The 54,461-nt window shown below is 60.5% G+C and carries 61 protein-coding genes (2 of these 61 only partly in view); 22 read left to right on the plus strand and 39 right to left on the minus strand.

Going from position 1 to position 54,461, the window contains the following annotated elements:
* From B0E33_RS19235 to B0E33_RS19265, 7 genes are all read left to right on the plus strand, one after another.
* A protein-coding gene (locus B0E33_RS19235) for a cytochrome b (RefSeq protein WP_022998121.1) crosses the window boundary here: on the plus strand, positions 1–624 show its final stretch. It extends 642 nt beyond the left edge of the window; 624 of the gene's 1,266 nt are visible here — the last part of the coding sequence; the start codon falls outside the window, past its left edge; the stop codon is at positions 622–624.
* Positions 625–654: 30 nt separating this feature from the next.
* On the plus strand, positions 655–1,539 hold the full coding sequence (locus B0E33_RS19240; RefSeq protein ID WP_022998120.1) for a cytochrome c1: 885 nt from the start codon (positions 655–657) through the stop codon (positions 1,537–1,539).
* A 71-nt stretch (positions 1,540–1,610) separates the two neighbouring features.
* Positions 1,611–2,102: a GlcG/HbpS family heme-binding protein gene (locus tag B0E33_RS19245; protein WP_022998119.1), complete on the plus strand. Its 492-nt coding sequence runs from the start codon at positions 1,611–1,613 to the stop codon at positions 2,100–2,102.
* 61 nt (positions 2,103–2,163) lie between these two features.
* Positions 2,164–3,042 (plus strand): S-methyl-5'-thioadenosine phosphorylase, encoded by an 879-nt coding sequence (locus B0E33_RS19250; protein ID WP_031268268.1) that lies wholly within the window; start codon positions 2,164–2,166, stop codon positions 3,040–3,042.
* Between the two features lie 135 nt (positions 3,043–3,177).
* Entirely contained in the window at positions 3,178–3,726 is a 549-nt protein-coding gene (locus B0E33_RS19255) for an adenine phosphoribosyltransferase (protein ID WP_022998117.1), read from the plus strand.
* A 7-nt stretch (positions 3,727–3,733) separates the two neighbouring features.
* Complete coding sequence (bluB, locus tag B0E33_RS19260) at positions 3,734–4,396, plus strand: 5,6-dimethylbenzimidazole synthase (RefSeq protein ID WP_077292111.1); 663 nt, start codon at positions 3,734–3,736, stop codon at positions 4,394–4,396.
* A 117-nt stretch (positions 4,397–4,513) separates the two neighbouring features.
* A complete protein-coding gene (locus B0E33_RS19265) occupies positions 4,514–4,993 on the plus strand; it encodes a GNAT family N-acetyltransferase (RefSeq protein ID WP_077292112.1) in 480 nt (159 codons plus the stop codon).
* A 78-nt stretch (positions 4,994–5,071) separates the two neighbouring features.
* Here the strand turns inward: B0E33_RS19265 and B0E33_RS19270 are convergent, their stop codons facing one another.
* Positions 5,072–5,968 carry an agmatinase gene (locus tag B0E33_RS19270; protein WP_077292113.1) on the minus strand — a complete coding sequence of 299 codons (897 nt, stop codon included), beginning with the start codon at positions 5,966–5,968 and terminating at the stop codon, positions 5,072–5,074.
* Between the two features lie 348 nt (positions 5,969–6,316).
* On the opposite strand from B0E33_RS19270, the gene B0E33_RS19275 reads away from it, so the two are divergent.
* Together B0E33_RS19275 and B0E33_RS19280 are read left to right on the plus strand one after the other, a co-directional pair.
* Positions 6,317–7,279 carry a methyltransferase gene (locus B0E33_RS19275; RefSeq protein ID WP_228872725.1) on the plus strand — a complete coding sequence of 321 codons (963 nt, stop codon included), beginning with the start codon at positions 6,317–6,319 and terminating at the stop codon, positions 7,277–7,279.
* A gap of 114 nt (positions 7,280–7,393) precedes the next feature.
* Positions 7,394–7,636 (plus strand): hypothetical protein, encoded by a 243-nt coding sequence (locus tag B0E33_RS19280; RefSeq protein WP_055655914.1) that lies wholly within the window; start codon positions 7,394–7,396, stop codon positions 7,634–7,636.
* Positions 7,637–7,749: 113 nt separating this feature from the next.
* Here B0E33_RS19280 and B0E33_RS19285 read toward each other — a convergent pair whose 3' ends face one another.
* The 4 genes from B0E33_RS19285 to B0E33_RS19300 all read right to left on the minus strand — a co-directional run bounded on the left by B0E33_RS19285 (position 7,750) and on the right by B0E33_RS19300 (position 10,137).
* The gene (locus tag B0E33_RS19285; RefSeq protein ID WP_077292114.1) at positions 7,750–8,229 is read right to left on the minus strand and encodes a MaoC family dehydratase; all 480 of its coding nucleotides are present in this window, start codon (positions 8,227–8,229) and stop codon (positions 7,750–7,752) included.
* On the minus strand, positions 8,226–8,684 hold the full coding sequence (locus B0E33_RS19290; RefSeq protein ID WP_077292115.1) for a MaoC family dehydratase: 459 nt from the start codon (positions 8,682–8,684) through the stop codon (positions 8,226–8,228). Before B0E33_RS19290 ends, B0E33_RS19285 begins: the two co-directional genes overlap by 4 nt.
* Positions 8,685–8,756: 72 nt before the next feature.
* Entirely contained in the window at positions 8,757–9,119 is a 363-nt protein-coding gene (locus B0E33_RS19295) for a hypothetical protein (RefSeq protein ID WP_077292116.1), read from the minus strand.
* A 118-nt stretch (positions 9,120–9,237) separates the two neighbouring features.
* The gene (locus B0E33_RS19300; RefSeq protein WP_077292117.1) at positions 9,238–10,137 is read right to left on the minus strand and encodes an NAD-dependent epimerase/dehydratase family protein; all 900 of its coding nucleotides are present in this window, start codon (positions 10,135–10,137) and stop codon (positions 9,238–9,240) included.
* A gap of 189 nt (positions 10,138–10,326) precedes the next feature.
* Between B0E33_RS19300 and B0E33_RS19305 the strand changes: the two genes are divergently transcribed.
* Positions 10,327–11,226 carry an AraC family transcriptional regulator gene (locus B0E33_RS19305; RefSeq protein WP_077293464.1) on the plus strand — a complete coding sequence of 300 codons (900 nt, stop codon included), beginning with the start codon at positions 10,327–10,329 and terminating at the stop codon, positions 11,224–11,226.
* 8 nt (positions 11,227–11,234) lie between these two features.
* Here B0E33_RS19305 and B0E33_RS19310 read toward each other — a convergent pair whose 3' ends face one another.
* The 4 genes from B0E33_RS19310 to ychF all read right to left on the minus strand — a co-directional run bounded on the left by B0E33_RS19310 (position 11,235) and on the right by ychF (position 16,730).
* Positions 11,235–13,010: an SLC13 family permease gene (locus B0E33_RS19310; protein ID WP_022998106.1), complete on the minus strand. Its 1,776-nt coding sequence runs from the start codon at positions 13,008–13,010 to the stop codon at positions 11,235–11,237.
* Positions 13,011–13,321: 311 nt separating this feature from the next.
* Positions 13,322–14,005, minus strand: a complete 684-nt coding sequence (locus B0E33_RS19315) for a fumarylacetoacetate hydrolase family protein (RefSeq protein ID WP_077292118.1) — start codon at positions 14,003–14,005, stop codon at positions 13,322–13,324.
* 165 nt (positions 14,006–14,170) lie between these two features.
* Positions 14,171–15,469, minus strand: a complete 1,299-nt coding sequence (locus tag B0E33_RS19320; protein WP_022998104.1) for an MFS transporter — start codon at positions 15,467–15,469, stop codon at positions 14,171–14,173.
* 160 nt (positions 15,470–15,629) lie between these two features.
* On the minus strand, positions 15,630–16,730 hold the full coding sequence (ychF, locus tag B0E33_RS19325; RefSeq protein ID WP_022998103.1) for a redox-regulated ATPase YchF: 1,101 nt from the start codon (positions 16,728–16,730) through the stop codon (positions 15,630–15,632).
* A gap of 232 nt (positions 16,731–16,962) precedes the next feature.
* Between ychF and B0E33_RS19330 the strand changes: the two genes are divergently transcribed.
* Together B0E33_RS19330 and B0E33_RS19335 are read left to right on the plus strand one after the other, a co-directional pair.
* Positions 16,963–18,657 (plus strand): C1 family peptidase, encoded by a 1,695-nt coding sequence (locus B0E33_RS19330; RefSeq protein ID WP_167579567.1) that lies wholly within the window; start codon positions 16,963–16,965, stop codon positions 18,655–18,657.
* Positions 18,654–19,259 (plus strand): OmpA family protein, encoded by a 606-nt coding sequence (locus B0E33_RS19335; RefSeq protein ID WP_156912441.1) that lies wholly within the window; start codon positions 18,654–18,656, stop codon positions 19,257–19,259. The genes B0E33_RS19330 and B0E33_RS19335 overlap by 4 nt, the downstream gene beginning before the upstream one ends.
* 51 nt (positions 19,260–19,310) lie before the next feature.
* On the opposite strand, the gene pth is transcribed toward B0E33_RS19335, so the two are convergent.
* Both pth and B0E33_RS19345 read right to left on the minus strand, forming a co-directional pair.
* A complete protein-coding gene (pth, locus tag B0E33_RS19340) occupies positions 19,311–20,099 on the minus strand; it encodes an aminoacyl-tRNA hydrolase (protein ID WP_077292120.1) in 789 nt (262 codons plus the stop codon).
* Positions 20,100–20,259: 160 nt separating this feature from the next.
* A complete protein-coding gene (locus B0E33_RS19345; protein WP_022998099.1) occupies positions 20,260–20,883 on the minus strand; it encodes a 50S ribosomal protein L25/general stress protein Ctc in 624 nt (207 codons plus the stop codon).
* A 344-nt stretch (positions 20,884–21,227) separates the two neighbouring features.
* Between B0E33_RS19345 and B0E33_RS19350 the strand changes: the two genes are divergently transcribed.
* A complete protein-coding gene (locus B0E33_RS19350) occupies positions 21,228–21,575 on the plus strand; it encodes a TfoX/Sxy family protein (protein ID WP_077292121.1) in 348 nt (115 codons plus the stop codon).
* A 1-nt stretch (position 21,576) separates the two neighbouring features.
* Here B0E33_RS19350 and B0E33_RS19355 read toward each other — a convergent pair whose 3' ends face one another.
* Positions 21,577–22,263: an MOSC domain-containing protein gene (locus B0E33_RS19355; RefSeq protein WP_077292122.1), complete on the minus strand. Its 687-nt coding sequence runs from the start codon at positions 22,261–22,263 to the stop codon at positions 21,577–21,579.
* Positions 22,260–22,826, minus strand: coding sequence for a MarR family transcriptional regulator (locus B0E33_RS19360; protein WP_077292123.1), 567 nt, complete (start codon positions 22,824–22,826; stop codon positions 22,260–22,262). The genes B0E33_RS19355 and B0E33_RS19360 overlap by 4 nt, the downstream gene beginning before the upstream one ends.
* Positions 22,827–22,913: 87 nt before the next feature.
* Here B0E33_RS19360 and B0E33_RS19365 point away from each other — a divergent pair, with 87 nt between their 5' ends.
* Positions 22,914–23,684 (plus strand): hypothetical protein, encoded by a 771-nt coding sequence (locus B0E33_RS19365; RefSeq protein WP_077292124.1) that lies wholly within the window; start codon positions 22,914–22,916, stop codon positions 23,682–23,684.
* A 395-nt stretch (positions 23,685–24,079) separates the two neighbouring features.
* On the opposite strand, the gene B0E33_RS19370 is transcribed toward B0E33_RS19365, so the two are convergent.
* The 11 genes from B0E33_RS19370 to lgt all read right to left on the minus strand — a co-directional run bounded on the left by B0E33_RS19370 (position 24,080) and on the right by lgt (position 36,116).
* The gene (locus tag B0E33_RS19370; protein WP_077292125.1) at positions 24,080–25,372 is read right to left on the minus strand and encodes an amidohydrolase family protein; all 1,293 of its coding nucleotides are present in this window, start codon (positions 25,370–25,372) and stop codon (positions 24,080–24,082) included.
* Between the two features lie 9 nt (positions 25,373–25,381).
* On the minus strand, positions 25,382–26,326 hold the full coding sequence (locus tag B0E33_RS19375; protein WP_022998093.1) for an ABC transporter permease: 945 nt from the start codon (positions 26,324–26,326) through the stop codon (positions 25,382–25,384).
* Positions 26,323–27,405, minus strand: coding sequence for an ABC transporter permease (locus tag B0E33_RS19380; protein ID WP_077292126.1), 1,083 nt, complete (start codon positions 27,403–27,405; stop codon positions 26,323–26,325). The genes B0E33_RS19375 and B0E33_RS19380 overlap by 4 nt, the downstream gene beginning before the upstream one ends.
* Positions 27,402–28,949 (minus strand): ABC transporter ATP-binding protein, encoded by a 1,548-nt coding sequence (locus B0E33_RS19385; protein WP_077292127.1) that lies wholly within the window; start codon positions 28,947–28,949, stop codon positions 27,402–27,404. Before B0E33_RS19385 ends, B0E33_RS19380 begins: the two co-directional genes overlap by 4 nt.
* Positions 28,950–29,045: 96 nt before the next feature.
* On the minus strand, positions 29,046–30,053 hold the full coding sequence (locus B0E33_RS19390) for a BMP family protein (protein ID WP_031268255.1): 1,008 nt from the start codon (positions 30,051–30,053) through the stop codon (positions 29,046–29,048).
* A gap of 390 nt (positions 30,054–30,443) precedes the next feature.
* Positions 30,444–31,376 carry a ribose-phosphate pyrophosphokinase gene (locus B0E33_RS19395; RefSeq protein ID WP_031268253.1) on the minus strand — a complete coding sequence of 311 codons (933 nt, stop codon included), beginning with the start codon at positions 31,374–31,376 and terminating at the stop codon, positions 30,444–30,446.
* Between the two features lie 239 nt (positions 31,377–31,615).
* The gene (locus B0E33_RS19400; protein WP_022998088.1) at positions 31,616–32,137 is read right to left on the minus strand and encodes a hypothetical protein; all 522 of its coding nucleotides are present in this window, start codon (positions 32,135–32,137) and stop codon (positions 31,616–31,618) included.
* Positions 32,138–32,228: 91 nt separating this feature from the next.
* Positions 32,229–33,386 (minus strand): M24 family metallopeptidase, encoded by a 1,158-nt coding sequence (locus B0E33_RS19405; protein ID WP_022998087.1) that lies wholly within the window; start codon positions 33,384–33,386, stop codon positions 32,229–32,231.
* Positions 33,387–33,395: 9 nt separating this feature from the next.
* Complete coding sequence (gene pgeF, locus B0E33_RS19410) at positions 33,396–34,160, minus strand: peptidoglycan editing factor PgeF (RefSeq protein WP_077292128.1); 765 nt, start codon at positions 34,158–34,160, stop codon at positions 33,396–33,398.
* 55 nt (positions 34,161–34,215) lie between these two features.
* Positions 34,216–35,304 carry a class I SAM-dependent methyltransferase gene (locus B0E33_RS19415; protein ID WP_077292129.1) on the minus strand — a complete coding sequence of 363 codons (1,089 nt, stop codon included), beginning with the start codon at positions 35,302–35,304 and terminating at the stop codon, positions 34,216–34,218.
* Positions 35,301–36,116 (minus strand): prolipoprotein diacylglyceryl transferase, encoded by an 816-nt coding sequence (gene lgt / locus B0E33_RS19420; protein WP_077292130.1) that lies wholly within the window; start codon positions 36,114–36,116, stop codon positions 35,301–35,303. Before lgt ends, B0E33_RS19415 begins: the two co-directional genes overlap by 4 nt.
* A 253-nt stretch (positions 36,117–36,369) precedes the next feature.
* Between lgt and B0E33_RS19425 the strand changes: the two genes are divergently transcribed.
* The 3 genes from B0E33_RS19425 (at position 36,370) to proC (ending at position 38,300) form a co-directional block, all read left to right on the plus strand.
* The gene (locus B0E33_RS19425) at positions 36,370–36,636 is read left to right on the plus strand and encodes an accessory factor UbiK family protein (RefSeq protein ID WP_022998083.1); all 267 of its coding nucleotides are present in this window, start codon (positions 36,370–36,372) and stop codon (positions 36,634–36,636) included.
* A 348-nt stretch (positions 36,637–36,984) separates the two neighbouring features.
* Positions 36,985–37,485: a type III secretion system chaperone family protein gene (locus B0E33_RS19430; RefSeq protein WP_022998082.1), complete on the plus strand. Its 501-nt coding sequence runs from the start codon at positions 36,985–36,987 to the stop codon at positions 37,483–37,485.
* A complete protein-coding gene (gene proC / locus B0E33_RS19435) occupies positions 37,482–38,300 on the plus strand; it encodes a pyrroline-5-carboxylate reductase (protein WP_022998081.1) in 819 nt (272 codons plus the stop codon). Before B0E33_RS19430 ends, proC begins: the two co-directional genes overlap by 4 nt.
* Before the next feature lie 108 nt (positions 38,301–38,408).
* Here proC and B0E33_RS19440 read toward each other — a convergent pair whose 3' ends face one another.
* Complete coding sequence (locus B0E33_RS19440; RefSeq protein WP_055655871.1) at positions 38,409–38,882, minus strand: YciE/YciF ferroxidase family protein; 474 nt, start codon at positions 38,880–38,882, stop codon at positions 38,409–38,411.
* A gap of 367 nt (positions 38,883–39,249) precedes the next feature.
* Here B0E33_RS19440 and B0E33_RS19445 point away from each other — a divergent pair, with 367 nt between their 5' ends.
* The gene (locus tag B0E33_RS19445; RefSeq protein ID WP_077292131.1) at positions 39,250–39,948 is read left to right on the plus strand and encodes a TetR family transcriptional regulator; all 699 of its coding nucleotides are present in this window, start codon (positions 39,250–39,252) and stop codon (positions 39,946–39,948) included.
* A gap of 70 nt (positions 39,949–40,018) precedes the next feature.
* On the plus strand, positions 40,019–40,360 hold the full coding sequence (locus B0E33_RS19450; RefSeq protein WP_022998077.1) for a tRNA-binding protein: 342 nt from the start codon (positions 40,019–40,021) through the stop codon (positions 40,358–40,360).
* A gap of 39 nt (positions 40,361–40,399) precedes the next feature.
* Here B0E33_RS19450 and B0E33_RS19455 read toward each other — a convergent pair whose 3' ends face one another.
* From B0E33_RS19455 to B0E33_RS19470, 4 genes are all read right to left on the minus strand, one after another.
* Positions 40,400–41,734 carry an 8-oxoguanine deaminase gene (locus B0E33_RS19455; RefSeq protein WP_077292132.1) on the minus strand — a complete coding sequence of 445 codons (1,335 nt, stop codon included), beginning with the start codon at positions 41,732–41,734 and terminating at the stop codon, positions 40,400–40,402.
* 233 nt (positions 41,735–41,967) lie between these two features.
* Positions 41,968–43,362 (minus strand): ATP-binding protein, encoded by a 1,395-nt coding sequence (locus tag B0E33_RS19460; protein WP_077292133.1) that lies wholly within the window; start codon positions 43,360–43,362, stop codon positions 41,968–41,970.
* An 11-nt stretch (positions 43,363–43,373) separates the two neighbouring features.
* Positions 43,374–44,072 carry a response regulator gene (locus B0E33_RS19465; RefSeq protein WP_077292134.1) on the minus strand — a complete coding sequence of 233 codons (699 nt, stop codon included), beginning with the start codon at positions 44,070–44,072 and terminating at the stop codon, positions 43,374–43,376.
* Between the two features lie 34 nt (positions 44,073–44,106).
* Positions 44,107–44,673, minus strand: a complete 567-nt coding sequence (locus B0E33_RS19470; protein ID WP_206051383.1) for a MarR family winged helix-turn-helix transcriptional regulator — start codon at positions 44,671–44,673, stop codon at positions 44,107–44,109.
* Between the two features lie 246 nt (positions 44,674–44,919).
* On the opposite strand from B0E33_RS19470, the gene B0E33_RS19475 reads away from it, so the two are divergent.
* Positions 44,920–45,822 (plus strand): branched-chain amino acid aminotransferase, encoded by a 903-nt coding sequence (locus tag B0E33_RS19475; RefSeq protein ID WP_022998071.1) that lies wholly within the window; start codon positions 44,920–44,922, stop codon positions 45,820–45,822.
* Between the two features lie 49 nt (positions 45,823–45,871).
* Here B0E33_RS19475 and B0E33_RS19480 read toward each other — a convergent pair whose 3' ends face one another.
* Entirely contained in the window at positions 45,872–46,399 is a 528-nt protein-coding gene (locus B0E33_RS19480; protein ID WP_228148029.1) for a TetR/AcrR family transcriptional regulator, read from the minus strand.
* An 80-nt stretch (positions 46,400–46,479) separates the two neighbouring features.
* Here B0E33_RS19480 and B0E33_RS19485 point away from each other — a divergent pair, with 80 nt between their 5' ends.
* Entirely contained in the window at positions 46,480–47,556 is a 1,077-nt protein-coding gene (locus tag B0E33_RS19485) for an alcohol dehydrogenase family protein (protein ID WP_077292136.1), read from the plus strand.
* A 24-nt stretch (positions 47,557–47,580) separates the two neighbouring features.
* On the opposite strand, the gene B0E33_RS19490 is transcribed toward B0E33_RS19485, so the two are convergent.
* From B0E33_RS19490 to B0E33_RS19525, 8 genes are all read right to left on the minus strand, one after another.
* The gene (locus B0E33_RS19490; protein ID WP_167579660.1) at positions 47,581–48,804 is read right to left on the minus strand and encodes a multidrug effflux MFS transporter; all 1,224 of its coding nucleotides are present in this window, start codon (positions 48,802–48,804) and stop codon (positions 47,581–47,583) included.
* 196 nt (positions 48,805–49,000) lie between these two features.
* Positions 49,001–49,462, minus strand: coding sequence for a molybdenum cofactor biosynthesis protein MoaE (locus tag B0E33_RS19495; protein WP_022998067.1), 462 nt, complete (start codon positions 49,460–49,462; stop codon positions 49,001–49,003).
* A 3-nt stretch (positions 49,463–49,465) separates the two neighbouring features.
* The gene (gene moaD, locus B0E33_RS19500; RefSeq protein WP_022998066.1) at positions 49,466–49,717 is read right to left on the minus strand and encodes a molybdopterin converting factor subunit 1; all 252 of its coding nucleotides are present in this window, start codon (positions 49,715–49,717) and stop codon (positions 49,466–49,468) included.
* Between the two features lie 43 nt (positions 49,718–49,760).
* Positions 49,761–50,333 (minus strand): CDP-diacylglycerol--glycerol-3-phosphate 3-phosphatidyltransferase, encoded by a 573-nt coding sequence (gene pgsA, locus B0E33_RS19505; protein WP_022998065.1) that lies wholly within the window; start codon positions 50,331–50,333, stop codon positions 49,761–49,763.
* A 102-nt stretch (positions 50,334–50,435) separates the two neighbouring features.
* On the minus strand, positions 50,436–50,726 hold the full coding sequence (locus B0E33_RS19510; RefSeq protein ID WP_022998064.1) for an HlyU family transcriptional regulator: 291 nt from the start codon (positions 50,724–50,726) through the stop codon (positions 50,436–50,438).
* Positions 50,727–50,911: 185 nt separating this feature from the next.
* Complete coding sequence (gene modA / locus B0E33_RS19515) at positions 50,912–51,703, minus strand: molybdate ABC transporter substrate-binding protein (protein ID WP_077292137.1); 792 nt, start codon at positions 51,701–51,703, stop codon at positions 50,912–50,914.
* Positions 51,704–51,774: 71 nt separating this feature from the next.
* Positions 51,775–52,146 carry a winged helix-turn-helix domain-containing protein gene (locus tag B0E33_RS19520; RefSeq protein ID WP_022998062.1) on the minus strand — a complete coding sequence of 124 codons (372 nt, stop codon included), beginning with the start codon at positions 52,144–52,146 and terminating at the stop codon, positions 51,775–51,777.
* A gap of 167 nt (positions 52,147–52,313) precedes the next feature.
* Positions 52,314–53,339, minus strand: coding sequence for a carbon-nitrogen hydrolase family protein (locus B0E33_RS19525; protein WP_055655853.1), 1,026 nt, complete (start codon positions 53,337–53,339; stop codon positions 52,314–52,316).
* Positions 53,340–53,463: 124 nt separating this feature from the next.
* Between B0E33_RS19525 and B0E33_RS19530 the strand changes: the two genes are divergently transcribed.
* Positions 53,464–54,417 (plus strand): AraC-like ligand-binding domain-containing protein, encoded by a 954-nt coding sequence (locus B0E33_RS19530; protein WP_156912442.1) that lies wholly within the window; start codon positions 53,464–53,466, stop codon positions 54,415–54,417.
* A 29-nt stretch (positions 54,418–54,446) separates the two neighbouring features.
* Here B0E33_RS19530 and mscL read toward each other — a convergent pair whose 3' ends face one another.
* Positions 54,447–54,461: the final stretch of a large conductance mechanosensitive channel protein MscL gene (mscL, locus tag B0E33_RS19535; RefSeq protein WP_031268245.1), read on the minus strand. 429 nt of this gene lie beyond the right edge of the window; 15 of the gene's 444 nt are visible here — the last part of the coding sequence; its start codon lies beyond the right edge, outside the window — the gene reads right to left on this strand; it ends in the stop codon at positions 54,447–54,449.

Below are 54,461 nucleotides of genomic sequence, written 5' to 3' on the forward strand. Positions count from 1 at the left end.
TTCCACACCACGGGCAACAACAACCCGACAGGCGTTCAGCCGAAGACCAAGCAGGACACGGTTCCGTTCCACCCGTACTACACGATCAAGGATCTGTTCGCGATCATCGTGTTCATGATCCTGTTCGCATGGTTCGTCTTCTACGTGCCCAACTACATGGGTCACCCGGACAACTACATCGAAGCAAACCCGCTCGTGACCCCGGCGCACATCGTTCCGGAATGGTACTTTCTGCCGTTCTACGCGATCCTGCGCGCCATTCCGGACAAGCTCGGCGGTGTTGTCGCCATGTTCGGTGCCATTGCAGTTCTGTTCGTTCTGCCCTGGCTGGACACGTCCAAGGTTCGCTCCGGCACCTACCGCCCGCTGTTCAAGCAGTTCTTCTGGATCTTCGCTGCCAACGCCGTTGCGCTTGGCTATCTCGGCGCCATGCCGGCCGAAGGCACCTACGTTCTGCTCGCCCGGGTCTGCACCGCCTATTACTTCGCCCACTTCCTGATCATCCTGCCGATGCTCGGGTTCCTGGAAAAACCGCGGCCCTTGCCGGCCTCGATTTCCGAAGCGGTTCTGAAGGGCGGAGCCGGCAAACCGGCTGGTGCGACTTCAGCACCGGAAACGAAGTAACGCGGCCCGGATCAGGAGTTAATTGAGACAATGAGCACCATGATCAAAATGGTTCGTTCCTTCGCTGCGGTGGCGGCTGTCGCCATCGCGACCCCGGTCTTCGCAGCAGGCAACGCCCCGCACATCGAGCGGGAGCAGTGGTCCTTCTCGGGTCCGTTCGGTTTCTACGACCGTGGCCAGCTGCAGCGTGGCTTCAAGGTCTACCGGGAAGTCTGTGCTTCGTGCCACGGCCTGAAGCAGGTTTCTTTCCGTAACCTTGCTGAAGACGGTGGCCCGAGCTTCACCGAAGATCAGGCCAAGCAGATCGCGTCCGAGTACACCGTCATCGACGGTCCGAACGACGACGGCGACATGTATGAGCGTCCGGGTATTCTGGCGGACAAGTTCCCGTCTCCGTTCCCGAACGAGCAGGCTGCCCGCGCTTCCAACGGCGGCGCTTACCCGCCGGACTTCTCGCTGCTGGCAAAGGCCCGTGCGGCGCACCGCGGTTTCCCGTGGTTCGTCTTCGACGCCTTCACCCAGTATCAGGAGCAGGGCCCGGATTACATCTACGCGCTTCTCACCAGCTATCCGGAAGAAAACCCGGCATGTCTGGGTGAGGACTTCACCGGCAACTACAACCCGGCATTCCTGGGTGGTTCCGTTACCGCTGAAGCTTGTGCGCACGAGCATCTGACAGGTGGTCCGATCGGCATGGCCGCACCGTTGTCCGACGAGCTGGTCGAATACACCGACGGCACACCGATGACGGTCGACCAGTATGCGCATGACGTCGCTGCATTCATGATGTGGGCCGCCGAGCCGCATCTGGAAGAGCGCAAGAAGATCGGCTTCCGGGTCATGATCTTCCTGATCGTCTTCGCCGGCATGCTCTACTTCACGAAGAAGAAACTGTGGCGCAACGTTGAGCATTGATTGATTGCCGCCTAAGTGCATGATGAAAGCCGCCGGACCTTCCGGCGGCTTTTTCTTTGAGGGGTAATGCAATGCGCCGCGCATTGATGTTTCTGGCAATTCTCCTGCTTCCTGTCCCCGCAAATTCGCAATCGGCCGCAACCCACATGGTCGAGGTCCTGGACATGCATCTTGCCATGCGCGCTGCGCTGCGAGCCGTCGAGGTCTGCAACGAGGCAGGTTTTCAGGCCGGAGCTTCCGTGGTGGACCGTTTCGGCGTCGAGCAAGTGACACTGCGCAGCAACATGGGCGGTGCGCATGTTGCCGAAACCGCCCGTCGCAAGGCCTGGACCGCCGCTTCATTCAACCTTCCCAGTTCGGATCTTGGTTCGCTCGCCGGACCGGGCGGAGAGGCCAGTCTTGCAGCTATTCCAGGGGCGTTGCCTCTGGCTGGGGGGCTGCCCATCGTCTCGGCGACCGGAATGCTTCTCGGAGCGATTGGCGTTGCCGGAGGCGGTGGCGGCGAGAACGAGGCGAAATGCGCCAAGGCCGGGCTTGACGCCATCGCGGATCAATTGAAATAAACCATCGCTGATGCGGGCCTGTGTCCCGCAGGAATTGATTTTGAATCTGTTTGGAGTGGTTATGGCAGACGCAGTATTGGGCATTATCGGCGGGTCTGGAATCTACGACCTTCCGGGTCTGGAAAACTCCGAATGGATCGCCGTCAACAGCCCCTGGGGCACGCCGTCCGATGAAGTGCGTATCGGCACCATTGATGGTCTCAAGGTGGTTTTCCTGCCCCGCCATGGGCGCGGACACGTTTATTCGCCGACAACCATCAACTACCGCGCCAACATCGACGTGATGAAGCGCTGCGGTGTCACCGATCTTCTGTCTGTCTCTGCCTGCGGATCGCTCAAGGAAGAACATGCTCCAGGCACCTTCGTGCTGGTGGACCAGTTCATCGACAGGACGTTTGCGCGGGAGAAGAGTTTCTTCGGTACCGGCTGTGTCGCGCATGTGTCCATGGCGACACCGGTCAGCCCGAAGCTGGTCGATGCCGTGGCGGCAGCCGCGAAAGCGGAAGGCCTCGCCTATGCCAAGGGCGGCACCTATCTGGCCATGGAAGGCCCGCAGTTCTCTTCTCTAGCGGAAAGCCAGCTCTACCGATCCTGGGGCTGCGACGTCATCGGCATGACCAACATGCCGGAAGCAAAGCTTGCCCGTGAGGCTGAGATTTCCTACGCCACCATCGCGATGGTCACCGACTATGACAGCTGGCACCCGGACCACGGCGAAGTCGATATTCAGGCCATCATCAAGGTTCTTCACGAGAACGCCGAAAACGCCCAGAGGCTTGTTGCGCGTGTCGCAAGGGATCTGCCGCGCGAACATCAGTCCTGCCCGGCCGGGTCCGATACGGCGCTGGAGTTTGCCATGATGACCGCACCGGACAAGCGCGACCCGGCGCTGGTGGCGAAGCTCGACGCTGTCGCAGGACGGATCCTGAACCGGACCTAACCGGATCGCCGGCCGAAAGTGTGGCCGGCATAACCCCTTGAGACAAAGCGAAATTGCTTCGACCGGCAGGTCAAACTTGCTATAACCACCGGCCGGGGCAGATGCCTGGAACTATTTTAACAGAGAGATATCCCGATGACCGCACAGACCATTCAGGATGAGCTTGTCAGTGCAATCCGCACGATCAAGGACTATCCGAAAGAGGGCATCCTGTTCCGGGATATCACGACGCTGCTCGGCGATGCCCGTGCCTTCCGCCGGGCGGTCGATGCCCTGGTGCAGCCCTGGGCTGGCTCCAAGGTCGATCAGATTGCGGGCATCGAGGCGCGCGGTTTCATTCTCGGGGGCGCGGTTGCGCACCAGCTGTCCGCCGGCTTCGTGCCGATCAGGAAGAAGGGCAAGCTCCCGCACGAAACCGTCCGGATCGCCTATTCCCTGGAATATGGCCTGGATGAGATGGAAATGCACAAGGATGCGATCAAGCCGGGCGACCGTGTCATCCTGGTTGACGACCTTATTGCTACCGGTGGAACGGCAGAGGCTGCCTGCAAATTGTTGCGGTCCATGGGCGCCAACATCGAGTCGGCGTGCTTCATCGTCGATCTGCCAGATCTCGGCGGGCGCAAGAAACTGGAAGCGATGAACGTTCCAGTGCGCACCCTCGTGGAATTTCCGGGTCACTAGGTCTGTCATGGCGGGAGGAGCCGAGGGCAGAGACGTGATACCGGACTTTTCAGCGAAATTTCAGAAGGATTTCGAGACCCTTCTGAAATGGCGACGGGACGTGCGCCGTTTCAAGCAGGAGCCGTTGCCGGCAGGCGCTCTCGACCATCTTCTGCAACTGGCGGACCTCGCGCCCTCTGTTGGCAACAGTCAACCCTGGCGAATTGTTGTCGTCGACAGCGCCGAGGCGCGTGGGCGGATCATCGCGAGCTTCGAAGCGGAAAACGAAGAAGCCGCCAGGACCTACAGTGACGACAAGGCACTCGCCTATCGTCAGCTCAAGCTGGCGGGGCTGAAGGAAGCCCCCGTGCATCTGGCGATTTTCTGCGACGACGACCCGGAACAGGGCCACGGACTGGGCCGGCTGACCATGCCGGAAACGCTGGCCTATTCCACGGTCAGCATGATCCACACATTCTGGCTGGCGGCTCGTGCCGAAGGTGTCGGGGTTGGCTGGGTGTCGATCCTTGATCCGGACGCGGTGACAGAGGTGCTGCAGGTTGACGCCGGTTGGCGCCTCGTGGCTTATCTATGCGTCGGTTATCCGGAAGAAGAGCATATCGACCCGGAGCTGGAGCGAGCGCGTTGGCAGGCGCGCACGCCTCTGGCATCCCGCGTCATTCACCGATAGGGCATCCTGCGGCCAGACGACCGCAAAAAGGATGCTCGCAAATTATGGAAGCGATCGGCAAATGCTTGTTCAATTGGCGACGATTGAAGGGCCGCTGATCTGGAGGCAGGGCAGACCATGAGCGTGATCATCCGACGGATCAACGAGGAAGACAAGGAAGCTGTGTTCCAGCTTCTGGCAGACCGATGGGCAGGCCCCGAAATGCTATTGGACGGTGAGCTCGTCGATGCGTCGAGCCTGCCGGGTTATGTTGCCTACGCAGGCGACGATCTTGTGGGGCTCGTGACGCTGATCAAACGGGAAAGCGAATGGGAAATCCTCACGCTGGACTCGCTCAGCCGCTGGGGTGGCACCGGAACACTGCTGCTGAACGCCGTGGTCGATGAAGCAAAGGCGTCCGGCATCAACAGGCTGACCGTCCGTACGTCCAACGATAACCTCGACGCCTTCCGCTTCTATCAACGGCGCTGTTTCCGTCTGGAGCGGATCGCGCAAGGTGTCATCGACGCCGAGCGCGAGAAGAAGCCGGAAATCCCGCTGCGTGGCGACTACGGTATCGAAATCCGCGACGAAGTCCTGTTTGCCCGCAGCCTTTGAGGTGCTGGTGACATCCCATTTCTTTCCCACCTTTTCTGCTTCGGTCTTGCCAGCCCGAACACGTGTCCGAGCATCCTGTTATTGCCGGACGATCGCGCCGACGGCGTTGACCAAAAGTCTTGAGGCGGTCAGCGCGCTGAGGCCGTCGATATCGTTTGGCGGGTAGAATTCGACAAGGTCAAACCCAACGATCCTTGCGCGTCTGCCCAGACCCGCAATCAGATCGATCGCCTGCGTGTAGGTGAGCCCGCCGGGCGTGCGCGCGGCAACGCCGGGCATGATTGCCGGGTCGAGGCCGTCACAGTCCAGCGTGACGACGCAGCGCGCGCCGTGTGGAATATGCTTCAACGGGGCCGAGATGCCTTCTGCGTGGACCTCGCGCGCTGTGACAAAGCGGCTGCCATAGGTTTGTGCAGCCTCGATTTCGTTTTTGCCGGCGCTGCCGACGGCACGCAGGCCAACCTGAACGAGGCCCGCAACATGCGGCATCTCGCTGATGCGGCGCATCGGGCTGGAGTAGCCGTAGCGCTCGCCGTCGACCTCATCGCGCCAGTCGATATGGGCATCTATCTGCAGCACCCATAGGGGCCCCTGATCAGCGAAGGCGGCGAGGAAGGGGATCGGCAGGGAATCATCACCGCCAAGCAGGATCGGAACGGCTGGCAGTGCCAGGATCGAGCGTGTTTGTGCCTCGATCCGTGCCCGGTTGCCTGCGTTGTCGTGCAGCCGGGTGTCGATATTGCCAATGTCGGTGCAGCAAACCGGCTGACCCTCGAATAGCGGTCCACCGAGATCGAAGTCCCAGTGGCCGACGAGGCCGGCATCTTCCTGACTGGCTGCGCGAATGGCATCGGCTGCTCCGGTGTATCCGCTGCTGTCCTTGCCAGGGTAAGTGCTGCCGTGTCCGGCACCGAAGATCACAGCACGTGGTGTCCGGTTTTCCGGAAGCTGTGCGGGAAAGTCGAGAAAAGGCACTCGGTCGGTCCTGTTCGGTTTCTTGCGGGCGGTATACTGCAGAAAGGCAAATTACCAGGCGTTTGAGAACGCTTTCGATGCCTGACAGCATCGACCTCAGCTTAATCGAAGACCGGGATCTGCCAAAGTTCAAGGACAAAAACCGGTTCCCGCGTCAGCTCTTGCCGGATGGGGAACGGAATTTGCATTGCGGCGCACAATAGTTATACTTGCTCATTCCCAAGTTCATTTTTCCTGAACGGAAAAATTCCGCACATTTGTGCTCAGAATTCCTGAGGAGGATAATTTATGCCCGTCGCCAGGTCCTTGGAAACGGCTGAGGAAATTTCAGATATTGCTTTCGGATTTATGGGCTCCAAGGCTCTTTTTTCTGCACTTCATGTAGATTTGTTTTCACTGCTTTCCGAAAAGACCTTGACGCCACAGCAAGTTGCTGAAGAAAGCGAGCTTGATCTTGATCGCGCCACAACACTGTTGACCGCGCTTACGAGCCTCGGGCTGGTGCGCCGGGAAGGAGCAGGCTTCACCAATTCGCCCGCAGCGGAGGCGTTTCTGGTGAAAGGACGGAAGTATGATTTCGGCGACTATCTGCGGTTTCAGATCGACAAGCAGATGTACCCCTTCATGACGCAGCTCAACGACGCCCTGACGGACAGTCTGGAGGACGACCAGGTTGCTTCCTACGAGACCTGGTTCAGCGACCCGGAAGAAGCACGGCTTTATTCCCGGTCCCAGCATGCAGGCTCGCTTGGGCCCGGGCGGGGACTTGCCAAGCTCGTGGATCTGTCCGCTGCCAAGCAGTTGCTGGACGTTGGCGGTGGCACCGGGGCCTTCTCGATTTCGCTTTGCAAGGCGTATCCGGGACTGCGATCAACCGTTCTGGATTTTCCGAATGTCGCCAAGGTGGGCGAAGAGTTCATTGCCGAAGAAGGCCTGCAGGACCGCATCCGCTACGCGCCGGGCAATGCCCTGAAGGACACATGGCCGGACAGCGCGGACGCAGTGCTGATGTCCTATCTCTTTTCCGGCGTCCCAGGCACGGCCATTCCCGGGCTTGTGCGCAAGGCCTTCGAGGTTCTGACACCGGGCAGTGACTTCATGGTGCATGACTTCATGGTCGACGAAAACCGCGACGGGCCGAAGCTGGCCGCGCTCTGGCAGCTTCAGCACACTGCCTTCAACCCGGAAGCCCGTTCGATCACGAGTTCCTACGTTGCCGGCTTGATGGAAGCCGCTGGCTTCACGGATATCGCAGTTGAAGTGATGATCCCGGGCATGACGATGCTGGTGCACGGCCGCAAGCCGGAATAGCATCACGCGGAAAACTGCGGCAAATGGGCATGATGTCCGTTTGCCGCAGTGCCTGGAACAGGCAAACGGATTAGGGACAAACTCTACGTGTTTTCCCTAAGATCCGGAGAAGAGATGTCTGCTTCATCTGCCCCCAAGGAAGTCCTGGTGCTACGGCTGCTTCTGGCCGTGCCCGTCTTGAACCTGTTTCTCAAGGAAGCGCTTTATGGCGCGGAAGATGCCAAATACTGGTTCATCGCCAATCTCGCGATGATCTGGGCGGTGTCGATCTATGCCTTCGGATACCCGGCGATCATCCTGCCGGCGCTGACCATGGTGCCGATGGCCTTCTTGTGGATCTTGGACGTCTGCCGCTGACGCTCAGCTCGCATGCGAGGCATGGCAAGACAGGATCGCCAACCGCAAAGCGTGCTGCCGTCTTGAGGACGCAGCACGCTGTTGCGTTTTAACAGGGCCGACTGATTGTCCGGTTAGCGCTTGCGGCGTTCGACGAACACCGTGCCCTTGAAGGAGAACACCAGCGTACCGTCCTGATTGAAGGCCTGCATGTCGGAATGAACCAGACCCCAGTCCGGACGGGTCCGGCTTTCGGTCTTGCCGGTGACCACACGCCGGTAGCGCAGGGTGTCTCCAACAAAGACCGGCCTGATCCACTTGAGATCCTCGAACCCGGGCGAGGGGCCGATATTGGCTGGTGTTTGCCCTGCTGCCAGCGCTTCTTCCTGAAGAGCCTTGTGCCTGGCGACCCAGAGCTTCATGAAAACCGCTGCCGTGTGCCAACCGGAAGCGCACAGGCGACCGAAATGGGTCCGCGCGGCGGCCTCCTCGCTGAGATGAAAAGCCTGCGGATCGTATTTTTCCGCAAAACGCACAATGTCTTCCCGGGTGAAGGTGTGTTCCCCAAGGTCAAGCGTGTCACCCACTTCAATATCTTCGAAAAAGGCACTCACCGGGTGACCTCCCGTCTTGCGAACAGGTTCGGGTTTTCCCAGACGAGCACTTCGATGCCCTTCTGGTTCTTGGCCGTCACGCGAATGTTGACAAGCCCAAGGTCCGGTTTCGACCGCAAGTCTCTCGTGTCGAGTATTTCGACCCGGGCCGTTAGGCAGTCACCTGGATGAACGGGACGCTTCCACTGCAGCTTGGTGATACCCGGCGAACCACGGCCGCTTGTCCTGGTCAGGAAATTTTCGGCAAGCAGGCGCATCACCATCGAACCTGTATGCCATCCGGAGGCAGCGAGCCCGCCCAGGATGGATGCCGTGCCGGCCTCTTCGTCGAGGTGGAAAGGCTGCGGATCGAACTCGGCAGCGAAATCGATGATTTCGTCCCTGCTGACAGTGAGGGAGCCCAGCTCGAAGACCTGACCAGGTTGGAAGTCTTCAAAATAAAGGAGATCGGTCATGAATTCCGGTGGTGTTGGCACTCCGCGGAAACGCGATGGTCCGCGTTCCCGCCTTGAGATTGGAAGAAAAGATCAGTCGTAATAGATCTCGTTATCATCCATGTAGACGTTGCTGGCTTCGCAGATATCGATGTCGATCGGATCGTCGAGAACTTCGGTATCGTCGTCGGCCAGCCAGCCGACCTGGAAGCTCTGCGCGCAATTGCCGGTGTCGGCGGCGAACTCGGCTTTCGCGCTTTCACCCGGCGAAAGCGGTCCGGACAGCCAGTTGTCCGACCAGCCGTCGCCGTCATTGGTGTAGAAGCCGACGACGACGTTGTCTTCGGTGTTGTTGTAGATCTGGAAGTACCCTTGCGAGCCGGTTCCCTGTGCGACGGCTGCAGTCGCAGACGCCAGGAGGGCAAGGCCGAGAGTGGCAGATTTCAGTAGCTTCATGGCACGTTTCCCAGGTGGGCAGCCTTGCTGCCCGACAGTGTTGCGTTCAGAAGCTAGTCCCAGCCGTATCGGAAGTAAAACTAAATCCGCCAGCCTTCGTTCTTGCCTGGATCGCCGGTTATACGGTCACGTATTTGCGCCAGTTGTGCTCTTCTTGGAAGCCCAGAACCTCGCGGATCTTGCGGTTCGAGAACAGGGCCTCGTGCTCGCCGAGTTCCCGGCTCAGCGGCACATCGGGGAAGAAGCGCTTGAGGATTTCCGCATTCGGAATATCGACGGAATTCGTGTCGTTGCCGGCGTTGAAGACCTGGTAGCCGAGCCCGTCCTTTTCAAGGCAGCGGTCGACGATCTGACCGAGGTCGCGCGCATCGATATAGCAGAAGATGTTTCTGCGGCGTTGCGCAGGATTGGCGAAGAAATCCGGGAACCGGTCGTATTCGTGCGGCTCGATGACATTGCCGATCCGCAGCGCATAGATATCGAAGCCGGACCGGCGCTGGAAGGCGCGGGCGGTCTGTTCGTTGACCACCTTGGAAAGCCCGTAACTGTCCATCGGGTCGACGTCATAATCTTCTTCGACGGGTAGCACCTTCGGGTCGACCACGCCATCGGCGAAACAGACGCCGTAGGTGGTTTCCGAAGAGGCGAGCACGATCTTGCGGATGCCGAGCTTCACGGCGGCTTCAATGACGTTGTATGTGCCGATCGTATTGACTTCGAAGGTTCTGTTGTCCGGATGAATGAGAATGCGCGGCACGGCCGCGAAATGGACCACCGCATCGAAAGTTGGCACCCCGTTGCCCGGTTCCAGTTCATCGAAATTGGCGTAGCTGGTCATGACGTTGAACATTTCACCCGATGAGGTGATGTCGGCAATGAGGTTGTCGACACCTGGATAATCAAGCGGTTTCAGGTCGACGTTGACGACGCGATGTCCCTGCGCCAGCAGATAGGGAATGACGTGCCGTCCGGCCTTGCCGGAACCGCCGGTGAACAGAATGCGTTTCTGGGTGGTCATGGTTCAACTCCCCTGTTTTTGAGTTGCGTACATCATGGCCATTCCGACGCCGGAAGCCAGTGCCTGTTTTGTCTTTCTGGAAGAAAGACATTGTTCTTCCGGAATGTGCCGGTGTGAGGGGCTGGAAGTCAGCAAGATTTATCAAAAAGCATGGTGCTAGGGTCCCATCAATCGAACGGGGCCAAGTCCATGACCAATCACGAAAAGCTCACACTCTCACCGCGGGACAACGGCTATGTCCGCCGTTTCACAAGGGTGATCGAACATATCTACGCCAACCTCGACGAGGATCCTGATCTGGCGAGGCTTGCCGAGGTGGCAGCCCTTTCTCCCTCACACTGGCACAGGGTCTGGCAGTCGACCTATGGCGAATCCATCTTCGCGACGGTCAAGCGGCTGCGCCTTCATCGTGCCGCGGGAGACCTTGCCTATACGGACCTGGCCTTGCCCGTCGTCGCAAAACGGGCCGGTTACGGCAGCCTGGAGGCTTTTTCACGCAGCTTCAAACAGGCTTACGGCCAGACCCCCACCGCCTACCGCTCCTCCGTTTCCTCGCGCCGGGTTCAGCCGGCCAACGGCGGTGCACCACTTCCCAAACTGAAAGGACCAGCTCCAATGCATGACGTTTCCGTCAAAACCCTTCCGTCCGAAACCCTGGCCGTGCTGCCTCACCGAGGCGCGTACATGGAGATCGGCAAGGCGTTTGAGACACTTTTCGGCATTCTGGTGAGCCGTCAGCTGGTCGGCCGGATCGGTGCGATGAAGGCGCTCTATTATTCCGACCCGACCCATGTTGCCGAAGATGATCTGCAGTCGGCTGCCGGAGCGGTCATAAACGATAGCTTCCCGGTCGATGCTCCGCTCGAAAAGCGGGAAACGCGTGCCGGTGACTACGCGGTGCTGCGTTACAAGGGACCCTACGCCGACATGAAATGGGCCTACGAGTGGCTTTACGGCGAGTGGCTGACGCAGTCCGGCCGTGAACCGGACGATGCGCCCTGTCTGGAAGTCTATCTCAACAACCCGCGCGACACGGCGCCCGCGGATCTTCTGACCGACATCTGCCTGCCTCTGAAGCCTGCTGCCTGAGCTCTGCTTCAGAGCGGCCAGAACAGCAGGATGGCCGGGATGCTGACGGCCAGGACGAGGATCTCGAGCGGCAGGCCCATGCGCCAGTAGTCGCCAAAGCGATAGCCGCCCGGTCCCATGATGATGGTGTTGTTCTTGTGGCCGATCGGCGTCAGGAACGCACAGGACGATGCAACCGCCACCGCCATCAGGAACGGGTCGGAGTTCACCTGAAGGGAATTGGCGATCTGGACCGAGATGGGCGCTGCGATCAGGCAGGTGGCAACGTTGTTCAGGAAGTCGGAAAGGGTCATCGTCACCACCATCAGGATGGCGAGGGTGACCCAGGCCGGAGCCGTCGAGGTGAGGGCGAGAATACCGTCGGCGATCAGCTGAGCGTTGCCTGCTTCCTCAAATGCTTGACCAAGGGGGATCAACGAGCCGAGCAGCACGATCACTTTCCACTCCACGGACTGATAAACCTCCGATCCGCTGATCAGGCCGGCGGCGGCATAAAAAATCACACAGGCAGCCAGGGCAACCGGGAGATAGGCAAGGCCGGCAACGGCTGCTGCAATCGCAACGGCAAAGCCTGCGATCGCCAGCCAGGCCTTGTTGCGCTGCATTACGCCCGTCTTGCGTCCTTCCAGAGGCAGGACACCAAGCCAGGCGCAGGCGCTTTCCAGCCGCTCCGGGGTACCCAGCAGTAGGAGCACATCACCCGGGCGTATCTCTTCGTGGCGAACGCGTTTCTGTACACGGCGACCCTGCCTGGAAATGCCGAGCAAGGTAACGCTGTGGCCGTAAAGGAGACGCATGTCGAAACTCGACCGGCCGATGATCCTGGCATTGTCCGGCGCGATTGCCTCGATCAGTGACAGGGCGTCGTTGTTCAGGCCGCCCTTGTGCTGTTCTGAGCCGGCGAATTCCAGCTTGGCGGCGCCCATGAAGGCCTCGATGGCCTTGGGGTCGCCTTCCACGAACAGGTAATCTCCGGACTTGATCGCCTCGCGGCGGGCAAACCCGCGTACACGCCGGCCATTGCGGATGAGGCCGATGATGGCGACATCCTTCTCGTCGGCAACCGGGTAAAGATCGCCGACAGTGAGCGGCTTTTCTTCCGAGATTTCCCCGACCTTCAGTTCAGCCGCATAAAGGCTTTCGGCAAAGCCCTCCTGTTTCGGCTTGTCCCGGAAATGGCGGGGCAGCAGGCGCCAGCCGAACAGGGCAACAAAGGCAATGCCTGTCACTGCGACCACGAGGCCGACAGGGGCAAAATCGAACATGGAAAAGGGCGCGCCAAAGGCATCCGAACGATACTGCGCGATGACGATGTTTGGCGGTGTTCCGATCAGTGTGATCATGCCGCCAAGGATCGTTGCGAAAGACAGGGGCATCAGGGAGAGGCCAGGCGAACGTTCCGCCTTCTTGGCCGCCTCCATATCGAGCGGCATGAGCAATGCCAGCGCGGCCACGTTATTGATGATTGCCGACAGGCTGGCGCCGACGATGGCCATCAGACCGATATGCCGCGACAGGCCTCTGGAAGCGGAAATCACCACGCCCGCAATCAGTTCCACAGCGCCTGAGTTCATCAGCCCGCGCGAGACGATCAGCACGAGGGCAATGATCATGACGGCGGAATGGCCGAAGCCGGAGAAGATTTCCTCGGAAGGGACGAGACCCAGGAACGCACCCAGGATCAACGCGCCAAAGGCTATGAGATCGAAGCGGATACGGCCCCAGACCAGCAGTGCGAAGACAGTGCCGAAGAGGACAAACAGGGCAATCTGGTCAAAGGTCACGAACAGGCTCCGGCAAAGACTTCAAAATCCGGGTTCGACCTGAACATGGCCGACCCGCAATCTCAAGACCACTTAAAGGACTTGGTCCGTCTTCCTTTGCATTTCCGGCGGAACGGAGCTGGACAGCACCGTTGTCGGAGAAACCGGGACCACGACTTCTAAACACGGATTGCCACCAAAAGGTTCCGCAGCTTTCAAGGGCGTGAGAAGGCCAATAAGACCAGGCCCGGAAAGCGGCTGCTTTCCGGGCCCTTGCAATGCGGCAATACCGGGGATCTCAACGCGAGCGCGCACACGCCCACCCGGGCCTGTCAAATGACCCTGACGGTCAGCTCCGGCAAGCCGTCGATGGTCGCCAGCATGAGGTCGCCGCGCTGGACGGAACCGACACCAGCGGGGGTTCCGGTCAGGATGACGTCGCCCGCACCAAGCTGGAACAGCTCGGACAGCTTGGCGATGATTTCCGGTATTTTCCAGATCAACTGATTGAGGTCGCCTTCCTGGCGAAGCTCTCCGTTCACGCTGAGTGCAATCCGGCCCTGGTCGAGGAAGCCGCTGTCTGCCGCCGGCATGATCCGTCCGATAGGGGCAGAGCGTTCAAAAGCCTTGGCGGCTTCCCACGGGCGCCCCGCCTTCTTGGCCTCCGCCTGCAGGTCGCGGCGGGTCATGTCGAGGGCAACGGCGTAGCCGTAAACATGTTCAAGTGCATTGGCTGCCGGGATGCTGCGCTTGCCGGACTTCAGAACGACCGCGAGTTCGACCTCGTGATGCACGTCGCTGGACAGGGGCGGATAGGGAAACTCGCCGGAAGGATCGAGGTTGTCCGGGTTCTTCTGGAAGAAGAACGGCGCTTCCCTGTTCGGATCGTGGCCCATTTCCACGGCATGAGCGGCATAGTTTCGACCGACGCAATAGACCCGGCGGACTGGAAAACCCTTCTGGCTTTCGCTGACGGGCAGGATCGTGGGGAAGGGAGCCGGAATGACGGTCGACATCGCAGACACTTTCGAGAATTGACGAAAGCCTGCTTGTACCGGGTTCGGCAGCATCCTGTCGAGCGGGAGTTATGCACGCCCCGGTGGAGCCAGCCTATGCCGCGCGGTTTGTTGGGCACACCAGAGGCGTTCAGGCCGGAATACAGGTGGTCCTGTTGCCCCGGACTACGTTGGAGCCGGCTCCGCTTCTTCGTCCTGACTGATGCTACCGTCCTCCGAAGGCATGAACCAGATGACCACGAAGGCCAGCAGGCCGGCAGCGATCATGTAGAACGCCGGCGCAAGCTGCAGGTGGGTCTTGTCGATCAGATAGGTGGCAAACAGCGGTGCCGTGCCGCCAAAGAGCGCCAGCGGGATGTTGTAGCCGATGGAATAGCCGGTCACGCGCACGGACACAGGGAACTGGCCGACCATGGCGGCCATGAGCGGGGCAAAGAAGGCGGTGAGAATAACGGCCATGCCGAGCTGGCCCAGAATGACCATGACCGGATCCGGATGATGCACCAGCCAGAACATCGGCAGGGCGAAGAGGGCAACACCGCCCGATCCGAACAGCAGTATGGTTCTTCGGTCGATCCTGTCGGCGAGATAGCCGACAATAGGCAACAGCAGCATGAAGACGACCATCACGCTGGTGTTGATCGTCAGGGCCCGACTTTCCGTGAACTTGACGTAGTCGACCAGGTAGGACGTGAGATAGACGAACGTCAGATAGAAGCCGACGCCGTTGAGGATGTTGCACGCTATCGTCCGCAGCAGGGCGGGCCGGTGGTTGCGCAGGACCTCGCCAACCGGAGCACTGACAGGATCGTGCGAGGAGGGCGGTTGATCCCTTTCTTCTGCCTTGGTGCCGCTTCGGATCATGAAACCGGTCAGGCCGACCAGCAGACCGAAGGCGAAGGGAATGCGCCATCCCCAACTTCCCAGATCGTCCGCCGGCAGGAGGCCGGTTGCCAGTGCCGCCACGCCGGAACCGAGCAGAATGCCGAATGTTGCCCCGACCAGGGCCCAGGAAACCGTGAAACACCGACGCTTGGGCGGGGCGATCTCGTAAAGATAGACGGTTGAGCCGGTGTATTCGCCGCCGACGGAAAGTCCCTGCAGCAACCGCAGCAGCGTCAGCAGCACGGGTGCGGCAATGCCAATCTGATCGTAGGTCGGCAAGAAGGCGATCAGCGTCGTCGGAATGGCCATCAGGGCGACGGACAACAGAAGGGCCCGGCTGCGACCGGTCTTGTCGGCAATATGGCCGAGCAGCAGACTGCCGATGGGACGCATGAGGAAGCCTGCCGCAAAGACACCGAAGGTGCTGATCAGGCTGACGGTCGGATCGTCACTCGGGAAAAACTGTTGCGCAAGGATGGGGGCAAGATAGCCGTAGACGGCGAAATCGTACCATTCCAGCGTGTTCCCCACAGTTCCCGCAATGATCTTGCGGATCCTGGTGTCGCTTCGTCCCGCCATATTGGCCCCTCCTGCAGGTCGAATTCCCGTTTGTCCGGGTAACCCTAGAGGGGATGTCTTTATCTTCCGTTTCCGTGCGTTCTGGGGAAGGCGGCTGACCGGGAGGTGGAAGTGGACGGGAAACGCGCAGGCGGCGCCTGGCTGCCTGCGCGGGATTTCGTCAGGTGTTGAATTTGAAGAGCAGGACGTCGCCGTCCTTGACGACATATTCCTTGCCTTCGTCGCGTGCCTTGCCCGCTTCCTTGGCTGCGGTTTCGCCGCCGAGGCCGACGTAATCGTCGTAGGCAATGGTCTGCGCGCGGATGAAGCCGCGTTCGAAATCCGTATGGATGACGCCCGCTGCGCCCGGGGCCTTGGTACCTTCGGTGATGGTCCAGGCGCGGGTTTCCTTCGGGCCTGCCGTGAAATAGGTGATCAGGCCCAGCAGGCCGTAGCCCGCGCGGATCAGCCGGTCGAGGCCCGGCTCTTCAAGCCCGATGGTCTCCAGGAACTCTTCCTGTTCTTCCTTGTCGAGCTGGGAGATTTCCGCCTCGATGGCAGCGGAAATCACGACGGCGGCAGCGCCTTCCGCCTTCGCCTTTTCGGCGACCTTGGCGGAGAGGGCATTGCCTTCGCCTGCGGATGCCTCGTCGACGTTGCAGACGTAGAGAACCGGCTTTGCAGTCAGGAGGTTCAGACCCTTCAGGATTTTCTCTTCATCCGGACCGGAGACTTCCAGAACGCGTGCCGGCTTGCCGTCCTGCAGCAGGGCCAGGGCGGCTTCCATGACGGGCAGCACAGCCTTGGCTTCCTTGTCGCCGCCGGAGGCCTTTTTCTTCAGCGGTGCAATGCGGCGCTCAAGGCTTTCCATGTCGGCGACCATGAGTTCGGTCTCGACCGTTTCGGCATCGGCGATCGGGTCGACGGTGCCTTCCACATGGGTGATGTCGTCGTCTTCAAAACAGCGCAGCACGTGTGCGATGGCATCGACTTCGCGAATGTTGGCCAGGAACTGGTTGCCGAGGCCTTCGCCCTTGGAAGCGCCGCGCACGAGGCCGGCGATGTCGACAAAGGTGATGCGCGTCGGAATGACTTCCTTGGACCCTGCAACTTGACGGATCGCGTAGAGGCGCGGATCCGGAACGGCAACTTCGCCCGTATTCGGCTCGATGGTGCAGAACGGATAGTTGGCAGCCTGTGCAGCTGCCGTCTTGGTGAGCGCGTTGAAGAGTGTGGACTTGCCGACATTCGGCAGTCCGACAATGCCGCACTGGAAACCCATGGGAGTTCGCTTTCGGTTGGTCTTGAGACTTTGCAGCGCTAAATGCCCGAGCCGGGTCAAGAGGTCAAGGCTTTGGCGGACTGCGGGCGGGTGTTTGTCAAGAGCATGTCAGGATGAAGCGGCAAAAGGAAAGGCGTCCGGCGATGTGATCCGGCTGAAAGCTTCCCTCCGGTTGTTTATCGGTTATAGTCGTGTGGGTGTTTTGGGCGATTGTTTTGGGAATTGGGACGCGATGATTTTCAGTCGCAAGAAACACGGGTTTCTGTGTGCATTTTCCGGCAGCCTGTTTGCCACCCTGGCTGCCGTCACCACTTGTGCCACTGTTTTCTCGGCAAGTCCGGCATCTGCACAAAGCTTCAATCCGCGTGATCTGACGGGCCTTCTGGGCGATGCGCCGATCGATCCTGCGCTGCTGGAAGGCGTCGGACAGGTAAATGTCACACGGGCCTATATCCCCGACGCGATCGACCTGTCGCCAATGATGCCACCACCCCTGCTGCAGACATACGGCAGCTGTGTTTCCTATGCCATCGGGTATGCCATGCGCGGCTATTACGCTGCGCTTGAAAACAACGTGGAACCCGGCAACCGCACCTTCACGCCAAGTCCGGCGTTTCTCCATTCGCAGATCCGCAACCGGCAGGAGGCCTGTGAAACCGCCGGAAGTCATGCTCTTCTGGCGATGGCCTATTTCAAGGGCAACGGCTCTCCCGACCAGGACGACATTCCGGACGCCGCCATGTGCTCGGAACGGGTGGAAACCGCAACGATGGCCCCCGACAGGTTCCGCATTCGAAACTTCCTGTTCGTGTTCGACAAGGGTCGCCAGCGCCGCAACGCGACGGACCGGGATCTGGATGCGATCAAGCAGCAGCTGGCGGCGGGTAACCCCGTGGCCACCGGGTTCCTGATGGTCGGCGTGGTGCCGTCCTCCCAGACGCCGGACGGGGTGACGCTGCAATATCTGAAATCGGGAGAGATCTACCAGGGATCGCTCGGGCGTCACAGCGGGGCCGCCGGAGGCCACCAGATGGTGTTCGTCGGGTACGATGAACGGCGTCAGGCATTCCTCGTCCAGAACTCCTGGGGGCCATACTGGTCCGGAGACGGGTATGGCTGGATCAGCTACGAGGCAACGAAGGCCGACATGCACAACGCATCGATCATGCGCACGTCCATCGTGCCGCCGCGTCCGGTGCCAGGGCTGACCAGAACCGACCGGGACAATGAGGTGGCCTTTGCGGGGGATAGCTGCAGCAGCCTTTACGTGAGCGAAGATACGCCGGACGGCATGCCGCTGCTCGCCGGTTTCGTGAGCACACAGGAAGCTCTCCGGAAACTGGAAGCGGAGTTTCCGCCCGAGCAGCTTCAGAAAATAGATGTCAGACCCTGGCCCGTGTGTGAAGCCCTGAAGACTCTTGCCCGGCCACTGGCGGAACCTTCGCGACCGCGCATTCGGCTCCTGGGAGGCAGCGCGGATCTACGCTACGGAGATTCGCTGGCCTTCGAGGTGACTGCGCCGGATTTCGCCTCGTTTCTCTATATCGTCTATCTGCAGGCCGACGGCACTGTGGTGAACCTCTTGCCGCGTCGCGGTCCGGTGCGCCAGCAGGTGCAATTCGGCGACCGTTTCGTCTATGGCGACGGCCGGCAGGGGCGTCAGAAGTTCACCGTGCAGCCACCTGCCGGGTCGGAAGCCATTATCGTGATTGCAGCTCATAGCCCCGTCATCCAACTGGAAGAACTGGAAAACGGCGGATCCGGGCAATTCTCCATGCCTGTGAGCGCTGAGGGCGGCGCCGGTACCGCGGACGACAGATATTTCCTTACGGCATTGCGGGCAGGGATGGCGGACCGGCCGGACGAAATGAGCCTGCCACGTGAGATTTCTGCAGCCGTCCTTCATTTGACGATCCGGGAAGAGTGACACTCAAAGGTTTCGACATGCGCTTTCTTATCGAATTTGCGACCGCCCGCCTGGCATTGGCACCCGTTCTGGCGCTGCTGGTCACCATGATGCTGCCAGCCGGCGCCTCCGCCCAGTCCGTCACGCCGGATCAGATCATCAACGCGTTGTTGCCAGACGCCGGCGCGCCGAAATCCCGGTCCATGCGAAAGCAGGAACCGCACCCGTTTCGCGGGATCAGCATCGAGGGCCAGTTGCCGCCGGAAGTGGAGCTGCCGCGCATCAATCTGACGGTCAATTTCGAGTTCGATTCCGCCTCACTGACCAACGACGGCATTCTGACGTTGCAGGCGCTCGGACAGGCCTTGCAGGATCCACGGCTCAGGAACATGCGTTTCCAGATCGCCGGGCACACGGACCTGCGCGGCACGTCGGCCTATAATCTGGACCTGTCGAAACGAAGGGCCTTCATGGTCGCGGAGTTTCTGGCAGCGTTCTATACGATCCCCCGTGAACGGCTTGTGCCGGTGGGGTACGGCGAAAGCCGTCCTGTCGATCCGGGCGATCCGGCCAGCGGCCGCAACAGGCGGGTGGAGATCATCAACGTTCAGCCGCTGTCCTGACCGCCAAAGGCAGGCAGCCCCGTTGCGCTGGTGTTCTTGAAGGGACCGGCCTCAGTCGCCGCCGCCGAGCAGCTTCTTCAGCATGTCAGCCATGGGTCCTGACTTGGGCAAATTGACTGACTTGCCTTGCCGGGCCTGGCGGATATGGCTCTGGCCCTTGGGTTTGGCTGGTGCGGGGGTGCCCTGTCCGGGAGCAATGGCCTTGGCGGCTCCAGTCATGCCGTCCTTCGCCTTGCTCTCCTGGCTCATGCCCTTGCGCTGTGCCTTTTCGGGCTCCAGGGCCAGGGTCAACTTGTTGGCAAACTGGCTGTCCTTGCCTTCGGCCAGCAATGCAGCCTGATCGGCGACTTCCATCAGGAGCGGCTCCAGCCAGTCCCGATCGGCCTTTGCGAAATCACCCAGCACGTAGTTGGACACCAGCTTCTTGTCGCCCGGATGACCGATGCCGAGGCGCAGCCGGCGGTAGCTTTCGCCGATATGCGCCGTGATTGATCTCAGACCGTTGTGGCCGCCGTGGCCGCCGCCGATCTTCATGCGGAATTTCGCGGGCGGCAGGTCGAGTTCGTCGTAGATGACGACAATGTCTGCCGGCTCGATCTTGTAGAACCGCATGGCTTCGCCGACAGAGCGGCCGGATTCGTTCATGTAGGTGCTGGGTTTCAGCAGCAGGACCTTTTCCGAGCCGAGGCGGCCTTCGGAAACCTGACCTTGAAAACGGGCTTTCCAGGGCTGGAAGCCGGAGTGGCGGCGATGGATCTCATCAACGGCCATGAAACCGATATTGTGCCGATTGCCTTCGTATTTGGCGCCCGGATTTCCCAGGCCGACGATCAATTTCATGGTGTGCCTTTCAAGGTAGAGCGTGTTGCATTTAGCGCAATGCAGACAGGCTGGCTAATCCTGAAACAAAAAAGCAGCCGATGGCGGCTGCTCTGCAAGTTTTCCCGCAAGGGGAAGGGAGGCGGAGACCGCCTCCCGATTTTTAAAGCAAGGCTGCAGCTTATTCAGCTTCGCCTTCACCTTCTTCTGCTTCAGCTTCGTCGTCGGTCTCTTTCATACCGGCCGGAGCAGCGATCGTGGCGATGGTGAAATCGCGATCGGTGATGGTCGGCTGGCAGCCTTCCGGCAGCTTCACTGCGGAAATGTGCAGGCTGTCGCCCGGCTGTGCCTTGGCCAGGTCGATTTCGAGAGCTTCCGGAATGTTGTCGGCCGGAACGGTCATTTCGACGGTGTGGCGAACAATGTTCAGGACGCCGCCCTTCTTGATGCCCGGGCAGGTTTCTTCGTTCAGGAAGTGAACCGGAACTTCAACCGTCAGCGTGGAGCCCTTGGCAACGCGCAGGAAGTCGACGTGCATGACGTCGTCGCGTACCGGGTGCAGCTGGAAATCCTTGGCAATAACCTGATGCTTTTCGCCGTCCACATCGATGATACCGATGTGTGTAAGGAAACCACCCTTGTGCAGGGTAATGGTGGTTTCTTTCACCGGAATGGTGATCGGCAGTGCCTGTTTCTTGTCGCCGTAGATCACGGCAGGGAGAAGGCCTTCGCGACGCAGTGCCCGTGCGGCCCCCTTGCCCACCCGGTCCCGTGCCGACGCCTTCAGCTCATAGCTGGCAGCCATGGCAAAACTCCTTCGAGTGTATAGGTAACGGACCGGCGAACCACCGTGCCAGAAGACTCATGTTGTCCGGGATCGGTCCAGAAGCGCCTCCTCCAGGGGTGCAGGCGCGAGCGCGGATATACCCAAAGCGCAAGGAAAGTGCAAGTCCGCAGTCGCTCGTTTGTCGCAGGGGACCGCGGAAATTTCAAGCTGGTCACCTGCAAACCGGTCTGTAACACAGATTTGCTGAACCTTCCGGTTGACCGAATGGCTCGTCCGGCAGAGGCTGCGGTCCTCTGTGCGGGTATGTCTCCCGCTGTCCGAAATCGTTTTCCTAACCTTCCCTGTCTGAAAGAATCGACCCCATGGCCATCGATGAAGACCTCAACGACCGCTTGCGCGAGGCGCTTGGAAACAGGGCAGGCATCAGCGAGAAAAGGATGATGGGCGCAATGTGCTTTCTGCTGCATGGCCACATGATCGCGGGTGCCGACCGCACCAGGGAGGGGGAACGACGTTTCATCTTCCGTCTTGGCAAGTCCAGCCATGCTGTCGGGCTGGCACTGCCGGGTGCTGAACCGATCGTTCAGGGCGGGCGCACGTTGAGTGGCATGTTCTTCGTCGGTGAGGACGATTGCACCGACGAAGTTCTCCAAAACTGGCTGGATCTTGCCATCGCCAATGCTTTGACACTGCCGCCCAAAGGCGCCTGACCTATCCGTTGAGCCTTTTCGATGTGTCTTCCTGAAAGGCCGGATCGGCTTTTTTGGCGAAGGAGACACGCCAGGGTTCAGCCAGCTCTTCAAGTTCTGACAGGGCCTTTGCCACCGCCGGATCCAGCCGAGGGTTGAACCGGGCGTGGATGACCTCGCGCAGGTTCCAGTCCGGGCAGGGGCGTTCAACGACGGTCAACTCGTCGCCTGCCTGAAACGACCCTTCCTGCAGCACTCGGAAATACCAGCCGGTTCGGCCTGTCTTCTGGAAATGGGCTGCCTGCGTGGGGTTGTCTGTATGCATGTTCAGCTTCCAGCAGGGCTGCCGGCCCTGGGAAATCTGCATACGGACCGTGCCGGCCGACAGGATGTCGCCAATGCACAGGTCTTCCTCGGTAAAGCCTTTTGAAGCGATGTTCTCGCCGAAACCGCCTGGCTGATAGATTTCCGCCTTTTCCGGAAAGGCGTCCCGCCAGTGGGCATAATGCTCCGACGGATAGATATGCAGTGCCTTTTCCGGTCCGCCATGTACGGAAAGATCCGCCTGACGGTCGGTGGTGATGCCGGTGGAGCTGACCTGGAGGATACCATCTGCGCGGGTCTTGCGGATGGCAGACGGCTCCTTGCCCTCCCAACGGTGTTCTGGTTCTCCGGTAAAGAGGGAGACGATACGGGCTTTGGCGGTCATGGCTGATGGCTTTCGGCTGGTGTGTGTTCGTGGCAGAGCTGTGCGGCATCGACAGGCGAGAGCGGCACGTTGAGCAGCTGGCAATAGCCCCCCGTTTCCCTTGCCTCGTGATGGCGGCAGGTGCTGCAGAGACCGAACGAGCGGCCACCCCGCTGGTGCAGCATCGTCAGGACAAGTGCTTTCAGGGACGAGGCCAGCGACGCGGCGACGTCCGGCGGCAAGGCGTCGATGACATTCTCCAGAGACGAAGGGTCCTGCAACAGGTCCCGGCCTGCCTGGGTGACGTCATAACGAATGCTGCGCTTGTCTTCGTCCGAACGCGTTTCGGCAATCAGCTCCTTGCGGGAAAGTGCCTTGAGGGTTTGCGAAGCCGTGCCGCGTGTCGTTGCCAGAAAGTCGGCCACGTGCGAGGGCGCGCGTGAAAAGCGGTTTGCCCGGGCAAGATAGTTGAGGGCAGCAAATTGTGACGGGTTCAAAGGCCCGTTCCACTCCTCGGCAGCGGCAAGACGCGTCAATCGGTCGATCAGGTCGCGAATGGTCTGTGTGTCGGTTGGAGCAAACATGCTCTCTATGTAGCGAGTCGAAATTAAACTTGCAATAGTTTCGACTCGCTACTAATAAGACTGCGTCCTCAATCAAGGAGAAAGCCGATGTACAAATCCATTTCCCAAGCTGTTTTGATCGCAGGTATGTCAACGATCGCCCTGCCGACTGTGGCATCTGCAGGCGGCAATCACGCGCTCCACCAGACGGGAGCAATCCTGTCGCCGGAAAACCAGGAGATCGACCCGAATTTCGACATCCTGGCTGCCCATGTGCACCGCAAGGGGCGTGTCGTAACCTTCCACATGACACTGAAGGGAACGGCCGGTGCGAGCGTGCCGGAGGCAAACGGTGCACTCGCAGGGGCGCCGGTGCAGTCCTATGTCTGGCCAACGTCACTGAAACCGGAAACGGTCGGGTTTGAAGGGGGGAGCGGCATCCTTGCGCTGGTGGCTACCAGCCATCCGGATTTCGACGACACACCGCTTTTTGATGAAGACGGCGACGGCGACCTTCTGAACGATGGCGCGAATTGGCACTCGCACTGGGTGGTGCTGACACCGAACGAGGCCTGCGGTGCCGGCGCACTCTCCGTGCAGGATATTCCCGCTGACACCAATCCGAAGATGCCGGCCACCTGGCCGGGCCTGCCGATCTACATCGACAGCCCTGGATTTTCACCCGTGTTGGAGGCAGAGGAAATTACCCTCAACGTGGCCTTTGCCGATGAAAGCACTGTTGAGACCCTGTCGTATGACGGCGTCACGTCGGCCTTGCGGGTGAACCAGAACGTCCACGCCCCACTGCTGTGCGTCGTCGACGTCTTCGACGTTGCCTCCGGCGATCTCAGCCTGCCGGGAAAAATGACCGGGAACTGAGCCGCATCAGCACCAACCACTCACCGCGTCATTACCTGGCTTGATCCGGTAATCCATGCCGTTGCGGGACCTCGATCCCAAGGCCGTGACTGGGGTCGGGTAGCGGCATGGATGCCATGGTCGAGCCATGGCATGACGGGGGGAGGGGCTTGAAGCGACGGAGACGGCTGTGTCGCGAATGACCCGTGTGACAGTGCTTTTCTTGCGGGTGTCGTCTGCTTGCACCCAATCCTACCCATCGTCATTGCCGGGCTTGACCCGGCAATCCATGCCGTGACCGGGCCGGGTCCCTGGGCCGTGACTGGGGCAAGGAAACGGAATGGATGCCATGGTCGAGCCATGGCATAACGGGGGAAGGGGGCTCTGAGGGGCAGGGGCCGAACTTGGAAAAACCGTCAGCCCTCGTGCGGAGCGTAGGAGGCCGGATCGACCTGGGCCGGACGTCCTGGGAGGGTGAGTTGCGCCTGCCGGGCCGGGGTTGTTGCGATCACCTTGCCGGACTTGACGACCGCAAGGCGCGTTGCTTTCAGGCGAATGGCCTCGATCGTGTCTCGGGCCTGTAGCAGCACGAAGTCCGCCTTGCAGCCTTTGTCCAGACCGTAACCATCCAGGTTCATCGCCTTGGCCGGATGCGCGGTGACGCAGTCGTAGCAGTAGCGGATGGCGTCGCGGCTGGTCATCTGGGCAACGTGAAGCCCCATGGAGGCGACCTCCAGCATGTCGCCGGAGCCCATTGAGTACCAAGGGTCCATCACGCAGTCGTGGCCGAAGGCGACGTTGATGCCGTAGGACCGCATCTCCGGAACACGGGTCTGGCCGCGGCGCTTTGGATATGTGTCGTGGCGGCCCTGCAACGTGATGTTGATCAGTGGGTTTGCAATGGCATGCACTTCCGCTTCGGCGATCAGCGGCAACAGTTTGGAGACGTAGTAATTGTCCATGGAATGCATGGACGTCAGATGCGATCCGGCAACGCGGCCCTGCAGCCCGAGGCGCTGGGTCTGATAGGCGAGCGTCTCGATATGGCGCGACATCGGATCGTCGGTCTCGTCGCAGTGCATGTCGACCATCAGCCCGCGTTCTGCCGCGATTTCGCACAGCCGCGCGACCGATCGGGCACCGTCGTCCATGGTGCGCTCGAAATGCGGAATGCCGCCGACGATGTCGACGCCCATGTCGAGTGCCGTCAGAAGGTTCTTCTCGGCGGTGGCAGAGCGGTAGAGCCCGTCTTGGGGGAAGGCGACCAGTTGCAGGTCGATGTAGTCCTTCACCTTCTCGCGCACTTCCAGCAGGCCTTTGACGCCCGTCAGCCTGTCGTCGCACACATCCACATGGGTGCGGATCGCCAGCAGTCCCTGCGAGACGGCCAGATCGCAATATCTCAGGGCCCGTTCGACAACGGCATCGACGGTCAAGATCTCCTTCAGTTCTCCCCAAAGCGCGATGCCTTCCAGCAGCGTACCGCTGCGGTTCATGCGCGGCAGGCCGAGCGACAGCGTCGCATCCATGTGGAAGTGGCTGTCGATAAACGGTGGCGACACGAGGTGTCCGCCAGCATCGATCACCTGGCCGACGTCCGCGGTGATCCCGGCTTCCACAGCCTCGATACGGCCGTTCCGGCAGGCAATGTCGATGCCGTGGCGGCCGTCGGGCAGGTTGGCGTTCTTGACGAGGAGATCGAAACTCATGGGACTGTCTCAGCGTTGACCACGGAAGTAGGGCACAAGAAGGGCCCTTGGATAGTCTGCCCGGCGGGCAACGACAATCAGCGCGGCGATGGAAAGCAGATACGGCATCATCAGGAACACCTGGCCGGGAATGAAACTGCCGACTTCGGTCTGAAGACGCACCTGGAAGGCATCAAAAGCCCCGAAAAGCAGAGCGCCGATCAGGGCCTTGCCGGGGCGCCAGGAGGCGAACACCGTCAGAGCGATGCAGATCCAGCCACGGCCGTTGACCATGCCGAAGAAAAACGCGTCGAAGGCCGACATGGTCAGGAATGCGCCGCCAAGCGCCATGATCGCGGAGCCCGCAACCACCGTCCCGATGCGGATCGCATAGACCGAGAGGCCCTGCGATTCCACCGCAGCCGGATTGTCGCCGACCGCCTGGATGGCCAGGCCGAGCGGGGTTCGGTAGAGCACATAGGCCGTGACCGCGACCAACAGCAGGGCGAGGAAGGTCAGGGGCGTCTGCTGGAACAGGGCTGGCCCGAGGAACGGCAGGTCACTCAGGCCCGGAATGTCGAGCGGCTTGAAAGCCTCGATCCGAGGCGGTGACGAGACGTCCGGCAGGGCCGTCCGGTAGATGAAATAACTGAGCGAGGTGGCAAACAGCGTCACGCCAATGCCCGAGACGTGCTGAGAGAGCCCGAGAGGCACGGTCAGAATGGCGTGGATCAGTCCGAAGAAGGCGCCGGCCATCGCCGCGACCAGAACGCCGCCCCACAGGCCTGCGCCGAGCCAGACCGCCATCCAGCCGGCCATGGCACCGGCGGTGAAGATGCCTTCGATGCCGAGGTTGAGGACGCCGGCACGTTCGCAAACAAGCGCTCCGATGACACCGAAGATCAGCGGGGTCGCGATGCGGAGCGCGGCCGCCCAGAAGTTGGCGGAGATGAGAATGTCGAGGATCTCGGTCATTCTGCTGCCTCCGGGTTTGCCTGGCTGCCGACAAAGCGGATCTTGAAGCGCAGGAACAGACCGGAGACCAGAACGCACAACAGCGCCATGGCGACGATCAGGTCTGCCAGATAGTTGGAGACACCGGTGGCACGGGACATGGAATCAGCCCCCACAAAGATGCTCGCGATGAAGAGAGCTGCCAGAACGACACCGGCCGGGGAGAGCCCGGCAAGCATGGCGACAACGATGCCGGAATAGCCGAAACCGGGCGAAAGGTCAGCGGTCAGATAGCCTTTCAGACCGGCAACTTCACCAACGCCAGCAAGCCCTGCCAGCGCGCCGGACAGAAGACCGACGCGAATGAAGGTTGCGGTGACCGGAATGCCGGCGTGACGGGCGGCAGCGGCGTTCTCGCCAACCGCGCGGATTTCGAAACCCCAGACGGTGCGTTTCAAGAGGAAATAGACGCCGAGCGATGAAACGAGGGCGATGACAAGACCCCAGTGAATGCGCATCCGGTCCATCAGCTTGGGCAAGGCTGCTTCATCGAGGATGGGTTCCGACTGTGGCCAGCCCATGCCCATGGGGTCCTTCATCGGGCCTTCCAGCATCATCTGCACGAAAAGCAGGATGATGAAGTTCAGCAGCAAGGTGGTGACAACTTCATCGACGCCAAGTCGTGTTTTCAAAAGGGTCGGACCAAGCATGACCAGCCCGCCGGCGAGCGCACCGGCAACGATAACCATGGGAATGAGAAGGTAGGGCGGTGCGGAAATGACGCCAGTGCCGACGGCAACCGCCGCAAGGGCGCCGGCATAAAGCTGGCCTTCGGCGCCGATGTTCCAGAGCTTGGCCCGGAAGGCGACGGCTGCCGCCAGGCCGGTGAGGATCAGCGGTGTCGCCCTTGTCAGCATTTCGGTGAAGGCAAAGAGTGAGCCGAAGGCGCCCTTGGCCATGAGGCTGTAGGCTTCGAACACCGACAAGCCCGCAAAGGCCATGGGGATAGCGGCAAGCACCAGGGCGGCAACAGCCGCGGCAATCGATATACCCAGCATTCGGGAAACGGAGGAGGGGCCACGCGGTTCGAAGCGGATCATGCTGCGTCCTCCGCATTGTGTCCGGCCATCCTGAGGCCGAGAGAGCCGCGGTCCAGTGTCTCACTGGGTTCGGCTTCGGAAAGATGCCCGCGGTGGATCACGGCGATCCTGTCGGAAAGGCGCATGAGTTCGTCAAGATCCTCCGAGATCAGGATGACACCGGCCCCGCGGTCGCGAGCCGCCAGCAGGCGCTTGTGAACATCGGACGTGGCGCCGACATCCAGCCCGCGCGAGGGTTGGGCGGCCAGCACCACCTTTGGAACGGTTTCAAGGGTTCTGGCCAGTACGATCTTCTGGATATTGCCACCCGACAGCAGCCGCGCCGGGCTGTCCTCGCTCTGGCACCGGATATCGTAGGCCTTGATCAGGTTGCGCGCCCGCTCCCGCATGGCGGAGAACCGCAGCAGACCGAGGCGCTGGTTTTCCGGTTTGCGGATGGCTTCGATGGCAAGGTTTTCCGAAACGCTCATCGCTCCGACAATGCCGTCGTGGTGACGGTCTTCGGGTATGCGGGCAAGGCCGTTGTCGATCATGGTTCGGGCACTTGCGTGGCCGATCACCGTGCCTTCCAGCGTCATGGATCCTTGGGTGAGCGGTTCCAGACCGGAAATGACCCGTGCAAGCGTCGTCTGGCCGTTACCCGAAACCCCTGCAATGCCAAGGATTTCACCGGATTTCAGTGTGAGGTCGACCGCGTGCAAGGCATCGCGGCCATGTCCGGCGGAGGCCTTGTTCAAGACGAAAAGCGGTGCGCCCGGTGTGCCGGGGGACCGCATAGTCTCGACAATGGCATGGCCGACCATCAACTCGGCCAGCTTGCGCCGGTCGCATTCGGCTGTCGGCAGGTCGGCGACCTTGCGGCCACCGCGCAGCACGGCGACCCGGTGCGAAGAGGCAAGGACTTCCGCCAGCTTGTGCGAGATGAAGATGATGCCGAGCCCGTCGTCGGCCAGCTTTTTCAAGGTCGCGAACAGAGTGTCGGATTCCTGGGGTGTCAGCACAGCGGTCGGTTCGTCCAGAACCAGCACGCGGGCATCGCGGTAGAGCGCCTTCAGGATTTCCACCCGCTGTTTTTCGCCGACGGAAAGCTGGGAAATACGGGCATCGAGGGAAACCGTCAGGCCGGAGCGGGCCATCAGCTCTTCCAGTTTGCGGCGGGCAGGCGCCCGGGAAGAGGAAAGCGCGGCAAGCCGTTCCGTGCCCAGAAGGATGTTGTCGAGCGCGCTCAGGTTTTCGGCAAGGGTGAAGTGCTGGTGCACCATGCCTATGCCGGCCTGGAGCGCGGCATGCGGCGAGCCTGGTTCCAGTTCGCTCAAGCCGGAGCCGTCCGGCGAAACCATGACCCGGCCTTCGTCGGCCACGTAGTGCCCGAAAAGGATGTTCATCAAGGTGGTCTTGCCGGCGCCGTTCTCGCCGAGAAGGGCAAGGATCTCGCCCTGTTTCAAATCGAGCGATACGTCGCCATTGGCCGTCAGAGCGCCGAAGCGCTTGGTGATGCCGTCCAATCGCAGCACGACACCAGCGTCCTGTGCCGGACCTGCCATATGATCCCCCCGGGAAAAGAATGAATGCCGCACTTGAACCCCGCGGCCGGGAATCGCCGGCGGTCATTGTGACCGCCGGACGTGGCAGGCGAAAGCCTACATGGTGGATTTCGGTTCGCTGTCGTTCACATTGACGCGGAACAGGCCGTCGAGGATTTCCTGCTCCTTGGCCTTTGCCGCGGAAACCGCGTCGGCTGGAGCAAGGCTTTCGTCCACAACGAAGCTGCCGCCGCCGTAGGACATGAAGCTGTAGGGGCCGAAATCGGCAGGTTCAAAGGTGTCGCTGGCAACAAGGCCGATCGCCTTGTCGATGGTCGGTTCCATGTGCCAAAGCGCGGAGGACAGGATGGTGCCCGGATAGTCGCTTGCCGTGTCGATCACGTTGCCGATCGCCAGAATGCCCTTTTCCTTGGCCGCATCGGAAACGCCGAAGCGCTCTGCGTAGAGAATGTCCGCACCCTTGTCGATCATCGCGAAGGCAGCTTCCTTGGCCTTGGGCGGGTCGTACCAAGAGTTGATGAAGGTCACGAGGAACTTCACGTCCGGGTTCACGGAGGTTGCGCCTTCCATGAAGGCGTTCATCAGACGGTTCACTTCCGGAATGGCGTAGCCGCCGACCATGCCGATGACATTCGACTTGGTGGTGGCGCCGGCGATCATACCGGAGAGATAGCTCGGCTCATGGATCCAGTTGTCGAAGACGGCAAAGTTCGGCTGAGCCGGTCCAAAGGACGACCCCATCAGGAAAGCCGTGTCCGGATATTCCGCAGCCACCTTGCGGGCGGCGCGCTCGACGGCGAATGCTTCGCCAACCACCAGATCCATGCCCTGTTCGGCGTATTCGCGCATGACACGCTCATAGTCGGTGTTGGCAACGTTTTCGGAGAAGGTGTAGGTGATTTCGCCGCGTTCCTGGGCGGCTTTCAGCGCCTTGTCGATGCGGCTGACCCACTGCTGTTCGACCGGAACGGTGTAGATCGCTGCGACCTTGACCGGGTCGGCGGCATTGGCGGAAGGAACGGACAGTCCTGCCGATACTGTGACAGCCAGTGCGGCCGTCAACATGGCCCTGCGGGCCCTGGAAAATGGTTTGGAAGTGAGCATCTGAAATCCCCTGGAAAAGACCTTGTGCAGACTTAGATGACCACAAAATATGCGTGCTCACAAGCTGGGCAGGAGCTTCGGCGGCAAATTTTTTGAACAATTGGGAAAATTTGTGAAGCTTGGCGCGGACTGGTTGTGAGGGGTGGAAACTACCCGTCCGGTGCCAGCGTGAATGCAGCCCGAAGGAGCGGTTACAAAGTCCCGGCTGCAAAACCTGTGGCTGTCGGCTTCCGGCTCCGATTCCCTCCCGCCGGCTCGAGCGTGGCCGCAATTTTACGGCGGCGAGCAATGCGGCAATCGCGGAAAAGGCAAGTCTTGCAGAAAAATGTGGGCTGAACGCAAAAACGCCCGGCACGGGCCGGGCGTCTTGAGCAGTCGACGTTTCGGCGATCAGCTGAAGAGGCTGGAAACGGACTTTTCCAGTGCCGTGCGGTTGATTGCTTCGCCGATCAGCGGGGCAATCGAGATTGCACGGATGTTGGCTGCAGCCGTGATGGCGGCAGTCGGTTCGATGGAGTTGGTGATGACCAGCTCCTTCAGCTTGGAAGAGGTCACGCGGGCAACGGCACCACCGGACAGAACGCCGTGAGTGATATAGGCCGTTACCGACTGTGCGCCCTTGGACAACAGGGCTTCGGCAGCGTTGCAGAGCGTGCCGCCACTGTCGACGATGTCATCGACCAGGATGCAGTCATAGCCTTTGACATCACCGATGATGTTCATGACTTCCGATTCCCCGGGTTTGTCGCGACGCTTGTCGACGATGGAGAGCGGAGCTTCGATGCGCTTGGCAAGTGCACGGGCGCGCACCACGCCGCCGACATCCGGAGACACGACCATCACATTGTCGGTCGCATAGCGTTCTTTGATGTCGCGCGTCATGACGGGCGCTGCGAACAGGTTGTCTGTCGGGATATCGAAAAAACCCTGGATCTGACCGGCGTGGAGATCCAGGGTTAGAATGCGGTCGGCACCGGCTTCGGTAATGAGATTGGCCACCAGCTTTGCCGAGATCGGGGTTCGGCCGGAGGCGCGGCGATCCTGCCGGGCGTAGCCGAAATACGGAATGACCGCGGTGATACGGCGGGCAGAGGACCGGCGGAGCGCATCGATGATGATGAGCAGCTCCATAAGGTGGTCGTTTGCCGGGTAGCTGGTCGGCTGGACGACGAATACATCTTCGCCGCGTACGTTTTCCTGGATTTCTACGAAGATTTCCTGGTCGGCAAACCGCCGGACCTGGCATTTGGCGAGAGGGGCATCCAGGTATTTGGATATTTCCTCAGCCAGGGCTCGGTTGGAATTGCCCGCGACGATCTTCATGAGCCGCAAGTCCTTCTGGTGCGACGGCGGTTTTGCAGACAGGTTGTGCCTTGCAAACACGCGGAAAGGCCTAGGTCTTAAGTCATGTGCCGGGTGCCGGGAGCCTCGCTCGGAAACCCTCGGCAGGCGGCGGCGTTGTAACAACCAAGCAACCGGACCACAACAGGCGTTCGTGACTGACGCCCGCTTTTTTTTATTTTTTGTGACGCCACGCCGGAATTACCCGGCAAAGCAATTCATTATCGGTTGAGCCAGGCCTTGATTTCCACCATCGAGCGATTGGCAATGCGCGACAGCGTGCCGGAGCTGACAGCCTGCCATGGGTCGCCTGAGGCTCCGCCGGTATCTTCCGTTCCGGAGATTCGCTTCACGCGGCGACCAGAGCTGTCGACGATGTCGAAAACGTAGAAGACCGTGCCGTTGGAAGGCTGCCCGGTGGCCGACAGATAGCCATTGACCCGGTAGGTGGCGGCCGCGCCGATGCGGCGCACCAGCGTGATGCCCTGTTTGCGGGCTTCGGAGCCGATCATTTCGGACAGCTCGTCGGCAATGTTGCCCGGTGCACCGGTAAACGGTTCGAACGCGAAGGTGATGCCTTCTTCCGGGTCGACCTGTCCGGCGATCGTCGGCGCGGTGACAGTGGTCGAGATCGGAGTAGGGGGCTGTGGAGCAGCCTGACAGGCTGCAAGCCCTGCTCCAAGCAGTAGAACCGCCAACAGGCGCCGGGAAGAAATGGATTGTTGGGTGGTCTTGTCTGTCATGGAGACGCTTGGCTCTCGCGGTCGATATCGTCGTGGCAGCGGCCCTGCCGGAAACGCGAAACGCGAACCGGGCCGCAAGGTTGAAACTGGTTTAGCCTGACTTGACCGGCAGGTCGAGAGGCAGCTTGGACAAGCACTCTGGCGTTCCGGTCGTGGTCAGATAGGTCTGGCCGAGCGTCATGGCGGTTCCGGAGTTGGAATCCATCAGGATCATATGCATGAAGATCACCATGTCGGGCTTTACCTCGGCCGGATTGGCCCGGTACGCCATGGGCATGTCCATCCAGCTTGGTGTGAACCTGGCACCCAGGGAATAACCGCAGGCGTTCAGCCGGTGCGGCATCAGGCCATGAGCGTCTACCCGTTCCGCATGAGCGTCGAAAACATCGCCGAAGGTCTTGCCGGGGACGAGCTGTGTTTCAACGGCGGCCAGTGCTTCACGTGCGGCGGTGTACATCTCCAGATGCCGGTCCGTCGGCGTACCGATCACCACCGTGCGCATCAGTGCGGCATGGTAGTGGCGGTAGGCGCCTGCCCATTCCAGTGTCAGCTGGTCCTGTTCGGACAGGTTCCGGCGACCTGCCTTGTAACGGCACAGGAGAGCATCGCGGTCGGAGCCGATGATGAACTCGTTGCCGGGGTAATCGCCGCCACCTTCAAAAATGGCTCCCTGCATCGCAGCCAGGATGCGGCCCTCGTCGGCTCCGGGGTGGATTTCATCCATTGCCGCATAAAAGGCCTTGTCCGCCAGCTCCGCGGCCTTGCGCACATAAACGATTTCCTCGGCGCTTTTCACCGCACGAAGTTCGGGGATCAGGGGCGAGGCATCGCTGACATCGGCGAAACTGGTAAGTTCCTCGTTCAGCTTCAGCGCTATTTTGCCGGTCATGCCCTGTGTGTCGTATTCAACGCCCAGCTTGCAGCCGAGCAGGTCCATGTCGAACAGCAGTTCCTTCAGCTGCAGCACCGGGCTGGCGGAGCCGCGGTCGATCCAGATGCGGATGTCCTCGATGTTCGAGGTGTGCTTGGCCTGGCGTTCGTCGGCAGATCGGGTGAGGAGCACCCGGCGTCCTTCCTTCGTCACCACGAGGCACTGGAAGAAGCAGAAACCGAAGGTGTCGTAGCCGGTCAGCCAGTACATGCTCTCCTGGGCGAAGAGCAGCATGGCATCCAGCTTCTGCGCCTCCATGGCGGCTTTCAGCTTGTCAAAGCGGCTTTCAAACTCGGCATCGGAAAAATGAAGTGCCATGGGTGGTCCTCACAAAAGTGCAATCGCGCTGATCTGGCGGCCGTAATCCGGTTCCTTGCGATGGGTCGTCCGGCGGTAGGAGAAGAAGCGGTCTTCATCGGCATAGGTGCACAGTGCCAGGTCGGCAATGGCCCCCAGTCCAAGAGCCTGAAGCTTGTCCGTAATGAAGGCGGGCAGGTCGAACATGAAGTGCTCTGCCCGTTCCGAAGGCTTGAAGTAGCGGGTGTTGTCCGGGTGCTCCTGAAGGAAACGTTCCTTGAATTCGGGGCCGACCTCATAGGCGCCCTGCGAAATCGTCGGACCCAGCACCGCCGTGATGTTGGTTCTGGTCGCGCCGAGAGCTTCCATGGCGGCAACTGTATTCTGCAAGATGCCGGTAACGGCGCCTTTCCAGCCTGAATGGGCAGCGCCGATGACACCCGCCTTGGTATCTGCAAACAGAAGCGGGCCGCAATCGGCCGTCGCGATGCCGATGGCAAGGCCCGGTGTGGCCGTGACCAGGGCATCGGCCTTGCGGTCCGCATCCTGTGCGAACGGTGCGCTGACAGTGATCACGTCGGCGGAGTGGATCTGATAGGGGGACACCAGGCGATCGGCACCAATGCCGAGCTGGCCGGCAACCCGGTCGCGGTTTTCAAGAACGCTGCTGCGCTCATCGTCCGAACCGAGACCGATATTGAGGCTGGTGTAGATGCCGCCGGAAACGCCGCCTTGGCGGGTGAAGAAGCCGTGCCGGATACCATCCAGCTTCAAAACGTCTGCTTCAATTTTCATTCAGGGCTCCTGAGGGGAGGGGATTCGCCACGCCAGCGACTGATCCTTGGGGTGTTCAGGACGCGCTGTCAAACGGGGGAAACGAATTTCCGGAATTCGTCACAGCGAGCACCTTGAAAAGATCCCCCATCTGGTCAGGCGCAGCCAGCCGTTCGACGGCATCGCGGATCGCCTCCTGTTCGCTGTGGGTTTTACCTGCACCAAGGGCACCTGCCCGTTCCAGAAGACCGGTACGAAGCAGGAATTCGCCCTGGGTCAGCGGCGCAAGAGCGCGGGCGCCTGCCCGGACAGCCGCCGCCGCCAATGCCTCGAAATTCACATGGGCGGTCAGATCCGCTTCTCCCGGATGAGCCAGGACGTCGTCATAGGCGTGCCTGTAAAGTGCTTGCAGCGTGTCGCCGGCAGCAGTCTTCAGATACCCGTAGTCAATGACGAGTGCTGCACCGCCTTTGTCTGCAATCCGCCGGCCGATTTCTTCGGCGATCGCATTGGCGGCGGGTTGGGTTTCGAAGATTGTGCCGTCCGGTGCAGTAAATAGACCAGCGGGCACAGCGTCATCGGGCAGGCGGGCGGTGCCGACACCGAAGATCAGCTCTCCGTGCTGCGAAAGCCCGATCTGGCGTTCCTGCCAGCCGTGTTCGGTCTTGACGAACTGATGGATCGGCAGGGCGTCGAAAAACTCGTTGGCAACCAGGATCAGCGGACCGTCCGGAACGTCCTGGAACCGGTCGCGAAACTGCGGTTTCAACGGACCGCGCGCCAGCGTCGCTGACTGCATGTCCCTCAGTCGCTGGCTGGTCTCAACCAGGTTCAGGCGAGCCGCCTTCACAAAGGCTGGACGCAGGGCTGCCATCCGCAAGAGGTCGGACATCAGTGTGCCGCGACCGGGCCCAAGTTCGACCAGCTGAAATTCCGCCGGCTCTCCAAGCGCCTGCCAGGCGGACAGGCAGGCTGCCCCGACGAGTTCGCCGAACATCTGGCTGACTTCGGGTGCTGTGACGAAATCGCCCGCGGTGCCGAACGGTTCGCGCGTCATGTAGTAGCCGGCGTCCGGGTCCCCGAGGCAAACGGACATGTATTGCGCGACCGAAAGCGGGCCCTCGGTTTCGATCCGTGCCTTGATCCTGTCTTTCAGTGCCGTCACGCCGCGGTTGCTCCGGTCCGGCGCCGGGCGGCCCAGATCATGGTTGCGAGGCCCGCCAGGATCATCGGAACGGACAGCAGTATGCCCATGGTGAGAAAGCCGCTCAGATAGCCGATATGGGCATCCGGAACCCTGTAGAGTTCTGCTATCGACCGGGCGATGCCGTAGCCGAAGGCAAAGGCACCGGCAAGAAAGCCGGGCTTTTGCAAAAGCTTGAAGCGCCGGCTGAGCACCATCAGAACCAGAAACAGCAAGATCCCTTCGAGCGCGGCTTCATAGAGCTGGCTTGGATGACGGGGATCCGGTCCGCCGTTCGGAAAAACCACGGCCCAGGGTACATCCGTCGGCCGGCCCCAGAGCTCGGAATTGATGAAATTGGCGATACGGCCGAAGAACAGGCCGATGGGAGCCGCGCAGCCGGCAAGGTCGAACAGGGTCCAGATCAACAGGCCGCGTTTCCAGGCAAACAGGATCATCGCGATGACGGTGCCGGCAAAGCCGCCGTGGAAGGACATGCCACCGGTCCAGATCTCGAGCGCTTCGGCCGGGTGGGCGATATAATAGCCTGGATTGTAGAACAGCACGTAGCCGAGGCGGCCACCGATGATGATACCGAGCGTTCCCCACAGCACGAAGTCGTCGATCTCGAGCTGTGTGGGACGGGCAATGCCACCCCACAGCCGGTCGTTGGCCACCAGCAGACGCATGTAGCGCCAGGCCAGCAGAATGCCGACGATGTAGGCAAGCGCGTACCAGCGCAGGGCAAAGGGCCCGAATTCGACGAGTACAGGATCGATTGCGGGAAAGGGCATAACCAGAACAGGCGGCACGGCAGAACCTTCCGATGGTGCGCGGGCGGGTTTCGGGCTGAACGCTTGCGCGATCTTGTCCGCCTCGTCAAGCCGACACGGGTTTGTCAGGCCGGTGGGGCGCTACCCGCAAGAGGGCTCGGGAGATTGCTCCTGTTGATAGTGAATTCGGCTGCGGCGGAATTGGTCCTTGAAGTTCCCGCCATTCCCTCATACCTCTCTCCCATCGCATGTTTTTCCGATCAAGGAGGGTCCGATGACCCAAGGCCCGAACCGTCTTCTCGATGATTTTGCCAAGCTGATGACCGACGCCGCCGGTGTTGCCCAGGGTGCCCGCCGCGAGGTGGAGACTGCCTTCCGTGCGCAGGCCGAGCGTTTCCTGTCCGACATGGACGTGGTTTCGCGCGAAGAGCACGAAGCGGTCAAAGAGATGGCAGTGCGCGCTCTGGACCGGATCGACGAGCTCGAATCGCGGATCGCCAAACTCGAAAATCCGGAATCCGGCGCTGCTGGAGACGCTTAACCCGATTTGTTGACGTCGATGTGAGCGTTTTCTGTTAATAGTTGATGACAGAATTACGACGCGTGAACATGGCGGGTTTGCGTTGATTTTGGGCAGTGTGATGAAAAATACCGCTGAGTCGTCCACAAGTTTCGGCTTTTTTCGCTCAATTGGTATGTATCGCTTAAGTCAATCCTGCTCCTATACTGAAAGATAACAGGGATTCGTCGGAGCAAGACGGAACCGGTTCCCTTCTAAAAGGGCCGTAACAGGACGCGTTTTGCTCCTCCGGCATGGGACTTTTCCCGGCGGCCCGCCCGGTTATCGTGATCGGGTTCCAGGCCCCCGGCTCAGAAGGGGAGTAGGCACATGAGCCTCATCGAGCTTGAACTCGAGCGACCTGGTAATCCCGTTGACACCATCGAGACGTTCGCCGCGTTGAACGACTGGACGTTCGAAAGGTCGGACGAAGACGAGATCACCATATCCCTGGAGGGGAGCTGGTGTGATTACCACGTCTCCTTCTCGTGGATGGAGGAAGTCGAAGCCCTTCATCTTGCCTGCGCTTTTGACCTCAAGGTCACCGAATTGCGCAAGACGGAAGTTGTCCGTCTGCTCGCACTGGTCAATGAACAGCTCTGGATGGGCCACTTCGATCTCTGGAACAAGGAGAACGTGGTGATGTTCCGGCAGTCGCTGCTTCTTGCGGGCGGTGCGGAGGCCTCCTCGGCACAGATCGAGGGAATGCTGACAAATGCCCTTGAAAACTGCGAACGTTTCTATCAAGCCTTTCAATTCGTCGTCTGGGCCGGTCACTCGGCAGCCGAGGCGTTGAATACGGCCTTGTTTGAAACCGCAGGAGAAGCATGAGCTTTTCAAAGGAACGGCCTTTCCTTCTTGTCGGAGCCGGCAAGATGGGCGGGGCAATGTTATCAGGCTGGATGGCGGAAGGGATCGATCCCGCCGCCATCGTGGTCAGCGACCCGCGTCTTTCCGAAGAGATGGACGCCCTCCTCAAGAAACACGGCATCCGCCATGTGACTTCGGTCCCGGATGACCTTACGGCTGGCATCGTGCTGGTGGCGATCAAGCCACAGCTCATGGACCAGGTCCTTCCCGGGCTGAAGTCTGCCGTTGCTGCCGACACGCTCGTGCTGTCGATTGCGGCGGGTACTCCGGTTGCCAAATTCGAGGAATACTTCGGCAAGGTGCCGATCTGCCGCTGCATGCCGAACACACCGGCCATGGTCAAGCGCGGCATCACGGCGGTGTATCCGACTGAGGCAGTTTCCGCTTCTTCCCGCGAAGATGTCACCAAGCTTCTGTCGGCGGTCGGAAAGGTGGTCTGGCTCGACAGCGAAGACCAGATCGATCTGGTGACCGGTGTCAGTGGATCGGGCCCAGCCTATGTTTTCTTCCTCGCAGAAGCCTTGAGCGAAGCGGGCAAGCAGGCCGGGCTTCCCGAAGAGATAGCTCATGAGCTGGCCGTTGCCACGGTGTGCGGGGCAGGGGAGCTGATGCACCAGTCCGGTGAACATCCCTCCATCCTGCGCCAGAACGTTACCAGCCCGAACGGCACGACGGCTGCTGCGCTTGACGTGCTGATGCACGCCGAAGGATTGCAGCCGGTTATGAGCGAGGCGGTTGCCGCCGCCGTCAAACGCGCGCGCGAACTGGCCGGCTGAAGTCATCCCGGCAACACGGGTTTAATCAGACAAAAGGCCGCCGGAACTCCGGCGGCCTTTTGATTACCTGGCCCGAAAGCCGAAGGGTCTTCGAGCAGGATGGCGCGGTTACTGCGCGTTGATGGTCGAAACGGCAAGATTGGTCAGCTTGCTGTTTGCCGCCTTTTCCTGATCGAGAATGCCGGTCAGCAAGTCGTGGGCCTCATCGTGGCCGAGGACCTTCGCCCATTCGCGCAGCGTCCCGTAGCGGGCGATCTCATAATGCTCGACCGCCTGGCAGGCAGCCAGCAATGCTGCGTTCTTGGCCGCGCCGCTCGCCTCGCTGATGATGCCGTCGGTTTCCTTGATAAGGCCTTCAATGGCATCGCACTTCTCGCCTTCCGGCTTCTTTCCGAGCGACTTGAAGACCTGTTCCAGAACCTTGACCTGAGATTTCGTTTCTTCCAGATGCTCACCGATCGCATCCTTCAGTTTCTTGCCGTTTGCAGCTTCCTGCAGTTTCGGCATGGTCTTGGTCATGGTTTTTTCGGCGTAGTAGATGTCCTGAAGCGTATGCTCGAAAGCATCGGCAAGCGTTTTCATGGGGCGTCCTTTCACAAGATGCGCTTGGCCCGGGGCGGGGCTCGGCAAAGGTCTGTCAAAGCCACCCGGAGACGATCGGCGCGACGCTCCGTCTCAACGGGGCTTCGCGTGGGGGAACCGATCGCTCGGGCGGAACAGGCCATGAGAAAGGTGACCGGGAGTCCTTCCGGACACTCCGTACACAGTCTCAGGCCCGTCAGTTCAGGAAACGCCGTGCCAGTCGGTTTGGTTCCTATTCGGTGCCTGCATTTGCCTGAGACCCGCGTTCCTGGAGGGGCGCTCCGATAGCCTGCGGCAGCGGGCCGCCCTTTTCTGAAAGCATCTGCGATCCTATGTTGAGGGCAGAAAACACACAGGAGGGCCAGCAATGGCGACCGCGAAGACCAAGCAGAAGATCCTGAAGACCTTTCTCGATCTGTTGTCGGAACATCCTTATGAAGACGTCTCGCTGCCATTGATCGCCGAGACGTCCAAGGTCAAGCTTTCCGAGATGCGCAGCGCCTATGCCTCCAAGCTGAAGCTGGTTGCCGCCTTCCTGGAACAGATCGACACCGCTGTTCTGGACGAACGCGACGAGGATATGGGCGACCAACCCGCGCGCGATCGCCTGTTCGACATCCTGATGAGCCGCATCGACGCCATGGCCGAACACAAGGAAACCGTGCGTGCGCTCCACAAGGCGGCGCGAAAGGATGCCGCCCTTGCGCTTGACTTCAACGCCCTTGAAGTGCGCTCGCAGAAATGGATGCTGATCGCTGCCGGGATCGATGTTTCCGGGGTCAAGGCAACCGTCGTTGCCCAGGGTCTCTCCGTTGCCTTTGCCCGTGTCATCGGCGTTTGGCTGGACGAGGAAGACGAAGGCATGCCGCGCACGATGGCGCGCCTCGACAAGGAACTGGACAAGGGCACGTCCTTCATGAAGCGGCTGAACAAGCTGGACGGCGTCGCGAAGGGCATCCGCTCGTTCTTCCGCAAGGCATCGGAACGCTCTGGCCGCCGCGGTGACAGCGCGGAAAGTGGCCGGGAAGACACAGACCTCGGCGGAGAGGCCCCGGCAGGCGCCTGAGCGCTGCCCGGGCCTTGCGAACAGTCATCTGACCGTCCATGGTCGCTCGCGGAACAAAAGGAATGTTTTCGTGAGCGATCAGATCAGTTTTGACGATTTCCTGAAAGTGGATGTGCGTGTCGGCCGGGTTATCAAGGCCGAGGAATTTCCCGAAGCACGCAAGCCCGCCTACAAGATGCAGATCGATTTCGGTCCGGAAATCGGCATCAAGAAAACCTCTGCACAGATCACCAAACACTACACACCGGAAACCCTGGTCGGAAAGCTGGTTATGGCGGTGGTCAACTTCCCGCCGCGCCAGATTGGCCCCGTCATGTCCGAAGTGCTGACGCTCGGCGTTCCGGATGCTGATGGCGAAGTGGTGCTGTTGTCGCCGACCAAGGACGTTCCGATCGGCGGTCGGCTTTACTGATCCTGCGCACCTGGCCCCGTCTCCAGGGGCAAGCTCGTTTCAGGGTTGCAGATTTCGCGCAAGCCGGTTCTGGCGTTCGATCACCCTCGGCAGGTCAATCGTTGTGATCTGGCCGTCGTTGACGACCTGACGACCTTCCACGAACAGGTGTTTGACGCGTGTCGGACCGGCGAGCAGCAGCGCCGCCGGATCCCAGCTGCCCGCGCTTTCTAGGCCGGAAACATCCCACAGTGCGATATCGGCACGTTTGCCGAGGGCGAGCCGGCCGCAATCCGGCCGGTTCAGCACATCGGCGCCGCCACGGGTAGCGATTTCCAGGGCTTCGCGGGCAGACATGGCATCCGCACCGTTGGCCACCCGTTGCAGCAGCATCGACTGGCGCGCTTCCAGGACCAGGTTGCCGGCATCGTTGCTGGCCGAACCGTCAACACCAAGGCCAACCTTCACCCGGGCGTCGCGCATTGCGCGTACAGGGGCAATGCCGCTGCCAAGCCGGCAGTTGGAGCAGGGGCAATGGGCAACGCCGGTGCCGCTGCCGGCGAACAGCCGGATTTCCCGATCATCCAGCTTGACGCAATGCGCGTGCCAGACATCCGGCCCGGTCCAGCCGAGATCCTCGGCGTATTGACCCGGTCGGCAGCCGAATTTTTCCTGCGAGTAGGAAATGTCCTCATCGTTTTCCGCAAGATGGGTATGAAGCATAACCTTCTTGTCGCGGGCTAACAGAGCCGCATCGCGCATCAGGTCCCGGCTGACCGAGAAGGGCGAGCAAGGGGCAAGGCCGACACGAACCATCGCGCCTTCTGACGGGTCGTGAAAGGCATCCACGACGCGAATGGAATCTTCCAGAATGCTGGCTTCGCGTTCAACAAGACTGTCGGGCGGAAGGCCGCCGTCGCTTTCGCCGATACTCATGGCGCCGCGGGTCGGGTGAAAGCGAAGGCCGATCTCTCTTGCGGCGGCGATGGTGTCATCAAGCCGCGATCCGTTGGGATAGAGGTAGAGATGATCGGAGCTGAGCGTGCATCCGGAAAGTGCCAGTTCGGCAAGTCCGGTCTGCGCGGAAACGAACATTTCCTCCGGGCCGAAGCGGGACCAGATCGGGTACAGGGTCTGCAGCCAGCCGAAAAGCAGGGCGTCCTGGCCACCGGGGACGGCTCTGGTCAAACTCTGGTAAAGATGATGGTGCGTGTTCACAAGGCCGGGTGTCACGACGCAGCCACGAGCGGACAGCGTTTCGCCGGAGGTCTCCAGATCTTTGCCGATTTCCGCAATCACGCCATCACGCAGACGAATGTCGACGGCCGACAGTTCCCGGCGGTCGTCATCCATCGTGAGGACGGCGTCGGCATTTTTCAGGAGAATTTCAGGCATGGTGCATTCCTCAAGTCCCCGTCTCATCGGAATGCGCTCGGCTGGTGGAAAACGGGGGCAAGAACCAGCAAGCCATTTGGTAGAAAATTGATGTTTGCCCAGTCAACCGGAAATTGGGTGGCGATTGTGTTCAATCACCTTGAAAGACTTTCAAATGAAACAAATTGGTGGCTGAAAAGGCAAGTCTCTCGGCCAGATTGGCGGCGAATTCCTACCTGGAGAGTAAAGTTTTCCTATGCCGGGATACGCAGCCGTGCCCGCAAGCCGCCCATTGGGCTGTCTTCGAGATAGAGGTCGCCACCATGGGCACGGGCAATGTCACGGGCGATGGCAAGGCCGAGACCGCTGCCGGTTTCATCCATGTTGCGAGCAAGATCCAGCCGGTGGAAGGCCCTGAAGGCGATCTCGCGCTGGTCTTCGGGAATGCCCGGGCCGTCGTCGTCGACGGTGATGGTGATCCAGCCTCTGTCGACCCGGCCGAGTACCTCGACCCGGTTTCCGTATTTGCAGCCGTTGGTGACCAGGTTGGAGAGGCAGCGTTTCATCGACAGGCGCCGGATCTCGACTTCCGGGGAGCCTTCGAACCGGGTCCTTACATCGTGGCCCGAGATCTCCGCTTCTTCTTCCAGTTCCTCCAGCAGAAGCGAAAGGTCGGTCTTCTGGATGTCCTCATCGCCATCGCCGCTGGCAAAGGCCAGATAATCCTCGAGCATGTGGCTCATTTCGTCGACATCCTTGCGCATCGCCTCGCTTTCCTGCGAGCCGCCGAGGAACGCGAGTTGCAGCCTGAGACGCGTCAGAATGGTCCTGAGATCGTGGCTGACACCTGCAAGCATGGTGGTGCGCTGCTCGATCTGCCGCTCGATGCGCCGTCGCATGTCAATGAAGGCAAGGCTAGCCTGGCGAACTTCGCGTGCGCCGCTGGCCCGAAAATTCTCTACCGGACGGCCTCTGCCGAAGGCTTCCGCCGCATTGGCCAGGCGCACGATCGGGCGGATCTGATTGCGCAGGAACAACAGGGCGATGATCACCAGAACCAGCGACGTGGAGAACATCCAGACCAGGAAGATGTGCGAATTGGAGGCGTAGGTCTGGCTGCGCCTTGTGAAGACGCGCAGGATGGAATCCTTCAACTGGATGCGAATTTCGACGAAGCGGGACCTGCCGACCGTGTCGATCCAGAACGGCTTGCCGATGCGCTGTCCGATCGCCTGGCTCAGTTCCTGGTCGATGACGTCGAAAAACGGCTTGGGCGTGGGAGGCGGCAAGGGCTCAAGTGGTGTCACGGTCATGGACATGCCGAGTGCCCGCGAGGCGAGCTCCTCGATGTTGGCGTAGTCCGGGTCCTGCGGATAGTTCTCCAGAACATAGACCACGGCCGCAATCTCGCGCACCACGGCTTCCGACATCCTGCGCGAGACCAACTGGTAGTGCCGCTCCATGAACACGAAGACGAGCACCGACTGCAGGATCACGATGGGGGCGACAATAATCAGGAAGGTCCGGGTGAACAGGCCCTTCGGCATGACCCGGTACATGAGCCTGGCGACCTGACGATAGACCGCCATCAGCGGTTTCAGGGGAACCGTCAGGGGCACGCGCCGGAAGAAGCTGTCGAGTCTCGCCATTTGTTTCCGGCTCAGTCGCACGCGAGCCTGTATCCGATGCCGCGCACCGTCTGCAGGTAGATCGGGTTCCCCGGATCCGTTTCGATCTTGCGGCGCAGCCGGTTGATCTGGACGTCGACCGTCCGTTCGCCCAGGCCGCTATCATCACCGACGATCTTGTGGCGAGGAACGGTCGCGCCCGGTTGCTCGGCGAAAATCGACAGGATCTGCTTTTCCCTGTCGGTCAGGCGCACCATGGCCTCGCCGTTCTTGAGTTCACCCCGGGCAGAATTGAACGAAAACGGGCCGAAGCGGATTTCTTCGCTGACAATGACCGGCTGCTGGTTGCCACGGCGCAGGATCGCGGCAATGCGCAGCATCAGTTCCCGCGGTTCGAACGGCTTGGAAAGGTAATCATCAACGCCGGCTTCCAGTCCGGCGATCCGGTCCGGGGCCTCGGAGCGCGCGGTGAGCATCAGGATCGGGACGGAAGAGTCCTCACGCAGGGAAACGGCAAGTTCCAGACCGGTCTCGCCCGGCATCATGACATCGAGGATGATCAGGTCGAACTCCAGCCCGGACAGACACGTGCGGGCTTCGGCCGCATGGGCGGCGGCGGTCACACGATAGCCGTTCTCCTTGAGCAACCTGGACAGAAGGTCCCTGATGCGCTTGTCGTCGTCGACCAGGAGAATGTGGTTGGCGTTGTCGTCAGGCACCTGGGCATTCATGTCGGCTTTGTCGTCCTTTTGTGACCTCTGCCGGTCAATCCTTCAGATCGTAGAGACTGCGTATCAGCTGCAGGATCTGGGGCCGCGCTTCGGGGTCGATCATTCGGAGCAGAAACCTGCGGATAATTTCGTCGCTGCCATCTGGCAATCCAATTAGGGCGCGTTCAAGGCGCTTTTGCTGCAGGCTGGTGAGGTCCACAGCAAGGGCGTGTCCGCGTTCGGTGGTATAGAGCAGTCTCTGCCGCCTGTCATGATGGCCTTCGCGCTGCTCGATGATGCCGGCGTCCACCAGTTGCTTGAGCACCCGGCCAAGGCTCTGCTTCGTGATCCGGAGAATGCCGAGCAGGTCAGTGACCATGATCCCGGGATTGCGGTCCACAAAATGCAGAACACGGTGGTGTGCGCGGCCGAACTCATACTTGGCCAGTACGTCGTCCGGATCACCGGTGAAGTCGCGATATGCGAAAAAAAGAAGCTCGATAAGGTCGTAGGACAGCGCGTCGGCGCCATCCGTATCGTCCCCTTCGGGCTGCCTGGGCCGAACCTCGTCCGTATCCCGTCTGAGGGGCGGTTGGTCCGGTTTGAAATTTACGTCAGTCATATTGACTTAATTCTGGTCGATTGTTACTTCTATTCGGTCGCGAACGAAATGATCGGTCTTTTTGATGCATTTTCACGCATCAGATGATAAACGAATCCTATCATCGTCGCCGCGGCCATCAGGATACCGATAGTTGGCGTGCTGTGCAAAAAATACAGCGGTAAAAAAGGCGCAAGTCTTTGGCGTCATTTGCCTCTGTTAAAGAGAAAACAAAACAACGCTCATAGAGCGAGCGGGAGATGAAAAATGGCTGGAACGCCTTTTGATCAGCTCAGTGGTGATATCTGGTACGACGGCACATTCGTGCCTTGGTCGGAAGCCAAACTGCATGTTCTCAGCCACGGGCTTCACTACGGCAGCAGCGTGTTCGAAGGCGAGCGTGCTTATGGCGGCCGGATCTTCAAGTCCGAAGAGCATACGGAGCGCCTGCTTGCATCGGCGCGCATGCTCGGTTTCGAGATCCCGTACACTGCTGAACAAATCAACGCTGCCAAGGAAGAAACCCTGGCGCGCATGAACCTGACCGATGCCTATATTCGCCCCGTCGCCTGGCGCGGCAGCGAGATGATGGGTATTTCGGCTCAGCACAACACCATTCACCTGGCGATCGCCACCTGGGAATGGCCGAGCTATTTCAAGCCGGAAGAGCGCCTGAAGGGCATTCGCCTCGATATGGCCGAATATCGCCGTCCGGCGCCTGCAACGGCTCCGTTCAAGGCGAAGGCCGCCGGTCTCTACATGATCTGCACCATCTCCAAGCATGCCGCGGAAGCCAAGGGCTACACCGATGCGCTGATGCTGGACTGGCGCGGCCAGGTGGCCGAGGCAACCGGCGCCAACGTGTTCTTCGTCAAGGACGGCAAGATCCATACGCCGACGCCTGACTGCTTCCTGAACGGCATTACCCGCCAGACGGTGATCGGTCTGGCACGCGACCGCGGTATCGAGGTTGTCGAGCGCGTGATCATGCCGGAAGAACTGCCGGAATTCGAACAGTGCTTCGTTACCGGAACGGCCGCTGAAGTGACGCCGGTTTCCGAGATTGCCGGAAATACCTATCAGGTCGGCGACATCATCAAGACCCTGATGCAGGACTATGATGCCGCTGTGCGTCCGCAAACCCCGGCCCTGCAGGCCGCAGCAGGCTGACAGAACAGCCGCACGGCAATAATCGGAAAGGCGGGCATTGGCCCGCCTTTTATTTTGCGGTGATGTCGGAATGCGCCGTCATAAGAAGTTTGCCGAATAACTTGGCGCGTTCCACCGACCGGTCGCCATGAAGCGGCCAGGTCTGTGTCAAACCTTCCAGAAGAAGCGAGAGTTCGATCTCACAGCCCGCAAGTCCCGTTGCGCTGGCGGCGAGGCCGGCCACCTGTGTCTTGTGTTCTTTCAGGAGATCAAACAGCTTCTCGTCATGGGGAGCAGATGCCACAGCGGCATGGAACAGGCAGCCCCTTGTAGTTTCGGTTTCCATCCAGTTGGCGATCCGATCGAGGATTTCTCCAAGAGCTTGTTCCGGATCGGCCGGCAAGTCGCCAAACACAAGTTTCAGGTAGCGCCGGTGCCGATGCTCCAGGGCCGCGTAGACCATGTCTTCCCGCGACGGCACGTATTTGTACAGCGTGCGAAGGCTTACGCCCGCCGCATCTCTCAAATCTCCCACGCTTGGCGAGGCAAAGCCGTTTTCGGCAAATGCCCGCTCAAGTCCCGAAGCGATCCTGGTCATGGTGTCGGTCATGCTTGACTATGTAGAATGATCGTTCTACACGTGGCAAGTAGAACGATCATTCTACCAAAGGAAAGCGTATGGCGATCCCCGAAAAGATGAGCGGTGTCGTGCTGACGGGGCACGGCGGACTTGAGAAGTTGGTCTGGCGGACGGACCTGCCAGTTCCCGTGGCCGGGAAGAACGAGGTTCTGATCCGTGTCGGAGCGTCTTCGGTCAATAATACCGACGTGAACACCCGAACAGGGTGGTACTCCAAGGCCGTGCGTGGCGACACCGCCTCCGGCGCGGCTGACGGATATTTGGCCGACACCGGAGCGGATGGCAGTTGGTCCGGCAAGCCTTTGACCTTCCCGCATATTCAGGGCGCCGATTGTTGTGGTGAAATCGTTGCGGTTGGCGACGGCGTCCCGGCGAGCCGGATCGGCGAACGGGTTCTGGTGCGGGCGCTCCAAACTGTCGAAGCAGATGGCCAGGAACCTGCAATCTGGACCTTCGGGTCAGAGACAAACGGTGGATTTGCACAATACGCAACGGCAAGATCTCACGATGCGCTTGCGATAAACTCCCATCTGAGTGACGTCGAACTGGCTTCGTTTCCCTGCGCCTTTTCCACGGCTGAAGGAATGATGCAACGTGCTGGTGTCAAGGCTGAGCGTGTGCTGATCACAGGAGCGTCCGGCGGGGTCGGCTCTGCGGCGATCCAGCTTGCCAAGCGCCGGGGAGCGCATGTCACGGCGGTTACCAGCGGGGAAAAAGCAGCCGACTTGCGGCTTCTTGGAGCCGACGAAACACTGGATCGGGACGCGGTTCCGCCCGAACAGTCCTTTGACGTTGTGCTGGATCTCGTTGGCGGCCCTTCCTGGGGCAAGCTGATCGATGCGCTTTGCAACAGAGGGCGCTACGTCACATCGGGTGCGATAGCCGGGCCGATTGTCGAACTGGATCTTCGGACGCTCTACCTGCGTGATCTGACGCTTCTTGGAAGCACCTATCAGCCGGACAACGTGTTTCAGGATCTGGTGAGCTACATCGAAGCGGACGAGATCCGGCCGGTGGTTGCTGAAACCTATCCCTTGCGTAAGCTGCGTGTCGCGCAGGAAAAGTTCCTGGAAAAAGCCTTCATCGGAAAAATCGCGATTGATGTCGGCGCGTGAGGCGCCGACATCAACATCTCATTCTCAGTCCAGGGACTGCTTGTCGTGCATGGCGTGGAACATGCGGCCGCGCTCGGCGTAGAGAATGCAGCCGATGGCACAAAGTCCATAGACTGTGTAAGCGAGGCCAAGGGGCTGGGTCGTGCCATCGAAAAGCTGCCCCATGATGTACCCCAGGATCGCGCCGCCAAGCGTCGAAATGGTGCCGATGACGGAGGAAGCGGTTCCGGCGATGGCGCCGAGCGGTTCCATGGCCATGGCATTGAAATTCGCGCCCAGGAAGCCGAAGCTGGTCATGATCAGCGTCGCCAATATCATGAACGCCCAGAAGTTCTCCAGGCCCAGCAACGCCAGAATCCATACGACAAATCCGAGCGCGGTGTAGACGACCGCGGCCCCATGGGAGAGCCGCCGCATGCCGATGGCTTCCACCAGCTGCGCGTTGGTGAAGGACGCACCGGCCATGGTGATGGCAATGGCAGCGAAGACGATCGGGAACAGCGTCCCAAGGCCGAAAATGTCGACAAAGATCTGCTGCGACATGGCCAGGAACGAGAACAGGCCGCCGAAAATGAAGGCAGTGCCGACGGTGTATCCAAGGCTTACGCGGGTGGTCAGAGCTGTCATATAGGCACTGACGATGGTGGAGACCTCCATCGGGCGGCGGTTTTCGACCGCCAGGGTTTCCGGCATCCTGAGGGCGGACCAGATCATCATCGCGACGCCGTAAATGAGCAGAAGCGCGAAGATCCAGTGCCAGCCGGCAATCAGGAGAACGGCCTGGCCGATGGAGGGCGCGACCACGGGAACGGCCATGAAGACCATCATCACCAGTGACATGACCTTGCCCATGCGCCTGCCGGTGTAGCAATCGCGCACGACGGAAAGCGCCGTGACGCGGGCAGCCGCACAGCCGATGCCCTGAAGGACGCGCGCGATCAAAAGCGTGTCGAGATCCATCGCGAAGATGGCGCCGATACTGGCAAGGCTGTAAAGCGCAAGGCCGCCGACGAGGATGCCGCGCCGCCCCAGTGCATCTGTTACCGGGCCGAAGAAGAGCTGTGCTCCGCCAAAACCCACCAGATAGGACAGGAGCACAAGCTGGCGGTTGTTCTCCTCAACGATGTTGAGCGCATCGCCAATCGCGGGCAGGGCCGGCAGCATGACGTCGATGGCCATGGCATTCAGTGCCATGATCATGGCGATGATGGCGACAAACTCGGCAAAGGGAATGCCTGGCTCGCGCAGAACTTCGGAAGAAGAGCCTGAAGCACCCTTTTCTGCCGCCGGCGATGCGGCGGCTGTGCCGGAGGGTTCACTGTCGTGTTTCACGGGGTCGGACCAATTCAAATGGGTGGGCTGCCGGGGCAGCCGCAAAGCTTGAGAATGGGAAAGAAGCGGCAGAGCGGCCTTGAATCAATAGCAGACTATTCGCTTGTGCAGCTCAGGTCCAGCGTGCGGCGTCCGTGTCGTCTTCGGTTTTCGCTTCCACCCAGGCTCCGGTGCCGCCTTCCGCAGGGTGTTCCTTCTTCCAGAAGGGGGCGCGGGTCTTCAGGTAGTCCATCAGGAAGTCGGCAGCCTCGAACGCGGCCCGGCGGTGGGAAGAGGCGGCGATCACCAGAACGATGTTATGCCCAGGTGCGATCTTGCCGAAGCGGTGGATCACGGTAAGGCCCGTCAGCGGCCAGCGCTCTGCCGCTTCTCCGGCAATCCGGGTCAATTCGGCTTCGGCCATGCCGGGATAGTGTTCCAGTTCCAGTGCCGCCAGGGTTCCGGCTTCATCCCGGCACAGACCTGTGAAGGTCACCAGCGCACCGACGTCCTTGCGTCCTTCTGTAAGACGAAGGCTTTCGGCCTGCAGGTCGAAGTCTTCTGCCTGGACGCGGACAAGCGGGGTTGTGGCCATCGTTCAGCCGCCTGTCATGGGCGGAAAGAAAGCAACTTCCCGGGCATCGCCAAGCGCAGCGTCGGTTTCCACATGCATCTGGTCAAGTGCGACGCGAATGGCGTCTTCTTCCTCGAACGCGGCGGCGTGATTGTCGTCGAGTGTCTTCAGATGCGAGATCAGATCAGCAACTGTCGCAACCGATGCCGGAACCTCGATGGTTTCCTCTTCGACGCCGACCCGTTCACGGACCCAGGCGAAATAGCGGATGTTCATGAAACCTCCAGGTGGTGTGCGGTCAGGGCGGGAATGAAGGCACCTATTCCGTTATCAGATGGCCGATGCCGGCCCGGAAATAATCGTACCCCGTATATAGGGTAAGCAGGGCGGCGAGCCAGAGTGCCACGAGGCCTGTTTGCGTCGTATAGGCGAACACGGTGTCGCCCGCCGGGCCAGCAAGCAGAAAGGCGACAGCGATCAACTGGACGGTGGTCTTCCACTTGGCAAGCTTGGTAACGGGAACGCTGACCTGCAGTTCAGCCAGAAATTCGCGCAGTCCCGAGACCAGGATTTCCCGGCACAGGATGATGATTGCCGCGATCATGGTCCAGCCGTAGATGGTTCCGTCACCGGCCAGCATCAGCAGGCTGACGGACACCAGCAGCTTGTCTGCAATCGGGTCGAGCATGCGCCCGAGCGCGGACTGCTGTTGCCAGGCCCGCGCCAGGTAGCCATCGAAGAAATCGGTGATCGCTGCCAGAACGAACAGCGCAAGCGCAACCCAGCGAGCTGTGTTGCCTTCAAAATAAAAACAGACCGCAACCGCAGGAACCGCCAATATGCGCCCATAGGTTAGGAGATTGGGCAGGCTCAGGACAATATTTCGTTTCATGTCGGCTTTCGGATTTCGGGCTGAACCCGGCGCTATCGGTCCGGGATACGGGTTCCCGGCAGCGCCATGACTATTCATTTCCGGTGAAGATCCGGTCCTGGCTCAATCGAATATGCTATCGCCGACCTGGTCAATCATCAATTTGGCCTTGCGGATCATCTCGTTGGCCGCAGCTTCCTCGTCCGGCAGCGTGTCTGCACGAATGAAGGTATGCACCTTGGTTGTCTCGCCAACCTGCTTTTCAATCCGGCCGCTGACCTGCCATTGGCCGTTCGACAGCTGGGGCTGAGCGACGATCAGGTAACCGTCATAGTCCACCGTCGTTGCCTTCGAGGCGCCTTTGTTGCCGTCTCCGGAAGAGCCGAAAAGGGATTTGAACATCTTGCCGAGCATCTGAGGCCTCAATCCGTTTCATTTGCCCCCTTTTACGAGGGGCGGGGAAGGGCTTCAAGGGGAGAGGCCGGAGAAGCTTGCGGGAATTTGCATTCTTCAGCGCAAGGTGATGGCGCAGAGGCGTCTCGTCCGGCCTGCTCACCTGTTCGGCGATTTGAGGTTCTTGCGTTGTCTGGCTTGAAGACCTAGCGATCGAGCACGACGAAACCCTGACGTTCGAAGGCTTCGCGCGCGTCGGGGCCCTGGAGATAGGCTAGAAACTCTTCTTCCGCAGGTGTGTCCCGATTGGCCAGATCCGCCACCGGATACACAATCGGCGGATGGCTCTCTGCCGGAAAGGTTCCAACGACAGTCACATTGTCCTCTGCCACGGCGTCCGTGGCATAGACAATGCCGTAGGGCGCTTCACCCGTTGCCACCAGCGCAAGCGCGGAACGAACATTGTCCGACTGCGCTACACGTGGTTCCGCATCGTCCCACAGCCCGAGGCTTTGCAGGGCTGCCTTGCCGTAAATGCCTGCGGGCACCGCGTCGACCAAAGCCATGGCAAGACGGTTGTCGCCCAGGATTTCGGGGAGGTTCAGATCGGCCGAAATATCGAGCGGCTTTGCTTCACGGCCGTGTGCAATCAGGACGAGGGAATTGTTCAACAGGTCGAACCGGGTGCCGGCCTCCAGCAGCTCGTCCTTTTCCAGAACATCCATCCAGTCCGGATTCGCCGAGATGAAGATGTCCGCCGGTGCTCCCTGCTGGATCTGCCGTGCAAGCGCCGAAGAGCCAGCAAGTGATATCACCAGATCATGTCCGGTGGCTGCTTCGAAACGCTGTTCGATCTCTTCCAGGGCGTCCGCCAGGCTTGCTGCGGCAAAAACAGTGACTTCCCCTGCTGCCGCAGTGGTTGGCTGAGCCGCAAGGCCTGCAAGAAAGGCCGCACCAGCCAGAGAGCGCAAGCAGGCGAAGAGACTGGAATTGGACATGCAGCTGGTTCCTCAAAATTGCGATATGTTTCTTCGGGAATATCGCAGGCGAAGCTGCCAAAAGGCAAGCGTTATATTCCGTCGGGAATATCGCTCAGCAGGGTTTTCAGTTTTTCGATGTGCGGGTCTCCGGCGGCACGCGCCTTCAGTTCAATCGCGCGATACTCCTCGAGAACGGCGAGGCCGGTCTCGGTAATCTGCGCCCCACCGCCTTTTGCACCGCCGCGGCTGCGTTCCACGAGGGGGGAGCGGAACATGGCATTGAGGGTTTCCACAAGTTGCCAGGCCCGCTTGTAGCTCATGCCCATCTCACGACCCGCGGCCGCTATCGATCCGGTGCGCTGAATGCGTTCCAGCAACTCGGCCTTGCCGGGGCCCATCATTTCGTCCGGGCCGAACACGAGGCGGATGCGGAACCGGGGACTGCTGTCTTCGTCTCTCATGCGCCGATATTGACCCTGCCGGCCACGCCTGGACAAGGCGCAAATTTCGGTTCCGAGGGTTTGTCCAAGTGTGCCGGTGAGGTCAGCGCCAACGGATTGGCGCAGCGTACAGTGCACCGGGGCAATCCCGGACCGGTGCGCAGGTACCGCGCACCGGCTTGTTTGGTCTACTCGGCAGCCTCTTCCATTGGGCTCTGCCGCACTGTGGCAAGCTCGCTTGCATCCTCCCAGCCGGGGGCATCGTCGAAGGCGACAACGGGGCGCTGTTTCTTCCGGTTGAGCAACAGTCTGGTGGCGTCCCGCTTGGCATAATGACCCGCCGGATCGGCAGCTGCCTTGGCGAAGGCGATCATGCCGAGGTCGATGTCCGCAAAGACGAGGCCTTCTTCGTCCTGAGCGATCTGAGTGCCGATTTCCTGTCCGTCCGGGGCGTAAATGCGGGTATAGCCGCCGCCGAGCGGGCATAGTGCTTCCTTTTCCGGATCGCCCTGGCAGAGCTCGTCCTGGATGTCCCTGGTGACCAGCGAGCAGGGTGCAAGCACGAAACAACCGCCTTCAACCGCGTAGATCATCGACGCCGCGTTGTTGACTTCGTGGCCAAGGGCGTAGGCCGTGCCCTTGTAGAGGTGGAGATTGGGCCAGGCGGCGCAATGGATCTGCTCGTTCTGGGCATACATGGCGTATTTCGACAGCGGTTGCAGGTGTTCCCAGCAGGCCAGCTGGCCGATGCGGCCGAGGGAGGTTTCGACCACGGCAAGATCAGAGCCGTCGCCTTCGCCATAGACCGTGCGTTCCACGTGGGTGGGTTTCAGCTTGCGCCGGCGGTTCACGACCGTGCCGGTCTCGTCGAAATGCCATTGGGCTATATAAAGCGAGCCGCCGTCACGTTCCGAGCAGCCCATGGAAAGCTGGATGTTGTTTTTCCGGCAGGCGTCGGCCAGGCGCTTTTCATGGTCCGAACCGGCTACGATGGAATTTTCGAAATAGCGTCCGGCAAACTGCATCTGCCAGGCGACGGGGCCGAGCCAGATGTAGTTTGGATAACCGGGCAGCCAGGTTTCGCTGAAGGCGACCAGTCTGGCTCCGGCTGATGCAGCTTCCTCGATCAGGCGGACGGCCTTGTCGATGCCGGCATCAAGATCGAGAAAACAGGGGGCAGCCTGGACGGCTGCGACTTTGAATTGCTTGGTCATGTGATGTCCTCCTAGGCCTCCCAGCCTGCCGGAGTGACGACGAGATTACTTTTGTCCCTGAGCCAAAAAACTTGCGTTTTTGGGCAGACTGCCGAAAATCGACCAGTCGAAAACGGAAACGGATATGAGCGGCCAGGCCTCATACAGCACAGTGGACATCGCACCGCGCGATCGCTTCGCCTATTGGCGGGAAGCGGTTTGTGACTCTTATGTCCAGCTGGGCTGTGAAGCGGGCGAGGGCCCCGGTTTCGTCGGCAGTCTGGATATCGAGCGCCATTCGGCCCTGTCCGTTTCCAGAGTGTCCGGGACAGCCCACAGGGTGGTGCGGCGCCCCAGCGACATCCGGTCGGCGTCGGAAGCCGATTTCCTCGTCAGCCTGCAGACCGCAAACTCCTCGCGTCTGACCCAATTCGGAAAAACATCGGTGCTGCGTCCCGGCGACATGGTGGTCTATGACAGCACCCAGCCCTATTGTCTGGATCTGACGGAACCCTTCTCGCAAACGGTCCTGCAGTTTTCGAAGGCAAGTCTGCTCTCCCGATTGCCATTTGCCGAGACGCTCGGCGGAACCTGGATCGACGGGCAAAGCGACATCGGCCGTCTTGTGCGGGAGAGCATCCTGGCGTTTTCAGCCCACCTGAACAGCGGCTCTCCGGTGTTTGCCTCAACGCTTCAGGAAACACTTCTGGACCTTGTGGCGACCGGGCTGGCGGGCAGCCGCAAGAGCGAGCTGGCGCTTTCCTCGTTCGATCGTCAGATCCTGCTCAGGGCGCGCAGCTGCATTGCGCGCCGCATTCACGATCCGGAGCTGGACCGGAACCAGGTGGCGTCGGCCACCGGACTGTCGGTACGGCGTCTCAACGCGATCTTCCAGTGCGAAGGGTCTTCGATCGCAGGCGAAATCCGGCAGAAACGGCTGGAGGTCGTTGCAGCGGCGCTGCATGACCCGAGATTTGCAGCGATGTCGATCAGTGAAATCGCGATGCGCTGCGGGTACAACAATCTGCAGCATTTCTCGACACTGTTTCGCAAGGCTTTTGGCCGTTCGCCCCGGCAGTACCGGGGCGAGGAAGAGTAATCGCGGTAAAGGGTCCCGCGAAGGTGAAATCAGGCAGAGGCCTT

The organism is Roseibium algicola (genome assembly GCF_001999245.1).
GTDB lineage: Bacteria > Pseudomonadota > Alphaproteobacteria > Rhizobiales > Stappiaceae > Roseibium > Roseibium algicola.

Coding starts and splice junctions, on each gene's coding strand:
- B0E33_RS19240 (WP_022998120.1), top strand. CDS start 655: ATGAGCACCATGATCAAAATGGTTCGTTCCTTCGCTGCGGTGGCGGCT.
- B0E33_RS19245 (WP_022998119.1), top strand. CDS start 1,611: ATGCGCCGCGCATTGATGTTTCTGGCAATTCTCCTGCTTCCTGTCCCC.
- B0E33_RS19250 (WP_031268268.1), top strand. CDS start 2,164: ATGGCAGACGCAGTATTGGGCATTATCGGCGGGTCTGGAATCTACGAC.
- B0E33_RS19255 (WP_022998117.1), top strand. CDS start 3,178: ATGACCGCACAGACCATTCAGGATGAGCTTGTCAGTGCAATCCGCACG.
- bluB (WP_077292111.1), top strand. CDS start 3,734: ATGGCGGGAGGAGCCGAGGGCAGAGACGTGATACCGGACTTTTCAGCG.
- B0E33_RS19265 (WP_077292112.1), top strand. CDS start 4,514: ATGAGCGTGATCATCCGACGGATCAACGAGGAAGACAAGGAAGCTGTG.
- B0E33_RS19275 (WP_228872725.1), top strand. CDS start 6,317: ATGGGCTCCAAGGCTCTTTTTTCTGCACTTCATGTAGATTTGTTTTCA.
- B0E33_RS19280 (WP_055655914.1), top strand. CDS start 7,394: ATGTCTGCTTCATCTGCCCCCAAGGAAGTCCTGGTGCTACGGCTGCTT.
- B0E33_RS19290 (WP_077292115.1), bottom strand. CDS start 8,684: ATGACCGATCTCCTTTATTTTGAAGACTTCCAACCTGGTCAGGTCTTC.
- B0E33_RS19295 (WP_077292116.1), bottom strand. CDS start 9,119: ATGAAGCTACTGAAATCTGCCACTCTCGGCCTTGCCCTCCTGGCGTCT.
- B0E33_RS19300 (WP_077292117.1), bottom strand. CDS start 10,137: ATGACCACCCAGAAACGCATTCTGTTCACCGGCGGTTCCGGCAAGGCC.
- B0E33_RS19305 (WP_077293464.1), top strand. CDS start 10,327: ATGACCAATCACGAAAAGCTCACACTCTCACCGCGGGACAACGGCTAT.
- B0E33_RS19315 (WP_077292118.1), bottom strand. CDS start 14,005: ATGTCGACCGTCATTCCGGCTCCCTTCCCCACGATCCTGCCCGTCAGC.
- B0E33_RS19320 (WP_022998104.1), bottom strand. CDS start 15,469: ATGGCGGGACGAAGCGACACCAGGATCCGCAAGATCATTGCGGGAACT.
- ychF (WP_022998103.1), bottom strand. CDS start 16,730: ATGGGTTTCCAGTGCGGCATTGTCGGACTGCCGAATGTCGGCAAGTCC.
- B0E33_RS19330 (WP_167579567.1), top strand. CDS start 16,963: ATGATTTTCAGTCGCAAGAAACACGGGTTTCTGTGTGCATTTTCCGGC.
- pth (WP_077292120.1), bottom strand. CDS start 20,099: ATGAAATTGATCGTCGGCCTGGGAAATCCGGGCGCCAAATACGAAGGC.
- B0E33_RS19345 (WP_022998099.1), bottom strand. CDS start 20,883: ATGGCTGCCAGCTATGAGCTGAAGGCGTCGGCACGGGACCGGGTGGGC.
- B0E33_RS19350 (WP_077292121.1), top strand. CDS start 21,228: ATGGCCATCGATGAAGACCTCAACGACCGCTTGCGCGAGGCGCTTGGA.
- B0E33_RS19355 (WP_077292122.1), bottom strand. CDS start 22,263: ATGACCGCCAAAGCCCGTATCGTCTCCCTCTTTACCGGAGAACCAGAA.
- B0E33_RS19360 (WP_077292123.1), bottom strand. CDS start 22,826: ATGTTTGCTCCAACCGACACACAGACCATTCGCGACCTGATCGACCGA.
- B0E33_RS19365 (WP_077292124.1), top strand. CDS start 22,914: ATGTACAAATCCATTTCCCAAGCTGTTTTGATCGCAGGTATGTCAACG.
- B0E33_RS19370 (WP_077292125.1), bottom strand. CDS start 25,372: ATGAGTTTCGATCTCCTCGTCAAGAACGCCAACCTGCCCGACGGCCGC.
- B0E33_RS19375 (WP_022998093.1), bottom strand. CDS start 26,326: ATGACCGAGATCCTCGACATTCTCATCTCCGCCAACTTCTGGGCGGCC.
- B0E33_RS19380 (WP_077292126.1), bottom strand. CDS start 27,405: ATGATCCGCTTCGAACCGCGTGGCCCCTCCTCCGTTTCCCGAATGCTG.
- B0E33_RS19385 (WP_077292127.1), bottom strand. CDS start 28,949: ATGGCAGGTCCGGCACAGGACGCTGGTGTCGTGCTGCGATTGGACGGC.
- B0E33_RS19390 (WP_031268255.1), bottom strand. CDS start 30,053: ATGCTCACTTCCAAACCATTTTCCAGGGCCCGCAGGGCCATGTTGACG.
- B0E33_RS19395 (WP_031268253.1), bottom strand. CDS start 31,376: ATGAAGATCGTCGCGGGCAATTCCAACCGAGCCCTGGCTGAGGAAATA.
- B0E33_RS19400 (WP_022998088.1), bottom strand. CDS start 32,137: ATGACAGACAAGACCACCCAACAATCCATTTCTTCCCGGCGCCTGTTG.
- B0E33_RS19405 (WP_022998087.1), bottom strand. CDS start 33,386: ATGGCACTTCATTTTTCCGATGCCGAGTTTGAAAGCCGCTTTGACAAG.
- pgeF (WP_077292128.1), bottom strand. CDS start 34,160: ATGAAAATTGAAGCAGACGTTTTGAAGCTGGATGGTATCCGGCACGGC.
- lgt (WP_077292130.1), bottom strand. CDS start 36,116: ATGCCCTTTCCCGCAATCGATCCTGTACTCGTCGAATTCGGGCCCTTT.
- B0E33_RS19425 (WP_022998083.1), top strand. CDS start 36,370: ATGACCCAAGGCCCGAACCGTCTTCTCGATGATTTTGCCAAGCTGATG.
- B0E33_RS19430 (WP_022998082.1), top strand. CDS start 36,985: ATGAGCCTCATCGAGCTTGAACTCGAGCGACCTGGTAATCCCGTTGAC.
- proC (WP_022998081.1), top strand. CDS start 37,482: ATGAGCTTTTCAAAGGAACGGCCTTTCCTTCTTGTCGGAGCCGGCAAG.
- B0E33_RS19440 (WP_055655871.1), bottom strand. CDS start 38,882: ATGAAAACGCTTGCCGATGCTTTCGAGCATACGCTTCAGGACATCTAC.
- B0E33_RS19445 (WP_077292131.1), top strand. CDS start 39,250: ATGGCGACCGCGAAGACCAAGCAGAAGATCCTGAAGACCTTTCTCGAT.
- B0E33_RS19455 (WP_077292132.1), bottom strand. CDS start 41,734: ATGCCTGAAATTCTCCTGAAAAATGCCGACGCCGTCCTCACGATGGAT.
- B0E33_RS19460 (WP_077292133.1), bottom strand. CDS start 43,362: ATGGCGAGACTCGACAGCTTCTTCCGGCGCGTGCCCCTGACGGTTCCC.
- B0E33_RS19465 (WP_077292134.1), bottom strand. CDS start 44,072: ATGAATGCCCAGGTGCCTGACGACAACGCCAACCACATTCTCCTGGTC.
- B0E33_RS19470 (WP_206051383.1), bottom strand. CDS start 44,673: ATGACTGACGTAAATTTCAAACCGGACCAACCGCCCCTCAGACGGGAT.
- B0E33_RS19475 (WP_022998071.1), top strand. CDS start 44,920: ATGGCTGGAACGCCTTTTGATCAGCTCAGTGGTGATATCTGGTACGAC.
- B0E33_RS19480 (WP_228148029.1), bottom strand. CDS start 46,399: ATGACCAGGATCGCTTCGGGACTTGAGCGGGCATTTGCCGAAAACGGC.
- B0E33_RS19485 (WP_077292136.1), top strand. CDS start 46,480: ATGGCGATCCCCGAAAAGATGAGCGGTGTCGTGCTGACGGGGCACGGC.
- B0E33_RS19495 (WP_022998067.1), bottom strand. CDS start 49,462: ATGGCCACAACCCCGCTTGTCCGCGTCCAGGCAGAAGACTTCGACCTG.
- moaD (WP_022998066.1), bottom strand. CDS start 49,717: ATGAACATCCGCTATTTCGCCTGGGTCCGTGAACGGGTCGGCGTCGAA.
- pgsA (WP_022998065.1), bottom strand. CDS start 50,333: ATGAAACGAAATATTGTCCTGAGCCTGCCCAATCTCCTAACCTATGGG.
- B0E33_RS19510 (WP_022998064.1), bottom strand. CDS start 50,726: ATGCTCGGCAAGATGTTCAAATCCCTTTTCGGCTCTTCCGGAGACGGC.
- modA (WP_077292137.1), bottom strand. CDS start 51,703: ATGTCCAATTCCAGTCTCTTCGCCTGCTTGCGCTCTCTGGCTGGTGCG.
- B0E33_RS19520 (WP_022998062.1), bottom strand. CDS start 52,146: ATGAGAGACGAAGACAGCAGTCCCCGGTTCCGCATCCGCCTCGTGTTC.
- B0E33_RS19525 (WP_055655853.1), bottom strand. CDS start 53,339: ATGACCAAGCAATTCAAAGTCGCAGCCGTCCAGGCTGCCCCCTGTTTT.
- B0E33_RS19530 (WP_156912442.1), top strand. CDS start 53,464: ATGAGCGGCCAGGCCTCATACAGCACAGTGGACATCGCACCGCGCGAT.